This is a genomic window from Natronorubrum thiooxidans (assembly GCF_900156475.1).
Classification (GTDB): domain Archaea; phylum Halobacteriota; class Halobacteria; order Halobacteriales; family Natrialbaceae; genus Natronorubrum; species Natronorubrum thiooxidans.
On record NZ_FTNR01000014.1, the window covers coordinates 55,671 to 109,091 of the forward strand.

At 63.5% G+C, this 53,421-nt stretch carries 64 protein-coding genes and 1 tRNA gene (2 of these 65 running past the window's edge); 25 read left to right on the forward strand and 40 right to left on the reverse strand.

What is annotated here, in order from left to right:
- The 3 genes from argH to BW940_RS16640 form a co-directional block, all read right to left on the reverse strand.
- A protein-coding gene (argH, locus tag BW940_RS16630) for an argininosuccinate lyase (protein WP_076610337.1) crosses the window boundary here: on the reverse strand, positions 1–452 show its beginning. Its footprint begins 1,057 nt before the window's first position; 452 of the gene's 1,509 nt are visible here — the first part of the coding sequence; it begins with the start codon at positions 450–452; its stop codon lies off the left edge, out of view.
- A 2-nt stretch (positions 453–454) separates the two neighbouring features.
- Positions 455–1,687 carry an argininosuccinate synthase gene (locus tag BW940_RS16635; protein ID WP_076610338.1) on the reverse strand — a complete coding sequence of 411 codons (1,233 nt, stop codon included), beginning with the start codon at positions 1,685–1,687 and terminating at the stop codon, positions 455–457.
- A gap of 306 nt (positions 1,688–1,993) precedes the next feature.
- Positions 1,994–3,088, reverse strand: coding sequence for a helix-turn-helix transcriptional regulator (locus BW940_RS16640; RefSeq protein WP_076610339.1), 1,095 nt, complete (start codon positions 3,086–3,088; stop codon positions 1,994–1,996).
- Positions 3,089–3,171: 83 nt separating this feature from the next.
- Between BW940_RS16640 and BW940_RS16645 the strand changes: the two genes are divergently transcribed.
- Both BW940_RS16645 and BW940_RS16650 read left to right on the forward strand, forming a co-directional pair.
- The gene (locus tag BW940_RS16645) at positions 3,172–3,366 is read left to right on the forward strand and encodes a DUF7554 family protein (protein ID WP_076610340.1); all 195 of its coding nucleotides are present in this window, start codon (positions 3,172–3,174) and stop codon (positions 3,364–3,366) included.
- Between the two features lie 60 nt (positions 3,367–3,426).
- The gene (locus tag BW940_RS16650; protein WP_076610397.1) at positions 3,427–3,927 is read left to right on the forward strand and encodes a 2'-5' RNA ligase family protein; all 501 of its coding nucleotides are present in this window, start codon (positions 3,427–3,429) and stop codon (positions 3,925–3,927) included.
- Between the two features lie 35 nt (positions 3,928–3,962).
- Here the strand turns inward: BW940_RS16650 and BW940_RS16655 are convergent, their stop codons facing one another.
- Positions 3,963–6,113 (reverse strand): ATP-dependent DNA helicase, encoded by a 2,151-nt coding sequence (locus BW940_RS16655; RefSeq protein WP_076610398.1) that lies wholly within the window; start codon positions 6,111–6,113, stop codon positions 3,963–3,965.
- A gap of 171 nt (positions 6,114–6,284) precedes the next feature.
- On the opposite strand from BW940_RS16655, the gene BW940_RS16660 reads away from it, so the two are divergent.
- Together BW940_RS16660 and BW940_RS16665 are read left to right on the forward strand one after the other, a co-directional pair.
- Positions 6,285–6,692 carry a hypothetical protein gene (locus BW940_RS16660; RefSeq protein ID WP_076610341.1) on the forward strand — a complete coding sequence of 136 codons (408 nt, stop codon included), beginning with the start codon at positions 6,285–6,287 and terminating at the stop codon, positions 6,690–6,692.
- Between the two features lie 145 nt (positions 6,693–6,837).
- Complete coding sequence (locus BW940_RS16665; RefSeq protein ID WP_076610399.1) at positions 6,838–7,407, forward strand: metallophosphoesterase; 570 nt, start codon at positions 6,838–6,840, stop codon at positions 7,405–7,407.
- 150 nt (positions 7,408–7,557) lie between these two features.
- Here the strand turns inward: BW940_RS16665 and BW940_RS16670 are convergent, their stop codons facing one another.
- Entirely contained in the window at positions 7,558–8,775 is a 1,218-nt protein-coding gene (locus tag BW940_RS16670; protein WP_076610342.1) for an RNA-guided endonuclease InsQ/TnpB family protein, read from the reverse strand.
- Positions 8,776–9,358: 583 nt separating this feature from the next.
- On the opposite strand from BW940_RS16670, the gene BW940_RS22405 reads away from it, so the two are divergent.
- The 4 genes from BW940_RS22405 (at position 9,359) to BW940_RS16685 (ending at position 11,442) form a co-directional block, all read left to right on the forward strand.
- Positions 9,359–9,484 (forward strand): DUF7859 family protein, encoded by a 126-nt coding sequence (locus BW940_RS22405; RefSeq protein ID WP_268875558.1) that lies wholly within the window; start codon positions 9,359–9,361, stop codon positions 9,482–9,484.
- Between the two features lie 45 nt (positions 9,485–9,529).
- Positions 9,530–9,760: a hypothetical protein gene (locus BW940_RS16675; protein ID WP_076610343.1), complete on the forward strand. Its 231-nt coding sequence runs from the start codon at positions 9,530–9,532 to the stop codon at positions 9,758–9,760.
- 72 nt (positions 9,761–9,832) lie between these two features.
- On the forward strand, positions 9,833–10,927 hold the full coding sequence (locus BW940_RS16680; protein WP_076610344.1) for an aminopeptidase: 1,095 nt from the start codon (positions 9,833–9,835) through the stop codon (positions 10,925–10,927).
- 95 nt (positions 10,928–11,022) lie between these two features.
- Positions 11,023–11,442 (forward strand): universal stress protein, encoded by a 420-nt coding sequence (locus BW940_RS16685; protein WP_076610345.1) that lies wholly within the window; start codon positions 11,023–11,025, stop codon positions 11,440–11,442.
- A 6-nt stretch (positions 11,443–11,448) separates the two neighbouring features.
- Here BW940_RS16685 and BW940_RS16690 read toward each other — a convergent pair whose 3' ends face one another.
- From BW940_RS16690 to BW940_RS16710, 5 genes are all read right to left on the reverse strand, one after another.
- Positions 11,449–12,222: an SDR family oxidoreductase gene (locus BW940_RS16690; protein ID WP_076610346.1), complete on the reverse strand. Its 774-nt coding sequence runs from the start codon at positions 12,220–12,222 to the stop codon at positions 11,449–11,451.
- A gap of 111 nt (positions 12,223–12,333) precedes the next feature.
- Positions 12,334–12,831 (reverse strand): hypothetical protein, encoded by a 498-nt coding sequence (locus tag BW940_RS16695; RefSeq protein WP_076610400.1) that lies wholly within the window; start codon positions 12,829–12,831, stop codon positions 12,334–12,336.
- Positions 12,832–12,924: 93 nt separating this feature from the next.
- Entirely contained in the window at positions 12,925–13,581 is a 657-nt protein-coding gene (locus BW940_RS16700) for an alpha/beta hydrolase (protein ID WP_076610347.1), read from the reverse strand.
- On the reverse strand, positions 13,578–14,201 hold the full coding sequence (locus BW940_RS16705) for a VOC family protein (protein ID WP_076610348.1): 624 nt from the start codon (positions 14,199–14,201) through the stop codon (positions 13,578–13,580). Before BW940_RS16705 ends, BW940_RS16700 begins: the two co-directional genes overlap by 4 nt.
- Positions 14,202–14,207: 6 nt before the next feature.
- Entirely contained in the window at positions 14,208–14,840 is a 633-nt protein-coding gene (locus tag BW940_RS16710) for an NAD(P)/FAD-dependent oxidoreductase (RefSeq protein WP_076610349.1), read from the reverse strand.
- A 359-nt stretch (positions 14,841–15,199) separates the two neighbouring features.
- Here BW940_RS16710 and BW940_RS16715 point away from each other — a divergent pair, with 359 nt between their 5' ends.
- Entirely contained in the window at positions 15,200–16,273 is a 1,074-nt protein-coding gene (locus BW940_RS16715) for a glutamate-cysteine ligase family protein (protein WP_076610350.1), read from the forward strand.
- A 43-nt stretch (positions 16,274–16,316) separates the two neighbouring features.
- Here the strand turns inward: BW940_RS16715 and BW940_RS16720 are convergent, their stop codons facing one another.
- The 4 genes from BW940_RS16720 to BW940_RS16730 all read right to left on the reverse strand — a co-directional run bounded on the left by BW940_RS16720 (position 16,317) and on the right by BW940_RS16730 (position 18,294).
- The gene (locus BW940_RS16720) at positions 16,317–17,522 is read right to left on the reverse strand and encodes a C45 family autoproteolytic acyltransferase/hydolase (protein ID WP_076610351.1); all 1,206 of its coding nucleotides are present in this window, start codon (positions 17,520–17,522) and stop codon (positions 16,317–16,319) included.
- 1 nt (position 17,523) lies between these two features.
- Positions 17,524–17,661, reverse strand: coding sequence for a hypothetical protein (locus BW940_RS21545; protein ID WP_159440180.1), 138 nt, complete (start codon positions 17,659–17,661; stop codon positions 17,524–17,526).
- Between the two features lie 134 nt (positions 17,662–17,795).
- Positions 17,796–17,870: transfer RNA gene (locus tag BW940_RS16725), tRNA-Arg, on the reverse strand.
- Positions 17,871–17,916: 46 nt separating this feature from the next.
- The gene (locus tag BW940_RS16730) at positions 17,917–18,294 is read right to left on the reverse strand and encodes a YccF domain-containing protein (RefSeq protein ID WP_076610352.1); all 378 of its coding nucleotides are present in this window, start codon (positions 18,292–18,294) and stop codon (positions 17,917–17,919) included.
- A gap of 99 nt (positions 18,295–18,393) precedes the next feature.
- Between BW940_RS16730 and BW940_RS16735 the strand changes: the two genes are divergently transcribed.
- The 3 genes from BW940_RS16735 to BW940_RS16745 all read left to right on the forward strand — a co-directional run bounded on the left by BW940_RS16735 (position 18,394) and on the right by BW940_RS16745 (position 20,481).
- Entirely contained in the window at positions 18,394–19,014 is a 621-nt protein-coding gene (locus BW940_RS16735; protein WP_076610353.1) for an AAA family ATPase, read from the forward strand.
- Positions 19,011–19,424 (forward strand): RNA-binding domain-containing protein, encoded by a 414-nt coding sequence (locus tag BW940_RS16740; RefSeq protein WP_076610354.1) that lies wholly within the window; start codon positions 19,011–19,013, stop codon positions 19,422–19,424. Before BW940_RS16735 ends, BW940_RS16740 begins: the two co-directional genes overlap by 4 nt.
- Positions 19,425–19,545: 121 nt before the next feature.
- Positions 19,546–20,481, forward strand: coding sequence for a CBS domain-containing protein (locus BW940_RS16745; RefSeq protein WP_076610355.1), 936 nt, complete (start codon positions 19,546–19,548; stop codon positions 20,479–20,481).
- 43 nt (positions 20,482–20,524) lie between these two features.
- Here the strand turns inward: BW940_RS16745 and BW940_RS16750 are convergent, their stop codons facing one another.
- Positions 20,525–21,487 (reverse strand): hypothetical protein, encoded by a 963-nt coding sequence (locus BW940_RS16750; protein WP_076610356.1) that lies wholly within the window; start codon positions 21,485–21,487, stop codon positions 20,525–20,527.
- An 83-nt stretch (positions 21,488–21,570) separates the two neighbouring features.
- Positions 21,571–22,962, reverse strand: a complete 1,392-nt coding sequence (locus BW940_RS16755) for a signal recognition particle protein Srp54 (protein WP_076610357.1) — start codon at positions 22,960–22,962, stop codon at positions 21,571–21,573.
- A 121-nt stretch (positions 22,963–23,083) separates the two neighbouring features.
- Between BW940_RS16755 and BW940_RS16760 the strand changes: the two genes are divergently transcribed.
- Positions 23,084–23,305: a type II toxin-antitoxin system HicB family antitoxin gene (locus BW940_RS16760; RefSeq protein WP_076610358.1), complete on the forward strand. Its 222-nt coding sequence runs from the start codon at positions 23,084–23,086 to the stop codon at positions 23,303–23,305.
- 7 nt (positions 23,306–23,312) lie between these two features.
- Here the strand turns inward: BW940_RS16760 and BW940_RS16765 are convergent, their stop codons facing one another.
- Positions 23,313–24,116, reverse strand: a complete 804-nt coding sequence (locus tag BW940_RS16765; RefSeq protein WP_076610359.1) for a sulfurtransferase — start codon at positions 24,114–24,116, stop codon at positions 23,313–23,315.
- Between the two features lie 284 nt (positions 24,117–24,400).
- Between BW940_RS16765 and BW940_RS16770 the strand changes: the two genes are divergently transcribed.
- On the forward strand, positions 24,401–25,264 hold the full coding sequence (locus BW940_RS16770; RefSeq protein WP_076610360.1) for a sulfurtransferase: 864 nt from the start codon (positions 24,401–24,403) through the stop codon (positions 25,262–25,264).
- Between the two features lie 207 nt (positions 25,265–25,471).
- Here BW940_RS16770 and BW940_RS16775 read toward each other — a convergent pair whose 3' ends face one another.
- Together BW940_RS16775 and BW940_RS16780 are read right to left on the reverse strand one after the other, a co-directional pair.
- Positions 25,472–25,909: a DUF2391 family protein gene (locus BW940_RS16775; RefSeq protein WP_076610361.1), complete on the reverse strand. Its 438-nt coding sequence runs from the start codon at positions 25,907–25,909 to the stop codon at positions 25,472–25,474.
- Between the two features lie 65 nt (positions 25,910–25,974).
- Positions 25,975–27,171 (reverse strand): polysaccharide deacetylase family protein, encoded by a 1,197-nt coding sequence (locus tag BW940_RS16780; RefSeq protein WP_076610362.1) that lies wholly within the window; start codon positions 27,169–27,171, stop codon positions 25,975–25,977.
- A gap of 179 nt (positions 27,172–27,350) precedes the next feature.
- Between BW940_RS16780 and BW940_RS16785 the strand changes: the two genes are divergently transcribed.
- Entirely contained in the window at positions 27,351–27,986 is a 636-nt protein-coding gene (locus tag BW940_RS16785; RefSeq protein ID WP_076610363.1) for a rubrerythrin family protein, read from the forward strand.
- Positions 27,987–28,013: 27 nt separating this feature from the next.
- Here BW940_RS16785 and BW940_RS16790 read toward each other — a convergent pair whose 3' ends face one another.
- The 5 genes from BW940_RS16790 to BW940_RS16810 all read right to left on the reverse strand — a co-directional run bounded on the left by BW940_RS16790 (position 28,014) and on the right by BW940_RS16810 (position 31,364).
- On the reverse strand, positions 28,014–28,286 hold the full coding sequence (locus BW940_RS16790; protein WP_076610364.1) for a DUF7553 family protein: 273 nt from the start codon (positions 28,284–28,286) through the stop codon (positions 28,014–28,016).
- A gap of 70 nt (positions 28,287–28,356) precedes the next feature.
- On the reverse strand, positions 28,357–29,196 hold the full coding sequence (gene thiM / locus BW940_RS16795; RefSeq protein WP_076610365.1) for a hydroxyethylthiazole kinase: 840 nt from the start codon (positions 29,194–29,196) through the stop codon (positions 28,357–28,359).
- On the reverse strand, positions 29,189–29,857 hold the full coding sequence (gene thiE / locus BW940_RS16800; RefSeq protein WP_076610366.1) for a thiamine phosphate synthase: 669 nt from the start codon (positions 29,855–29,857) through the stop codon (positions 29,189–29,191). Before thiE ends, thiM begins: the two co-directional genes overlap by 8 nt.
- Before the next feature lie 119 nt (positions 29,858–29,976).
- Positions 29,977–30,582: a GNAT family N-acetyltransferase gene (locus tag BW940_RS16805; RefSeq protein WP_076610367.1), complete on the reverse strand. Its 606-nt coding sequence runs from the start codon at positions 30,580–30,582 to the stop codon at positions 29,977–29,979.
- A gap of 86 nt (positions 30,583–30,668) precedes the next feature.
- The gene (locus BW940_RS16810; protein WP_076610368.1) at positions 30,669–31,364 is read right to left on the reverse strand and encodes a phosphatase PAP2 family protein; all 696 of its coding nucleotides are present in this window, start codon (positions 31,362–31,364) and stop codon (positions 30,669–30,671) included.
- Positions 31,365–31,624: 260 nt separating this feature from the next.
- Here BW940_RS16810 and BW940_RS16815 point away from each other — a divergent pair, with 260 nt between their 5' ends.
- A complete protein-coding gene (locus BW940_RS16815) occupies positions 31,625–31,990 on the forward strand; it encodes an SHOCT domain-containing protein (RefSeq protein WP_076610369.1) in 366 nt (121 codons plus the stop codon).
- Positions 31,987–32,670 carry a cupredoxin domain-containing protein gene (locus BW940_RS16820; protein ID WP_173834905.1) on the forward strand — a complete coding sequence of 228 codons (684 nt, stop codon included), beginning with the start codon at positions 31,987–31,989 and terminating at the stop codon, positions 32,668–32,670. The genes BW940_RS16815 and BW940_RS16820 overlap by 4 nt, the downstream gene beginning before the upstream one ends.
- Positions 32,671–32,728: 58 nt before the next feature.
- Here BW940_RS16820 and BW940_RS16825 read toward each other — a convergent pair whose 3' ends face one another.
- The 4 genes from BW940_RS16825 to BW940_RS16840 are packed head-to-tail and all read right to left on the reverse strand — an operon-like array spanning position 32,729 to position 36,545.
- Positions 32,729–33,526, reverse strand: a complete 798-nt coding sequence (locus tag BW940_RS16825) for an ABC transporter permease (RefSeq protein ID WP_084776799.1) — start codon at positions 33,524–33,526, stop codon at positions 32,729–32,731.
- Complete coding sequence (locus BW940_RS16830; protein WP_076610370.1) at positions 33,523–34,371, reverse strand: ABC transporter permease; 849 nt, start codon at positions 34,369–34,371, stop codon at positions 33,523–33,525. Before BW940_RS16830 ends, BW940_RS16825 begins: the two co-directional genes overlap by 4 nt.
- On the reverse strand, positions 34,368–35,468 hold the full coding sequence (locus BW940_RS16835; RefSeq protein WP_076610371.1) for an ABC transporter ATP-binding protein: 1,101 nt from the start codon (positions 35,466–35,468) through the stop codon (positions 34,368–34,370). The genes BW940_RS16830 and BW940_RS16835 overlap by 4 nt, the downstream gene beginning before the upstream one ends.
- A gap of 6 nt (positions 35,469–35,474) precedes the next feature.
- Positions 35,475–36,545, reverse strand: a complete 1,071-nt coding sequence (locus tag BW940_RS16840; protein WP_235847827.1) for an ABC transporter substrate-binding protein — start codon at positions 36,543–36,545, stop codon at positions 35,475–35,477.
- 157 nt (positions 36,546–36,702) lie between these two features.
- Between BW940_RS16840 and BW940_RS16845 the strand changes: the two genes are divergently transcribed.
- From BW940_RS16845 to BW940_RS16865, 5 genes are all read left to right on the forward strand, one after another.
- A complete protein-coding gene (locus BW940_RS16845) occupies positions 36,703–37,524 on the forward strand; it encodes an enoyl-CoA hydratase/isomerase family protein (protein ID WP_076610373.1) in 822 nt (273 codons plus the stop codon).
- 2 nt (positions 37,525–37,526) lie between these two features.
- Positions 37,527–39,743, forward strand: coding sequence for an acetate--CoA ligase family protein (locus tag BW940_RS16850; RefSeq protein ID WP_076610374.1), 2,217 nt, complete (start codon positions 37,527–37,529; stop codon positions 39,741–39,743).
- Positions 39,740–40,558: an enoyl-CoA hydratase/isomerase family protein gene (locus BW940_RS16855; protein ID WP_076610375.1), complete on the forward strand. Its 819-nt coding sequence runs from the start codon at positions 39,740–39,742 to the stop codon at positions 40,556–40,558. Before BW940_RS16850 ends, BW940_RS16855 begins: the two co-directional genes overlap by 4 nt.
- Entirely contained in the window at positions 40,555–41,382 is an 828-nt protein-coding gene (locus tag BW940_RS16860) for a carbon-nitrogen hydrolase family protein (protein WP_076610376.1), read from the forward strand. Before BW940_RS16855 ends, BW940_RS16860 begins: the two co-directional genes overlap by 4 nt.
- 78 nt (positions 41,383–41,460) lie before the next feature.
- Positions 41,461–41,958 carry an Lrp/AsnC family transcriptional regulator gene (locus BW940_RS16865; protein WP_076610377.1) on the forward strand — a complete coding sequence of 166 codons (498 nt, stop codon included), beginning with the start codon at positions 41,461–41,463 and terminating at the stop codon, positions 41,956–41,958.
- A 197-nt stretch (positions 41,959–42,155) separates the two neighbouring features.
- Here BW940_RS16865 and BW940_RS16870 read toward each other — a convergent pair whose 3' ends face one another.
- The 4 genes from BW940_RS16870 to rpl18a all read right to left on the reverse strand — a co-directional run bounded on the left by BW940_RS16870 (position 42,156) and on the right by rpl18a (position 44,857).
- Positions 42,156–42,722 (reverse strand): hypothetical protein, encoded by a 567-nt coding sequence (locus BW940_RS16870; protein WP_076610378.1) that lies wholly within the window; start codon positions 42,720–42,722, stop codon positions 42,156–42,158.
- A gap of 129 nt (positions 42,723–42,851) precedes the next feature.
- The gene (gene ftsY, locus BW940_RS16875) at positions 42,852–44,213 is read right to left on the reverse strand and encodes a signal recognition particle-docking protein FtsY (RefSeq protein ID WP_076610379.1); all 1,362 of its coding nucleotides are present in this window, start codon (positions 44,211–44,213) and stop codon (positions 42,852–42,854) included.
- A 21-nt stretch (positions 44,214–44,234) separates the two neighbouring features.
- On the reverse strand, positions 44,235–44,684 hold the full coding sequence (pfdA, locus tag BW940_RS16880; RefSeq protein ID WP_076610380.1) for a prefoldin subunit alpha: 450 nt from the start codon (positions 44,682–44,684) through the stop codon (positions 44,235–44,237).
- On the reverse strand, positions 44,684–44,857 hold the full coding sequence (rpl18a, locus tag BW940_RS16885) for a 50S ribosomal protein L18Ae (protein WP_076610381.1): 174 nt from the start codon (positions 44,855–44,857) through the stop codon (positions 44,684–44,686). The genes pfdA and rpl18a overlap by 1 nt, the downstream gene beginning before the upstream one ends.
- Positions 44,858–45,163: 306 nt before the next feature.
- Here rpl18a and BW940_RS16890 point away from each other — a divergent pair, with 306 nt between their 5' ends.
- Complete coding sequence (locus BW940_RS16890; RefSeq protein WP_076610382.1) at positions 45,164–45,475, forward strand: ASCH domain-containing protein; 312 nt, start codon at positions 45,164–45,166, stop codon at positions 45,473–45,475.
- Positions 45,476–45,526: 51 nt separating this feature from the next.
- Here the strand turns inward: BW940_RS16890 and BW940_RS16895 are convergent, their stop codons facing one another.
- From BW940_RS16895 to BW940_RS16930, 8 genes are all read right to left on the reverse strand, one after another.
- Complete coding sequence (locus BW940_RS16895) at positions 45,527–46,192, reverse strand: translation initiation factor IF-6 (protein ID WP_076610383.1); 666 nt, start codon at positions 46,190–46,192, stop codon at positions 45,527–45,529.
- 2 nt (positions 46,193–46,194) lie between these two features.
- Entirely contained in the window at positions 46,195–46,473 is a 279-nt protein-coding gene (locus tag BW940_RS16900; protein WP_076610384.1) for a 50S ribosomal protein L31e, read from the reverse strand.
- Positions 46,474–46,475: 2 nt separating this feature from the next.
- Positions 46,476–46,628, reverse strand: a complete 153-nt coding sequence (locus BW940_RS16905) for a 50S ribosomal protein L39e (protein ID WP_006066124.1) — start codon at positions 46,626–46,628, stop codon at positions 46,476–46,478.
- Positions 46,629–46,699: 71 nt separating this feature from the next.
- Positions 46,700–47,668 carry a hypothetical protein gene (locus BW940_RS16910; protein ID WP_173834906.1) on the reverse strand — a complete coding sequence of 323 codons (969 nt, stop codon included), beginning with the start codon at positions 47,666–47,668 and terminating at the stop codon, positions 46,700–46,702.
- A gap of 188 nt (positions 47,669–47,856) precedes the next feature.
- A complete protein-coding gene (gene thpR / locus BW940_RS16915; protein WP_076610404.1) occupies positions 47,857–48,414 on the reverse strand; it encodes an RNA 2',3'-cyclic phosphodiesterase in 558 nt (185 codons plus the stop codon).
- A gap of 108 nt (positions 48,415–48,522) precedes the next feature.
- Complete coding sequence (locus BW940_RS16920; protein WP_076610385.1) at positions 48,523–49,587, reverse strand: ABC transporter ATP-binding protein; 1,065 nt, start codon at positions 49,585–49,587, stop codon at positions 48,523–48,525.
- On the reverse strand, positions 49,584–50,402 hold the full coding sequence (locus BW940_RS16925) for an ABC transporter permease (protein WP_076610386.1): 819 nt from the start codon (positions 50,400–50,402) through the stop codon (positions 49,584–49,586). Before BW940_RS16925 ends, BW940_RS16920 begins: the two co-directional genes overlap by 4 nt.
- Positions 50,399–51,349: an extracellular solute-binding protein gene (locus BW940_RS16930; RefSeq protein ID WP_076610387.1), complete on the reverse strand. Its 951-nt coding sequence runs from the start codon at positions 51,347–51,349 to the stop codon at positions 50,399–50,401. Before BW940_RS16930 ends, BW940_RS16925 begins: the two co-directional genes overlap by 4 nt.
- Before the next feature lie 248 nt (positions 51,350–51,597).
- On the opposite strand from BW940_RS16930, the gene BW940_RS16935 reads away from it, so the two are divergent.
- Both BW940_RS16935 and BW940_RS16940 read left to right on the forward strand, forming a co-directional pair.
- Positions 51,598–53,223, forward strand: a complete 1,626-nt coding sequence (locus BW940_RS16935; RefSeq protein ID WP_076610388.1) for a hydroxysqualene dehydroxylase — start codon at positions 51,598–51,600, stop codon at positions 53,221–53,223.
- A gap of 79 nt (positions 53,224–53,302) precedes the next feature.
- A protein-coding gene (locus BW940_RS16940; RefSeq protein ID WP_076610389.1) for a tetratricopeptide repeat protein crosses the window boundary here: on the forward strand, positions 53,303–53,421 show its beginning. It continues 742 nt past the right edge of the window; only the first 119 of its 861 coding nucleotides appear in the window; it begins with the start codon at positions 53,303–53,305; the stop codon falls past the right edge of the window.

Genomic DNA, 53,421 nt, shown 5'->3' on the forward strand with positions numbered 1-53,421 from the left:
AGGGTCGTCTCGATGGCCTCGAGGACGTCCTCACGCAGGCGATAGCGGATGCAGGCCGCGACCTCGTCGTTTCTCGAGCGCGCGGTGTGCATCTTCCCGCCGTCGGGGCCGACTCCCTCGATGACGGCGGTCTCGATGGCCTCGTGGACGTCCTCGCCGTCGGGCAGGGAGTCGTGGCCGTCGACCTCGATCGCATCGAGTGCCGTGAGGATCTGGCCCGCAACGTCGTCGCCGATGATGTCCTGCTCGGCGAGCATGATGACGTGTGCGCGGTCGATCTCGATGTCGGCCTCGAAGATCCGTTCGTCGGCTGCAAGCGAGGAGAGGAAGCTCCGAGCGGGGCCGCCGCTGAATCGGTCCCGTCGGACGACGCCTTCGTCGCCCGCAGTGTCGCTCCCGTCAGTTTCCAGTGTGGACTCGGTCGGCCCGTCGTGAGCGCTCTCCTCGGTCATTGTTATTCGTCCTCGCCGTTTCCGTCGGTCGCGAGTTCGACTTCGTCGTCGTCGGCGTTCGCCGCGATCGCCTCGTTTGCGAGACGGCGCTGGAAGCCGTGGTATTTCGCGACGCCGGTGGCGTCTTCCTGGGTGATCTTGCCGACCGTTTCGGTGTCGAAGGAGGCGTGTTCAGCCGAGTAGGCCGCGAATTTGCTGTCACGGGCGACAGCGCGAGCCTGGCCGCCTTCGAAGCGGATCGTGACGGTGCCGGTGACGCGCTGTTGGGTCTCGTCGATGAAGCCCTCGAGTGCGCCGACGAGCGGCGCGTCGACCAGGCCCTCGTAGCCCTTCTTGGACCACTTCTGGTCGATCAGCTGCTTGAACTCGCGTTCCTCCTGTGTGAGGACGAGTCCCTCGAGCGCCTCGTGGGCGTTGAGCAGCGTCGTGGCGGCCGGGTGTTCGTAGTTCTCACGCACCTTCAGACCGAGCATGCGGTCTTCCATCGAGTCGGTGCGACCGACGCCGTAGGCGCCGGCGACTTCGTTCAGGTGCTCGATGAGCTCGACTGGCTCGTACTCGACGCCGTCGACGGCGACGGGACGACCCTGCTCGAACTCGATGTCGATCTCCTGGGTCTCGCCGGTTGGGGCCTGCGTCCAGGCGTAGATGTCCTCCGGTGGGACATAGCTGGGGTCCTCCAGATCGTCGCCCTCGACGGAGCGACTCCAGAGGTTGGTGTCGATCGACCAGTCGCCGCCGCTGCCACCCTCGACGGGGAGGTCTTTTTCGGCGGCGTACTCCTGTTCCCACTCGCGGGTGAGCCCGAGTTCGCGCACGGGGGCGATGACCTCGAGGTCGGAGTTACGCCAGACAGCTTCGAAACGCAGCTGGTCGTTGCCCTTGCCAGTACAGCCGTGGGCGATGCCGGTACAGCCCTGTTCCTCTGCGACCTCGAGAATCGCCTCGGCGATCACTGGGCGGGCGAGTGCCGTCCCGAGCGGGTAGCCCTGATAGGTCGCGTTCGCGCGAACGCCCTCAAGGCAGAGGTCAGCGAACTCTTCTTTCGCGTCGACGACGTAGTGCTCGAGGCCGAGTGCCTCGGCGGTCTCTTCGGCTTCGTCGAACTCGGAAGCCGGCTGGCCGACGTCGACCGTGACGCCGATAACGTCGTCGTATCCGTACTCTTCCTCGAGCAGCGGAACACAGACAGTCGTGTCAAGCCCACCCGAGAACGCAAGTGCGACGCGTGTCATATGGTACTCGAGTGAAACAGCAGGAGGGACTTAAGGACATTGGTTTACGTCGCGTAAATTAAGAATAGAGCGGCTGCTAACTGGAAATTTGGCGTTTCTGGGATCGTGGAACAATCCGGGAACGTGGGGAGTGATGTAGGTCGGGCTCAAAGGCCCGCCGTCGCCGTCGCCGCCGCCGCAGAGAAACGGTCCCGTCGGTACCAGGAACACCGAGCGTGGTTCCGACGGTGAGACTCATTAGTGGGGCTATAACAGTCCTCGGTATTAAATCCTGCTAACTAGCGGACAACACGTCGATCGTGACGGCTACGTCTCCGCGTCGTCCTCCTCCGGAAGCGCTAACACGTTCTCCCGGCCGATTCTGAAGACCTCGATCTCGTCGTCGTCCCGCAGGGTGCTGACGACCTGACTCGTCTTGGCCTCGGTCCACCCCAGTTCCGAGACGACTGCCTGCTGTTTGATCCGGCCGCCACGCTCCTCGAGCAGCCCCAGGACGCGTTCTTCGTTACTGAGCAGTTCGGGTGACGGCTCGTTCGAGCCGTCGGTCGCACTCGAACCATCGGCCACCGGCGAGGTCGCGCCGTTCGTACTGACCGCCGCGCCGTCTCGATTTCGTTTGAGCAACCAGCCAGCAGCCCCGACGGTTGCCAGCAGGGCAAGCGCGGCCAGCACGGTGAGCCACGGCATCGACGGCCCGTCCGCCGTTTCGTCCGGTTGCCCGCCCCCGTTTGTCTCTTCGATCATGACGACCAGCGGCGGGTCGGGTGAGAACTCGGAGCCATCGCTGTCCCAGTAGACGTAGTCTGCTCCGGCATCCTCCGGTGACGGGGCGGCCTCCTCGATCGTGTAGCCCTCGGGGGCGATCATCTGCAACGAGGTGTTCTGTGATAAGGTGTACCCCGCGAGCGCACCACCGGCCTCGATTCGATTCAGTTCGACGTACGCGAACTTCGACCACTCGAAGCTCACCTCGACGCGGCCGATGTCTCGAGGGGCGGAACTCGTTTCCGTCGCGACGGAGACGTTCGAGAGTTCCATGTCCCTGTCCGTCGCGTCCGCCCCCTCGAGGACGACCTCGTTCCAGCGGGCTTCCTGACTGGCGGCGTACGCCTCCGGGTTCGCCTCGACGTCGTCGCGAAGCGCTTCCCACTCCCCGTCGGAGTTGTTTTCGAACCGATAGTCGACGACGACCGCGGCCGACCCGTTCTCGGAGACGACGATATCGATATGGATATCGTCCGCCTCGGCGAGTCGGTCGCTCTCATCGGTGGACTCCTGTAGCAGTGCCCCCTGCATCTCGGCGCCGCCGACGACCCCAACCGAAAGGACCGCCAGCAACCCGAGGACACACCCGATACCCACGAGCACCCAGAGCAGGGCCGAACGCCCCTTCCCATCCATTACACTAATTGCCGTATCCGTCCAAATAGGCTTTGCGACGTCGTAACGGTGCGTTTTTCAGACAGTCACGCCTACACGAAGGTATGTTCGACATACGCGGCGAACTCGAGGTCGACACCCTCCTGAAAATCGTCCTCGGACTGGTCGCTGTCTTGCTCGTCTTGCAGATCCTCCAGACACTGGTCAGTGGGATCGCCAGCCTGCTCGGTCCGTTCTTCCTACTCGTCCAGATTGCGATCGCCGTCCTGATCGTCCTCTGGCTGGTCGACCGAATCTGAACCGCTCGAGCGTCGTCGGATCACCACACTCATACTCGAACCGCTCCTATGACGGGGTACGTGTACAGCGTCAACGTCCCGGTTCCCGGTCGCGTCCGCACGCTCGCGAACGAACTCTATCCCGAGCTCGTCGGCTTCGAGCACGTCCGCGAGGACCACTCGTGTCTGCTCAAACGCCTCGGCGAGGCCGACCACGTCGCCCAGCTCCAACACCGCGCCCACCGCGCGCTCGAGGGTGCACCCGCCGTCGAAGCCCGAATTACGGAAATCGACTACTTCGAAGCCCCACCGCTTGGGTCGGCTCCCGTCGTCTATCTCGCCGTCGAGAGCCCCGGCCTCGAGTCGATCCACGCCGACCTCACGGAGGCGTTCGAGACCGTCGAGGGGCTCGAGGGCGCCGACTACGTCCCCCACGTCACGCTGGCCCGCGGCGGAGACGTAGCGACCGCGAAACGGCTGGCCGATCGCGAGATCGAGCCGATCCAGTGGACGGTCAGCGGCCTCGAGTTCTGGGATGGAACGTACAAGCTGCCGGTGAGTCGCGTCTCGCTGCCCGCCTGACAGCGATTGGCTGCTCCGTGTCCAGCGTGACAGCGTTACGGGGCCGGCGGCTCGCCGCCGTAGGCGTCGTGATCGCCGTAGAAGTTTCTCATTGCGAACTTCAGCTTCTCGGGATCGAGATCGATCAGTTCCTCGCGTTCCTCGTGTGGGAACGTACTGTTGACGCTGTATCTGCCGAGGTCGGCTTTGGCCGACCGTGAGTAGCGCTGATCGAGCAGCGCGCGGACGCCGACGTCCTCGGGCGAGCGGATCACCCGACCGAGCGCCTGTCTCGTTTTGCGGACCGTCGGAATCTCGACGGCGTAGCGCCAGCCCGTTTCGGTCCCCTCGAACGCCGCGTCGTAGGCCGCCTGGACCGCCTCGGCTCGATCGTCTAAATGCGGGTACGGAACGCCGACCACCAGCACCGTCGTCGCATCGTCGCCGTCGAAGCTCACCCCCTCCGCGAGGGTTCCCCACAGGGAAGTACACAACACCGCCCCATCGTCCGCGACGAACCGCTGGCGCAACTCCTCGACTGACTCGCCCGGCTCGTCCAGATACACCGTCTTCGCAGACTGGGCCTCGAGGCGGTCGGCGTAGCGCTCGGCCTCGCCGTAGTTGGGGAAAAAGGCGAGCGTGTTGCCGGGCGTCATCCGCACGGCGTCGTGGATCGTCTCCGTAACCGACTCCTGTACGTCGGGATCGTTTCGATCCGAGGAAAACAGCGGCGGCGTCTCGACGGCGTACGTCCGTCGCCTGTCCTCGGGGAACTGCAGTCCGTAGGCCATCGTGACCGGCTCCTCGAGCCCCAGTACGCTCTCGGTGACGTCGAACGGCTGGAGGGTCGCACTCATCAGGACGGTGCTATAGACGTCGTCGAACAGCCGTCCGGTGACCTGTCGCGGTAGACAGGAGTACAGCTCCGCGCGGCCGTAGACCTCGTCGGTACCGGCATCGCGGGTGACGGCGACGACCGGATACAGCCCCTCCGTCGTCCCTTCCTCGAGCCACGCGTTGACGAACGCCGCGGCCTGCAGGGTCTGACACTCCGTCCGGGTTGCCGTCTCGCCGTCGCGGTAGGCCTCTTCGTACTGCTCGTCTAACTCCTGGCCGAGTTCCATCGCGGCCTCTAAGTCGTCGTCGATCCCCTGTCCGGAGTAGCGCTGGAGGAACTCGAGGGTCAGCTCGTCGCGTCGGTCCTCGTTGGCGATCGAGATATCAGTCCAGTTCTCGCCGACCGCCTCACGGTCACCGAAGCCAAACGACTCCTCGTAGGTCTCGACGAGCGCGCGGTGAAACGCCGAGAGGGCGTTGGCAGCGTCCGTCGAGCGCGGGTCATCGGTGTCCGCGAGTTCGTCCAGTGCCGAATCGAACGTCCGTTCAGAACAGGTCCGGGTCGCGTGCTCTCGAGCGGCGTCCTCGACGTTGTGGGCCTCGTCGAAGACGGCGATGACGTCCTCGGGGTCGCGACCGAGCCAGCGGAAAAACTGCTGTCGGATGGTCGAATCGAGCAGATGGTGGTAGTTACAGACAACGAGGTCGACGCCCTCGAGTCCCTCTTTTAAGAGTTCGTAGCCACACAGCTGCTGGTTTTCGGCGTACTCGTAGATCTCGTCGGGCGTGCGGACGTCCTCGAACAGCCAGCTAAAGAAGTCGTCCGTGTCGTCGGTCAGGTTGTTCCGATAGTACTCACAGATGTTCTGGTCTGCTAAATCCTCGAGTCGGTCCTCGATCGACTCGAGTTCGTCCATGACGGCGCTGCGGGCATCTGCCGCGCCGCCGTCGCCCTCTTGGCTCTCCGCGAGGAGTTCGCGCTGGCGGCGCTCGAGTTGGCGTTTGTCGCGTTCGGTATCGACGACCGCGCGGGTGTTGTCCCGCAGGGCCTGACACTCCTCATAGCCGACGTCGATGTGACACATCGAGGACTTGCCTTTGAACACGACCGCTCGAATCCGCTCTTCGCGGGTGATCGCGCGGGCCTCGGCGACGAACTGGCGCATCTGCTGGTGGACGTTGGTCGTGATGACGACCGTCTTGTCCTGCTCGCGGGCGACCTCGAGGGCAGGGACCAGCGACGAGAGCGTCTTGCCGGTCCCACAGGCCCCCTCGAAGAGGACGTTCTGCCCGCGAGTCAACGCGTTGTGGATGCGATCCATCGCCTCGCGCTGATTCTCGTACGGCTGGTCGTACGGGAAAAAGCGCATGTACCCGGCAGTCTCGGACACGGTACGTGATTGGTCCTTCATTCGATAAAAGGGTTCGTCTCGATCAAACCGGCGACTGTCGCTGCCGCTGTGCCCACCAGGGGCTGTCGTTGACACGGGCCGGCGAACGCGCGGTACAGCGACATCCGTCTCGAGTCCCTGCGCTCGAGTATGGCCATCCCCGGATACGACTCCAGCAACGTCGCGGAGTTCACACTCGAACACGCCGGCGCTCGCGTCGCCGTCGTCGCGGGCGTCGTTCCCGACGCGTTCGGACTCGAGAAAAGCGGACACGAACCACCCGTAGACGCCCTCTCGAGCCCCGTCTACCTCGTCGCGCTCGACGGGCTGAAGGCGGTCGAAGCGATGCGAATCGCGCTCGTGTACGATCCCTCGAGGCTCCCTCCCGGCGCGAGTCCGACCGACGTCGCGGTCGCCGTCGCCCGCGAGGACGGCTGGGATCCGCTCGAGTCGACCGTCGATCTGGAGGCGACGACGGTGACGACAGTGCTGAACGATCGGCCGCCGGGCTCGACGGTTGTCGCAGGCTACGACGACAGCAACGGCGACGCGTACTGATTCGATCTGCTGTACCGATCACCAGAAGCGGGGTCGGTGATCGGCGGTCAGTGATTACAGCGTCTGTATGACTAGCTCGTGCATGATCGAGCGCGAGGATGGCGATGGCGAAAGGATCGTCACCCCTCGACCTGTAGCCGACGGTATGATCGCGATTTTCTCGGATACGCACAGCAGCCGTGGACACGACCTCGAGGGCGAGGCGCTGACGGCGGCCCGCGAGGCCGACGTCGTGATTCACGCGGGCGACTTTACGAGTCCGAGCGCGCTCGAAGCATTTCAAGACGAGTGCGAGGTGCTTCATGCCGTCCACGGAAACGCCGACAGCGCAGCCGTCCGGGATCGACTCCCGACGGCTCGCGTCGTCGAAGCGGGCGGCGTCCGGTTTGCAGTGACCCACCGGCGGGACGGCGGCGAGATGGGCCTCGTCATGTTCGGTCGCTCGAAACAGGCCGACGTCGTCGTCTCGGGCCACAGCCACCGACCGACGGTTATCGAGACCGAGGACTGTCTCCTGTTGAACCCCGGCAGCCACGCCGATCCGCGCGGGAATCGACCAGGATTCGCTGTCCTCGAGGCCGCCGACGCGAGAGACGAGGGCGACGAGCCAACCGGGGACGAGACGCGACTCGTCGGCGAGATTCGCCAGCCGGATGGAACGCTTGTGGATTCGTTCGAGGTCACTGGAACGGCGACAGCCGAAAGGGAGGAGTAAATCGCCTCGGGGTCAAGTGGTTCGAGACGCGGAGCGTCTCGTCATCAAGCGAGACCAGAGGTCTCGCGGACATCGCGGAGCTTCGCTCCGCTCAGTCACGGAAATCGAAAATTTCCGTACGACCCCGAGGCTTTCGCGTGGACTCCCGTTCTATGCCTCAACCGAGGCAGGGGGTACGTATTCCCCACTCACGTTCAGCGTCCCGCGATTCAAGCGCACATCTACGGGTGCGCCTCCATCGTCTGCGTTTTGCCGACGACGGAGATACTGCAAACCGATGTTCTTGGAAGCGTTGTAGTCGGCGTGGTTCTCATACCCGCACTGCTGACACTCGAACGACTCCCCGTCACGGTTATCGTCGTGGGTAAACCCACACGTCGAACAACGCTTTGACGTATTGCGCGGGTCAACCTGTACGGCTTCGACACCGTGTTCTTCGGCCTTGTATTCAACGTACTCGTGGAGGCGTCGGAACGCCCAGACGTGTTGCCACGTCGCCTCGGGAATGTTCTCCCGAATGTAGGTCAAATCCTCGAACACGATGTGCGAACAGTCGTTCTCGACGGCCTCCTCGATAAGTTCGTTCGCCACCGTGTGCAGGTATATCTCGAACCGTCCATACTCTTTCTGTCCGACGCTTTCAATGTTTTCGTGGGCGTGACGAGACCCACACTGCTGGAGCGACCCACGACGCTTCTCGTACTCTCGACGCCAGTGGTTGAACTCGTCTGCCGACCAGAATCGGCCCGTCGAAGCAACGGCGAGATTGTTGACGCCCAAATCCACACCAAGGACTGTTCTGTGCTTGGATTCGGATTCAGACGGTTCTTCGTCTGCTTCGACTTTCCGCATTGAGGCGTGGAGATACCAGTCACCGTCGCGGTACTGCAAGTTCGCCATCCGAAACTCGAAGTCTTCGTCGGAGACGTATTTGGTCGGCGGTGTCTCCGAGTCGTCGGGAAGGATGTAGTCGCACTCAACACGCCCATCCACGGTCGAAAGGGAAACGTGGTCTCGGTGGAACGTCGCGCTCCGCTTGTCGTACACCGCGCTATCGGCAGAAAAGTACGGTTGTGACGTGTTCTCGCCACGTTCGAGGCGCGAGACTCCACTTTTAACGGCTTCGACCGCCCTACGAATCCCTTTCTGGACAAGATTCGCGGTCAAGTCGGTTTCGTCGCGGAGTCGGTCGTAGAGGGCGCGTTCGGCTTTCGCTTTCGAGGTGACGTGGTATCCGTCGTCGCCGTGCCAGCACCATTCGCTCGCGGTGTTGGCGCAGTGTTTGAACTGCTCGACCGTCTCTCGAAGCGACTCGTCGGCTCCTTCGGGAGTGTCGAGTTTGATGACGGCGGTACGACGGTATTCCACTGTGCTTTCACATGTACAAGAGGTATTACTTATCTGTTTGGGAGTTGGCCTGCCATCGTAGCGTGGTTTGTGTCATCTGGTGTCGGCTTCCTCCCCGACCTCAAGGGTCGGGGCATCCGCCTCGTACCGCCTGTGAACAGCCGGAAGACGGAGCCTCAGCGGGGCGACAGCGAGGCGTCGGAAGGCGTCAGCGGGGGACACGTCCGGCGAGCCGGTTGCCCGCGGCGTGAACGATAGTAACCATTGAAAATCAATGCACACCTAATCGCAGGACAGCGTTGCGATCAGTGTGTAAATCGTTTCAGTGGCTACTATATCACCCGGGGACAGCCGGGAGTACGTGGGTGATCCGTGTGGTTGCCCGTCTCGACCGCGACAGCAGCGAGCCGCGATCAAGACGTAGTTGCGACGATGCGAGCCGGATGGATATACACGGCGGAAGGTGAAACGTCGGTTTCAGCCAGTCCTCCGGTCGAGACGGCTGTCGGACAGGCGGCCGACCGTCTCAGGCCCAATTTGTCGGCACACAATCAGTTCCGTGCGGTCGAAACGGTTTTGCGCGCTGACACAGTATCGATCCCATATGCTGGATTTCATCCCTAACGATCCTGTCATCATCGCGGTCGTGGTGATCCTCCTGTCGCTGGTCTTTTTTTCGTATCTGCTGCTCCGACGAACGATCCTCGAGTTCCGCGATGGCATGCGCTAACGGCCGCCAGGCCGTGCTGAGACACGGTGACCGGTCGACGGGGCGATGAGTCGGGACGATTCGACCGACTCGAGCGCACGCGTCTGGGGTGAGCGCGTCGTTTCGACGCTCCGTCTCGTCGCAGTCTCACTGCTCGTCGTCGGCTTCAGTGGCTGGCTGATAGACGACGGCGGCGAGGTCGCACTCGAGTCACCGTTTACGCTCGCGTTCGGTGTCGGTGTCGGCTGTGCAGTCGTCTCGATCTATCTCGGGGTCTTTCTGGTGAACCGGGATTGATCGCCGACCGGTCGGTCAGCTGGAGTGTTCGATTCGAAAACGGTATGCCGGCGCTCGGGATACGTGTGACACATGGACCCACGTATCCGCGAACACGCCGAGATCATCGCGAACCACTCGGTCGACCTCCAGGAAGGAGACACCGTCATCATCGACGCCCACCCCGTCGCCGAGGATCTGGTCGTTGCCCTCCACGAAGTGATCGGCGAGATCGGCGCGAACCCCCTGACGACGAACCAGCGAACGGGCGCACGCCAGCGCCGCGCGTACCTCCGTGCCGGCGACGACGAGTACGAGACGCCCGCCCACGAACTCGCACTCATCGAGGAGACGGACGTCTACATCGCGATTCGGGCGGGCGACAACGTCACCCAGACCAGCGACGTCGACCCGGAAACCAGTGCAGCCTACCAGCAAGCCCGTCAGCCGATTCTCGAGGAACGGCTCTCGACGCGCTGGTGTCTCACGCAGTTCCCCGCGCCAGCGAACGCCCAACTGGCCGAGATGTCGACGGCAGGCTACGAGGAGTTCGTCTGGGATGCCGTCAACAAAGACTGGGACGACCAGCGCGCCCATCAGGCGAACATGGTCGAGCTCATGGACCCGGCCTCCGAAATCCGAATCAAAAGCGGCGAGACGACCGACGTGACGATGTCGATCGACGGGAACCCGACACGCAACGACTACGGCGAGCACAACCTCCCCGGCGGCGAGGTCTTCACCGCGCCCGTCCCCGACAGCGTCGAGGGCGAGGTGCTGTTCGACATGCCGCTGTACCATCAGGGTCGGGAGATCACGGACGTCTACCTCGAGTTCGAAGGCGGCGAGGTCGTTTCCCACTCGGCGGCGAAAAACGAGGAGACGTTGACGGAAGTTCTGAATACGGACGACGGCGCGCGCCGACTCGGCGAACTCGGGATCGGGATGAACCGCGATATCGACCAGTTCACGTACAACATGCTGTTCGACGAGAAGATGGGCGACACCGTCCACATGGCCGTCGGCCGCGCCTACGACGACACCGTCGGCGAAGGCAACGAGGCGAACGCGTCCGCGGTCCACGTCGACATGATCGTCGACATGAGCGAGGATTCGCTGATCGAGATCGACGGCGAGGTCGTCCAGCGGGACGGCACGTTCGTCTTCGAGGACGGTTTTGAGCAGTAGGATCGCGACGGACTCGAGACCCGGTCCAACGACCGCAAACCGCCCGACGGATCGTCATCGTCTGGGTTTATCAGTCCGGACTCAGTAGCTATCATATGGCAGTCCTCGTAGCGTACGATGGGTCCGCGCCCGCACGCAAGGCAGTGGAACACGCCTTTGAGACGTTCCCCGACGAGGAGATCATCCTGCTGCGCGTCGTCGAAGCAGCGGAGGGCTCGACGGGAGCGGGGATCGAACTCCTGAAAGACATGTTCCGAGACCGTGAAGCGGAGATCTCCAAAGGGTTCGGCGACGAAGTCTCGGACATCGTCAGCACCGATGACGTCGATTTCCGCACGGAGACGGCTGTCGGCCAGCCCGCTCGAGCGGTCGTCGCGTTCGCGGAGGAGAACGATGAGGTCGAACACGTCATCATCGGCAGCCACGGACGGGACGGCGTCTCGCGCGTGTTACTCGGCAGCGTCGCCGAAACAATCGTCCGCCGGTCCCCCGTTCCGGTGACCGTCATCCGATAGCTGCGCTTACTGCGAGTTCGTCATCCCGCCGTCGACGACGAGCGATTCGCCGGTCACGTAATCGGAGAGGTCGCTCGCGAGATACAGCGCCGCGTCAGCGACGTCCTCGGGTTGACCCGCCCGTCGCGACGGGATCGCCTGCAAGAAGTCCTCCTCAGCGTCGGTACCCATGATCGGGTAATCGTCGGTCGTCATCGTCGTCTCGATCAGGCCCGGATGGATCGCGTTTACTCGAACTCCGTCGGGACCTAACTTCGCCGCCATCGCGTACGTGAACAGCCGCACAGCACCCTTCGTTCCGCAGTACGTGATGAACTCGCCCGAGCCCTCGAGGCCGGCGACCGACGAGAGATTGATGATCCGGCCGCCGTCGGCCTCGACCATCCGCTTTGCCGCTGCTTGCGCGCCGAAGAAGACGCCTTTGACGTTGATGTCCATCATCCGGCCAAAGTCGTCCTCGTCGACCTCGAGAAACTCCTCGCCGTGGAAGATCCCCGCGTTGTTGACCATTACGGTGACGCCACCGAACTCCTCGGCGGCCTCGACGGCTGACTCGAGGTCGTCGACGTTCGTGACGTCACACTCGACGAACGTCGCGTTCGCGTCCGTCTCGTTCTCGATCAGTTCATGAGTCGGCTCGCCGCCCTCTCGAGGCGACTCCTGAATATCCGCGACGACGATGTCTGCACCCTCCGCGGCGAACCGACGGGCGATCGCGCGCCCGTTGCCGCTCGAACCACCCGTCACGACTGCTACATCATCCGTGAGCATTGGAGACATTGCACATAATTGTTCGTCATGAACACAGATAACGGTATTCACACCTCACACGCCGTGAAAATAGATTCTATACCGGATTCGCGGCGTCTCGAGTGCGTCAACTCCGACGTGTTATCCGTCGATCACGCGAACGGCACCGATCTGGCCCGCCTGCTGGTACTCACAGAGGTAGTTCTCCATCGTGGTGGTGGCTTGGAACTCGAGCGTTTCGACCTTGCCAATGGTTTCGTTGCCGTCGGTCGAGTACTCCTCGACGACGTCTTGATCGGCGTCCCAGAACGCGATATTGTGGTGTACGCCGTCCATGTTCTCCCACGTAATCTCGTACTCTCGACCCGCAACGAGCACGAGTGTCGGGTTCTCGACGCGGTCGATCGCGGGCGGTTCGACGCCGACCCAGCCACCGACGTAGCCGTCGAAGACGATTTCGTCGACGTCTTGCCACGCCGCTGGGTCCGTGTCCCCCTCGAGCGATTCCGCCGCATCGACGACGGGTTCGGGTTCGGTGGGTTCGTCGTCGCCGCCCAGACAGCCGGCGACGGACACGGCTGCAAGCGTTCCAGCTACGCCTGACAGGAATGTCCGTCTGTCCGCGCTGTTCGGAGTCATCATCAAATGTACACCGTTGGACAATATAAGTGCCATCCCAACAGCGGCTCGAGCGTCGCTTTTAGTGACTATCAGCGGAGCTAACTGAACGGTTTAGTTCTCGAGGAGAGTTGCGACCATCCCCGAGACGGTCTCGAGTTCGTCCTCGTTGACGCCGTGGCCCATCCCCTCGTAGAGTCGTTTCGTCACGTCGGCGTGCATCGACTCGAGGGCGTCGGCCGTCTCGTGGACGCGTGCTTCAGGGATGTGTGGGTCGATGTCACTACAGCCGAGGAACACGGGGGTCCCCTCGAGATCGCCGGGGTAGTCGTCGTCGAGGGCCTCGCCGATGAGGCCGCCGCTCAAGGCGGCGAGCCCGCCGTAGCGTCGTGGATTGCGGGCGACGAACTCGCTGGCGAGACACGCGCCCTGCGAGAACCCGATCAGCATGACGCGGTCGGTCGGGATGCCGGCGTCGCTGGCCTCGTCGATCGCGTCCGCGATCGCCTGCAGTCCCGACGTTCGGCCAGGCTCGTTCGCCTCGACGGGTGCGAGAAACGAGTTCGGATACCACGTCTTACCGGCCGCCTGCGGGGCGAGCACGGCGACGCCGTCGTGGTGGACCTCGGTTGCGAGGTCGAGCATTCCCTGTGCGGTCGCTCCGCGCCCGTGAGTGAGCACGAGCGCAGCGGACGCCTCCTCGAGGGGTGTGCCGCCGGTGACGAGTGGCTGGCCCTGGTGTGGGCCCTCCACATCGTCACCCGCGCTCATTCGACACCACCGACGCCCGCACTCGCCTCGGGCAGGTCGTGCTTGACGATCTCGAGGCCGAGCGCGTCGATCGCACCACGGAGGTGTTCGTCCTTGGCGTACTCGGCCCCGTCGGCCTCGCGAAGTTCCTGGGCCTTTGCTAGGATCTCACCGCGCCGGTCGTTCGGAATCTCGTACTTGTCCGCCGAGAGTTCGATGACCAGGCCGTTGTTGTCTGTGGTGTAGATCGAGTGGAAAATCCCCCGATCGAAGACGTTGTACTGGTGGCCCGCGTCCTCGAGGGCCTGCATCGTCTCCTCGTACTCGTCGGGGTCGACGCTGAAACAGAGGTGGTGGACGGCACCGACGCCACCACGCTGGCCGCGCTGGTTCGAGGGTCGGTCGTCGCTGACGAAGAAGGTGAGGATGCGGCCGTCGCCCGTGTCGAAGAACAGGTGTGTCTGGGAGGGGTCGTCGAGGTTGGGCTGGCGAAGGACAAGGGGCATACCGAGGAGGTCCCGATAAAACTCGATCGTATCGGCCTCGTTGCTTCCCCAGATGGTGATATGATCGGTCCCCGTCATGTGGACGGGGCTGTCGGGCAGTTCGGGCGTGACTGGGTTCGGTGTATCGTTGGACATAGTTGCTTACTCCGCGACGAGGTCGCCGAAGACGCGCTCGGCGTCTGCGGGGACGTCGAAGTCGTGGTAGTACTCTCCCTTGACGGTCGAGAGGATGTTGAGCGCTGCGGCCGCACCGTCGCCGACGGCGATGGCTGCCTGCCACTCTTCCGGCCGGACCATCGCGCCCGTCGCGTAGACGCCGTCGATGCTTGTCTCCATGTTGACGCCGACATCGACGATCTCCTCGTCGGTGAACGCACAGCCCAGTTCGTCGGCCAGGTCGCGGTTGGCTCCCGTGGCGAGAACCACGTAGTCGGCCGCGTACTCGCCGTCGTCGGTCTCGACGGTGAAGCCGTCGGCAGCCTCGCTGACGGCGGTTACGGGTTCGCCCTGATGGCGGTCGACACCGAAGTCGTCGACCTGCTGGCGCGCCGTCGCCATGAACTCACTGCCGCCGACCGAGCCAATGCCGAGATAGTTGAACAGGTGGGCCTTGTGCATCCACGTTCCGTCGGTGTCGAAGACGGTCGTCTCGAGGCCGTTTTTCGCCGTAAACAGTGCTGCGCTAAGACCGGCAGGACCGCCGCCAACGACGATTACAGATGGCGTTTGCGTCGCGTCAGCGTCAGATTCGTCCGGGGAACCAGTGTCGCTCATTGTAGTTACACAATGTTACTGCAAAGGTATGAACCCAGCAGAGACGCCGGAACAACCACGTGACATGAGTGTTACTACTGTCGCCGAGTGGGTAGCAAGCCGTCACCCAGCCGTCTACCGGTCGTTCCGTCGCATTCGACGCTCTCCGTAACAGCTGCTTACGACCGCTGTAGTCGGTTGTTACCGTCCGACACGCTACTTGCGCACGAAAGCTCAACGGGTACACGTAGAACCGACCTCCTTCGAGACACAGAAACGATCAGTCGAACGGCGAGACTACGTTTGGTGACGCCGTCGATGGTTGGCCCAGTGACAGCACACTCGAGGGCCACACTACCCACAGCCCCCCGGAGACATCCATGAAAACTAGCCTTGAAGTAGAGTACTGGGTCATCGACGACGCAGGTGACCTGGTCGCTCCCGGACCACTGCTCGACACCTCGGCGCAGATTGATCCCGAGTTCGTCGAGCCGATGCTCGAGATCAAAACGACGCCATGTTCGTCGATGGTCGAACTCCGCGAGGAGTTCGTCGACCGCATCGGAAACGCCGTCGACGCAGCGCGCGACCAGAACAAACGGCTCGTCCCGCTGGCGACGCCCCTCCACGCGAGTCCCGCGGAGATTCCCTATCGTGAGAAAACGAGTACGGATCTCCAGCGCCAGATCATCGGCCGATCGTTCGACGACGCTCGTGTCTGTGCCGGCACGCACATCCACTTCGAGCAATCCAACGTCGTCGACCAGTTGAACACGCTGACCGCACTCGACCCTGCGTTCGCACTCGTCACCAGTTCGTCACACTACCGCGGCGAACGCATCCTCGAGTGCGCCCGGCCGTTCCTCTACCGACGCTCGTGTTACGAGCACTGTCCCGAGCAGGGTCAGCTCTGGCCCTACGTCGACAGTGTGGCCGAGTGGGAGAGACGGCTCGAGGACGCCTACGAAGGCTTTCGCGAGCGCGCGATCACGCGTGGTGTCGATCCAGCGGCGTTCGACGACGCGTTCGACCCCTACGACGCGGTCTGGACCCCGGTCCGGCTGCGAAAAGCGATGCCAACCGTCGAATGGCGCTCGCCCGACGCCGCCCTCCCGAGTCAGATCCTCCAGCTTACCGAAGCAGTCCGCTCGATCGTCACCCACGCCGACGCCCGCGGTACCGTCGTCGGTGACGCCGATTCGTACGCTGGCGAGGTCACACTCCCCGAGTTCGACACTGTCGAATCAGTTACCGACGCCGCGATTTATGATGGACTCGAGAGCCCGGCTGTGACGACCTACCTCGACGAGCTTGGGTTTACGCCGTCGGCGTACGACCCGCTGGCAACTCGACTCCCCGATTCGCACCTGTCGAAACGGCAGGCAAAGCAGTTGCGGTTGGAGGCGTCAAAGCGGCTCGAGGCCGATCTCAAGCGGCACCGTGTTCGAGCCTGAAGACGCCGCCGTCTCGAGACTGATACCACGCGCCAAGGACCAGTCACCGTCGTCGCTCGAGCCAGCGCTGTCCCGTCCGAATGTCGGTCGGAATCTCGTCGCCGAAGGCACACCGCGTACGCTCCAGTTCGCAGGGGTTGCCCGTCGCGATATCGATCACTGGAGAGCCACCCTCGAACACAGCCGTACTCGCGGTCGTCAACTGGCCAAAGGCGTGGGGTTTGTCTGTCTCGGGCTCCGGGTGGCGACAGATCGAGTCGTCGCCGGGGCCGTTCTCGTGATCCTGGGCGATCGTCCATAGCTCGTCACGGTCGATCCAGTCGACGCTGTCGAGCAACTCGAGGGCCCGTTGTCGCCGCGTCGTCGAACTCGTCGTCTCGGTCGACGCCGAGTGCACGAAATGATTCGTTCGTGTGACGACAGGATTGTCGTCGACGGCGATGCGTTCGGCGGCCGGATCGATCTCGAGCAAGACGCCCTCGGTTCCGTCGGCCAGAAACAGCGTCTGGCTCATCAGCTGCCGGGTCGGGTGTGCCTCGAGGAGAGACCGTGCCTCCGCGACGGTCGCACACTCCTCTAACAGCATGCGAATGACGGTGCCGTTCCGGAGCTGTGTTTCCGGCGCAACGTCGTCGCGGTTGCAGTCGATGTACGTATTCGCCGCAACCAGCCCCTGATCGTTGACTCCTTTATAAATCGAAATCGTCCCGCAGGTGTCGACCGTCAGGAAGCCGTAGTAGTCGTCGATCGGCGGCTGCTCAACGATCGACTTCGGTCGGGTACCGCGTCCCGAAATATCTCGGTTTTTGAGCACGAGCGGGCCGGTGTCGGCGTCGGTGCCGCTGTCGGATCCGCCAGACGCCTCGGTTTGCTGCGGGGTCACAAGCGCGTTCGTACATCCCTGCGGATGCTTCTCGGATCGGCCCTCCCCCTCGGCTAGTTCCTCGCACAGTTCCGCGTACGCGAAGACGTACACTTCGTAGACGTCTGCGTCGACATCGAACACCTCGGCCATCGCCTCGTAGGCCCGTCGATGCCGCTCCGGCAGACTGGCTCGGCTTCGGCGAGCGTACTCGAGCAACGGTTCGAGGTCGACGTTCTGAGCGGTGATTGCCGACTCGAGTTCCTCGATTGCCCATTCGACAGCCTCGCGTTCGAGTACGGCGCGTTGGCGTGCCCGGCCGGCGAACGTCTCCGAGTCGGTGATCACGTCGCTGTAGGCGGTGGTGTCAACGTCCGTCTCGTTCATATCACGAGGTGGGACTCGAGGGGGTTGTATCGTCGGCCTGAAAGCGTCTGGGACCGGTGTAGACTCGAGACAGCACCAGCCCCTGCTCGAGGGCGACTCGCTCGAGGTGGGTTGAGTAGCAGGCCTCGAGTGCAGTCACTCGCTACTCGCGGCCGTGAGAAGACGGGGCACGATGGGATTTGAACCACGCCATCGGCTCGCTTCGCTCGCCGCCGTCTAGTCCAACCCCATCTCAGTATCTTGCTGTCGCTCACGAACTGTTCGTGACAGCAACGGGCACGATGGGATTTGAACCCACGACCGTCGGATTAGAAGTCCGACGCTCTTTCCGGACTGAGCTACGTGCCCTCGAGTACGAATCAACGGCGGATTGGCATAAGCAGTGTGGATTCATTCAGCCGTGAAAGCGGTACAGCGACGTCACGAACGGCAGTCGGTTGATCAGCCAGATGGCAACCGGGAGGCCGATGATCGTCACCGCAAGCAGGGCCGCGAGGTTCGCCCAGAGGAAACTCAGCCACCAGCCGATGAAGACGAAATACAGCGCCCGAACCACCAGCGAGTGCTGGCCACGAGCCAGTTCGGGGTTCGTAAACGATCGCGGTTCGGCCAGCGTCAACACCGTCGGGACGAGGTTGATCAGTTTGATCCCGATCGGGGCGAGGACGATGGTGACGTTCAGTGCCCACGCGAGGTTGATCACGACCGGCGTCGCCCACCAGCCGATAGCCAGAAACCAGAGCCCACGCATGAGCAGCGACCGCTGTGTCATGGCTGGAGACAGCCACTAGGCGATGATAGGGCTGTCGAAGCCGCCCCGCTCGAGCGACGAACACAGCGTTTATGCACGTCTCGCCGGTACTCTCGAGCAATGCACGTCATCGGAACGGTGGGACTCCCCGGTAGCGGGAAAAGCGAGGCTGCCACCGTCGCACGCAAGCACGGACTCCCGGTGGTGACGATGGGCGACGTTGTCCGCCAGGAGACGGCCGATCGCGGCCTCGATCCGACGAAAGACCACGGCAGCGTCGCCCAGGCGCTGCGCGACGAGAACGGGCCAACGGCGATCGCCGAGCGCTCGCTGCCGATGATCGAGGATCGGCTCGAGGACCACGAGACGGTCTTGGTCGACGGGATTCGCTCGGACACCGAGGTCGATATCTTCGACGACCGCTTCGGGGAGGCGTTTACCCTCCTCAGCATCGAGGCTCCCTTCGAACTGCGAGCCGAGCGCATCGACGCCCGCGGCCGCGATGCGAGCGAAGCCGACGGCGGCGAGGGGCTAGCCGCCCGCGACGAACGCGAGCGCAGTTTCGGGATGGATGACGCGATGGATCGCGCTGACATCGTCGTCGAGAATACCGACTCGCTCGAGACGTTTCACGAGCGGATCGAGACGATCATTCAGGACGAAGCCGGGACGGCCCCCGACGAACCCGAATCGGAACCGACACCTGAGTCCGGATCGAACACGGAAGTCAACCAGCCATGACTGATATCTACCGCGTCGACGTCGAAATCACGGCCCCAGTCTACGACACGGAGGTCACCAGCCGCGTCGTCGATGCCGTCTCGAACATCTTTCCGAACGCCGACCTCGAGGAGGAGTTCGGCGAGATCAGGGCCGAAGCCCATTCGATGGACCACGTCTCCGAGTTGCTTCATCGCCAGGAAATTCTCGACACGGCTCGCGGCGAGTTCTTCGCCAATCGCGAGGGAGACACCTTCTCCTTTGCACTCAAGAAACAGGCAGCCTTCGAGGACCGTATCAACTTCTCCGTCGGCGAACCGGACGAACTCGGCGAGATCAGCGTTCGCGTGCGCGTCATGGAGCCGACCGTCGAGGAGTACGTCGATCATATCGCACCGCCGACCGAAGACGGCCGGCCGGTCGAAGACTAACTCGATTCGTTTCGAGACGCTGTTGACGGCGAGTTGCTGTGCCAGTGCCACCGGCGTCCCTGTCTATCTGAAATACTGAGAGGGACAGGAGTGATGGGGGATCCACACGTATCCCGAAGGGATGCACGACTCACTCACCGTCGCGGAGATTATGGTCACCGACGTCGTCACCGCTTCCCCGGACGCGAGTGCGACCGACGCCGCGACCCTGATGCGTGACGAACACGTCAGTTCCGTCGTCGTCGTTCGCGACGACGCGCCCGTCGGCATCGTCACGGAAGGCGACTTCGCCACCCAACTCTGTGAACGAACTGATCTCGGGAGTCTCGAACTGGCCGACGTGATGTCGACACCACTCGAGACGATTCCGCCCGGGACAACCATCGTCGATGCCGTGAGCGTTCTCCGTGCCGAAGACGTCGAACACCTCCCGGTCGTCAGCGACGACGACGAATCGAGCACACTTGTCGGGATCCTCACGACGACGGAGCTTTCCTACTACGTCCCGCATCTGGCCCACCGAACGGGTGGTCTCAAGAGTCGACCGCCGCGACGGCAGGTTCGGACCGATACCCAGTACGAGCGCGACGACTGGACGTTCGAGTACCGCGGCGAGGATGAATCGACCGTTTCGGTCGGCGACGTCGCCCAGTTTTCGAAGACGCTCTCGGACGGTGACGTGGAATCGTTCGCCGAAATCACCGGCGATACGAATCGCGTACATCTGGACGAAGCCTACGCCGCCGAGACCCGGTTTGGAAGGCGGATCGTCCACGGAATCCTCGCCAACGGCCTTATCAGCGCCGCACTCGCTCGACTGCCCGGGCTGACGATCTACCTCTCACAGGAGAGTACCTTCCTCGCACCGCTTTCGCTCGGCGACCACGTCACGGCTGTCTGTGAGGTCGTCGACGACCTCGGCGGGTCAAAATACCGGATCGAGACGACCGTTACCGACGGCGACGGGACTGCCGTGCTCGAGGGCGATGCAGTCGTCCTCATCGACGACCTGCCGCCGGAGACAGCGCTCGACAGCGAGACGGCGACGGCCGACTGATTCGGATCGTGCCCCAATCGTCGGTGGACACCTGCGTGTCGAGTTACTGTGAGCAGTCGCAGGCAGCCTCGAGTTTCTGTTCGCCGTCGTCCTGACGCTCCTGTGCGGTGATCGGATCGCCGGCCGCAGCCGCCCCAGCTCCGTCCTCGAAGGCCGCCGCCGCGGCCGTTAGACGCTCGTTCTGGCAGGTCGCCGTCTCGAAGTACGATACGAGGCCGCTCGGCGGGTCTTCGTCCCCCTCGAGCACGGCCGTCGCCGTCGCGAAGTCAGATTCGGCGTCGACGAACGCCATTTCCGCCTGGTTGTACCGTTCGTCCTCGAGGTGGGTCCGTCCCTGTTCGAGGTCCTCGTACCCCTCGAGCATCGACTCGAAGCCGTCCCCAAGCGTCGACAGCGAGCCCACGACGTCGCCAAGCGTCGCAATCCCATCCTCGAGTTCCGTGTAGTCGATCCGGGCGAGGTCCTCGAATCGCTCCTTCTCGAAGGCCGCGAAATCGGCCTCTGCCTCGCCGTATCGCGTCTGTGCCGTGTCGAGTCTCGCTGTTCGGTCGTCAAGGGTGTCGGTTGCGGCCTCGAGATCGCCGTCCTCGTTGATCGCCGCGGTGACGGTATCGACGTCGTCACCGAGCGTCTCGTCGGTGACCGTGTCGGTCACCACGACCAGTCCCTCGAGGATGTCGGCATACGTCCGCAGCTCGTCGACTTCGGACTGGCGGTCCGCGTCTAGTTCGGCCGCTGCGGTCTCGAGACGATCTCGCGCGTCGTCGATCAGGCCGTTCGGCTCCGCGGGGTCGAAATCGATCGTTTCGGGGTCGTCGATGGAATCGTCGATTTGCAACGCGAGGGCCGCTTCGTTGAGTGTGCCCGTTGCGCGGTCGAGTGCCCGCTCGCCGGTACGGTCGGCGACGTCGCCACCTCCATCGCTGCCATCTCCGAGACACCCCGCGAGCGCGGTCAGCGTGCCGACGCCTGCGCCAGCACGAGCGAGATACTGCCGACGGTGCATTGATACTCGAGTATACGTCTAGAAACGTATGAACGTAGTGGCACGGGGCGAACGAGTGATTCGAAACGGCACGGGTTGTGTCCTCAGAACGGACCCATTCCGCCCATCCCGCCGCCACCGCCGCCGCCTTGCTGTTGCATCTGTTTCATCATCCGCTGCATCTCCTTTTCGGAGCCCATCCCCTGGAACTGCTTGATCGTCTTCTCCATCATCTTATACTGCTCGAGCAGTTCCCGGACCTTCTCCTCGCTGGTGCCCGAGCCACGGGCGATGCGTTCGATCTGGCTTGCGCCGATCGCTTTGGGGTACTCCTTTTCGGTGTCGGTCATCGAGTCCATGATGACGCTGAACGTCCGCATCCGGTCCTGGGTAACGTCCATCGCGTCGTCAGGCAGCTGGTCTTTGATCCCGCCCCCGAAGCCGGGGATCATGTCCATGACCTGATCGAGCGGCCCCATGTTGTTCATCGCCTCCATCTGCTTTTGCATGTCATTGAGGGTGAACTGGCCCTGGAGCATGTCCTCGGGCTCCCAGTCGTCGTCTTCGATCTCGGTCTGCTCCATCGCGCGCTCGACGCGCTCTGCGAGCTGGCCGAGATCGCCCATGCCGAGCAGCCGGGAGATGAAGCCGTCGGGCTCGAAGCGCTCGATGTCCTGGACCTCCTCGCCGGTTCCGAGGAACGCGATCGAGGAGTCGGTCTGATCGACGGCCGTCAGCGCGCCACCACCTTTCGCCGTCCCGTCGAGTTTCGTGATGACGACGCCATCGATGCCGATCGACTCGTCGAACTGGCTCGCCTGCTCTTTGGCACCCTGTCCGATCGCCGCGTCCAACACGAGCAACGAGGTGTCGGGCTCGACGACGCCCTCGATCTGCTCGATCTCGTCGATCAGATCCTCCTCCAAGGCGTGCCGTCCCGCCGTGTCCACGATGTGGACGTCGGCCTCGCTGGTCTCCTCGAGGCCTTTCCGGGCGATTTCGACGGGGTCCTCGCTGTCGGGGTTGCCGTAGTAGTCGACCTCGGCGCGGCCGGCCATCTGCTGGGCCTGCTCGTATGCACCGGGCCGGAACGTGTCCGTCTGGATCACAGCGGGGCGCAGCCCCTTCGTCGAGAACCACCAGGCCATCTTCGCGGCGGAGGTCGTCTTCCCCGACCCCTGCAGCCCAGCCAGCAGGATGGTCTGTTCCTCGAGTGGTAACTCGGTCGACTCACCGATGAGGCCGACCAGTTCCTCGTAGACGATGCGGAGAACGAAATCCCGTGCCGGCGTGCCGGCCGGCGGTTCTTCCTCGAGTGCGCGTTCTTTGATGTTGTCCGACAGCTCCATCACGAGCGAGACGTCGACGTCGGCCGAAAGCAAGGAGCGCTGGATCTCCTTGACGATCTCCTCGATGTCTTCCTCGCTGATGCGTGACTTCCCGCGAAGTTTATCCAAAGTGCCCCGCAGAGAACTGCCGAGATCGTCGAGTACCATTTGCTCGATGTACGGGACGACGTCGTTAAAGGCTTTTTCTACTGTTCACCCCTCGACGGCGCGAGGCGACCGCCGGGACAGCGCCGGAGCGTATTTCAACCGACCGTGACAACGTCTCCGTATGACCACCGACGCGGACGTCGATCCGTCCGAGTACGACGCACTCGAGGACGCGGACGTGACGATGCGAGAGAACGATCACGGTCTCCACATTGCCGACGACGAGGTGACCGGCGTCTCGAGTCAGGGACAGACGCCCGAGGAAGCCCTCGCGAACCTCGCCGCCGCAGTCGAATCCTATACCGAGGCGACCGACGACGATCCAGGCGACGACTGGCTCTGAGAGCCGATCACTCCTCGTCGACCGGCCCCGTCTCGATCGCCCCGTCGTTTGCCAGCCACTCCGTCAGGCTCCCTTCGTAAAAGTGGACGTCCTCGTAGCCAAGCGCCCGGAGGACGACGTAGGTGTGGCTGATCCGGCGGGCCGTGTTACAGTAGAGAACGATTTCGCGGTCGGGCGTGATGCCGTCGTCGGCGAGCAACGCCTCGAGTTCAGCCTCGGACTTTAGCCGACGCGTCTCGTCGTCGACGGCCTCCCGCCAGTCGAAGCGGACCGCCCCGGGTAGGCGGGCTTCCTCGAACTCGTGTTTATCGCGCGTATCCACGAACAGCGAACCGCGCTCGAGGGCGTCTTCGACGGCATCGAAGCCGATCAGCGGACTCTCCCCGCGCGTGAGCGGGTCAGGGTCGTAGCTCGTTGGCTCGAGTTCGGGGGTGTCGCTTGTCGTCTCGTACGCGCGGTTCCAGGCGCTGTAGTCACCATCGAGCAGGCGGACGTCGTCGTGGCCGTACTCGAGGGCGGTGAGTACGAATCTGGCGGCGAAGACGCCGTGGGTGTCGTCGTAGACGACGACCGTGTCGTCGGGAGCGATCCCGACATCCGAGAGCAGGGCTGCGAAGGCGTCGGCACCTGGAAGCGTCCCGCGATCGACGTCGCTTTCGTCGCGGTAGCGATCGAAGGGGACACTCACGGCACCGGGAATGTGCCCGATACCGTCGTACTCCCAGGCGTCTCTGACGTCGACGATGCGAAGCTGTGGGTCCTCGAGATGTGTCGCGAGCCAGTCGGGGGCAACGACGACGGATTCGTCCATTGGATGACGAATTCGTGAGCCTGCCTGGAGAACACACCGGTCCCGGCATCACTCCCCGTGGTACCGAGTTCCCGGCAACAAACTCCGCATTGTGGCGACGTGTCGGGACACTGAGAGTCGACAAATGTCGGCTGTGCATCCGTTTTGCCGGTCGGCATACGCCATGCTGGATCGCGTTATCTCCGCTCGCGAAACATAGCGGCAACAGTCACCGGAACGATTGACCGGCGTCCGAATTGACCGGTTGGAATGGCCCTATGACCCTGGCAGCCGTTGGATCGTGTATGGCAACAGACTACGCCAACGACGTACTCGTCACCGCCGACTGGGTCGAAGACCATCTCGAGGAGTTCCAGGCCGACGATCCAGCGTATCGACTCGTCGAAGTCGACGTCGACACGGAAGCCTACGAGGAGGCCCACGCCCCCGGCGCGGTTGGGTTCAACTGGGAAACCCAGCTGCAAGACCAGACGACGCGAGACGTCCTCACCAAGGAAGACTTCGAGGACCTGCTCGGGAGTCACGGCATCAGCGAGGACTCGACGGTCGTCCTCTACGGCGACAACGCCAACTGGTTCGCCGCCTACACCTACTGGCAGTTCAAGTACTACGGCCACGACGAGGTCTATCTGCTCGATGGTGGCCGCGAGTACTGGCTCGAACACGACTACCCGACGACCGACGAGGAACCCGAGTTCTCGGCCGTCGAGTACGACGCCGCCGGCCCACGCGAGAGCATCCGTGCTTACCGTGAGGACGTCGAGAAGGCAATCGATCGCGGCGTCCCACTCGTCGACGTTCGCTCGCCCGAAGAGTACAGCGGCGAGATTCTCGCCCCGCCAGGCCTCCAGGAGACCGCCCAGCGCGGCGGCCACATTCCCGGCGCGAAGAACATCTCGTGGGCCGCCGTGACCGACGACGACGGCATCTTCAAGTCCCGTGAGGAACTCGAGGAACTCTACGCTGAGGAGGGCATCGACGGCGACGAGACGACCGTCGCCTACTGCCGCATCGGCGAGCGCTCGTCGGTCGCCTGGTTCGCCCTGCACGAACTGCTCGGCTACGAGGACACCGTCAACTACGACGGCTCCTGGACCGAGTGGGGGAACCTCGTCAACGCGCCGATTGAGACAGGCGAGGGCGAGTGAGCAAAGCGACCGAGGCCTCGAAAAGCGAGCGGGTGTAGCCCGCGAGCAAGGCGAGGGCGACGACTGAAAGGAGTCGCCCTCGAGGCGAAACGGCAAACGGAGTGAGCCGTAGAGCAAGGCGAGGCCGACGACGCAACCGAGCGCCTGCAAGCAGTGCCATCACCCTTCGTTTTTGGATAGTCGTACTCGAGCGACGCGCAGGCCCGACTACTTCGAAAAGATGCTATCGGCCGTCGCCGCGCCCACGATGCTGAACACCGAGCCGACGCTGACGGCTTTGAACGTGACCAACAACCCGTCGGCGCTCAGTTGGTCGGTCTCGAGAAACGTGTCGGGAGCGTCGAACAGGAGCGCGAGGATGAGCACCGCCCCGAACGAGACACACAGCAGCGAAATGAACCTGATGGGGATGCCAGCAACCTCTCGCTCGACGTCCGGATCACGTGTCGTATCGGCCTTATACAGGGCCGCATAGCCGATCGCGGCGACGACGCAGATCGTCGCCGTTGCGTGAAAAAGACTCATATTCTCTGCGAGCACCCAGACCTCCTCGGTCACGACGAACGGCCCCGCAAGCAGGAAGCCACCGACAATCTGCTGTGCAGAATCGGCCGGTCGGAACCGCTGTGGACGGCGGAATTTCATGCTGAGGGGTATCCATCCGCCGGTGAAATAACGACCGGTACTGACGATACCAGCGACGAACGACGCTACTCGGCGATGTTGTCCGACGCGACGTCACTCGGCGAGACGACCTCGAGTTCGCCCTCGGACTCGAGTTCCGAGATCTTCGAGACGGCCGCCTCGAAGGCCGTGAGCGTGCCACCATCCAGAGTCTCGTAGGACAGCGACGTGATCGTGTTGTATTCGGCGGTCAGGTCCAGCAGCGTGGTCACCTCGTCGGCGTCCGGGCTAGCGGCCCGCGGTGCAAGCGCCGCGTTGGTGAGGTAGCCGTGGCCCGCAAAGCCGCCGACGAAGCCGAGGTCGTGGTACTCGTCGACGAGCTCGAGTGCAGACTCGTCGTAGCCGTCGAGTGGGTAGGAAAAGTAGGCGCTGTCGAAGCCGTGGTCGTCGAGCCACGAGACGGCGCTGCTGAGCTGCTCTTCCTGTCCAGACACATCCCGGTCCGTAAGCGGGGCGTTGTCAGCACCCTGACTGCCGATCGTCCACCCGTCGTCTTGCAAGGACTCGAGGTCGTCCACCGAGAGTCGATCCTCGCCATCCACGTAGTCGGTGTTGACGAACACCGTCGCGGGGTAGTCGTGTTCCGCGAGGATCGAGGCCGCTTCGCTCGCGACCGTCTCGTGGCCGCCGGGGAACTGCAACAGGACGCGACCGGTGTCGGGGCGACCGACGAGGCGATAGTCGTCACACCACAACGAGAGTTCGCGGTCGCCGGCCCAGACGGAGATTTTGGTGTGGGCGACCGAACTCAGGTCGGGTTCGCCGACCCGTTCGATGACCCCGAGATCACGGTGGACGAACGGCCCGTCCGCGTTGACTGCACACCGAAGCAACAGTCGGTCACCGTCGGTGTCCGTGAGCTGGACGGTCGGGTTGACCGTGTGGTCGCTCGCGAATGCCAACGCAGGATAGCCATCCGAGAGATTTCGTGGCGTTTCGAACTCCCGTTTGATCATAATACGCTCGTCGGACTCGGCGGCCTCCATCCGAGCGGACTGAGAGCCGACGTACATCCGCTCTTGATCGGCAGTGAGCGAGCCTTCCATCACCGTCCACTGCGAGAGATCCTCGAACTCGTCGAACGAGCCCAGTTCTTCATCGACCGCGTCCGACGACCCGTCGTCGCCATCACCGTCTTCGCCCGCGGTTTCCGAATCACTCAATGCAGAACAGCCAGCCACCATCGCCGCAGCGGCCGTCGTGAGATACACACGTCGTTTCATTCCGATCGATAGCACTCGGCTTACGGTGATTGTTATGCTCTATTGACGGTTCTCCTCGAGTGGGTAACCGGGGCCTATCCACAAGCGTATTGACAGGCTAGTATCCTGCCCCACGTCTCCTCGGAAACGAAGCTGCTCGTCGCGACAGACCTAACTCGAGGCCGGCCGAAGAACCCGATATGACCGATTCCGAGGCGTTCGTCGAGGCTGTACGGGACGACAACCAGACTGCACTTTCACGACTCGGATCCTCGAAGTCGCTGTATGCCGACACTGGCGGCGATATCGACACCGAACCCGTCCTCCGGGCGACCGCCAACGCCGAACACGCAGCCTGGCAGACGTTCGCACAGTGGGCCGACAGCGACGACCACGACGGCGCTCGCGACGTCTTCGACACCACGGCAACGGAGGAACGAGGCCACTACGAGACCGTCCTCGACCACCTCGGCGTTGAGGAGTACGACCCAAGCGACGTGCCAAACCTCCACGAGTACCTGCGTGGCCTTGAGTCGACGGTCGAGCGCACCGGGGCCTTTATTGGCCGCATCCTCGCGAGCAAGCGCTCGAAAGAACAGGTCGTCGGCTACTTCGTCGGCGACGCCGACCCCCAGACAGCCGGCGTCTTCCGGGAGTTCGGCACGGAGCTAGACGACCAACTCGAGCGCGCGGGGGACCTCCTCGAAGACGTCTGTGAGACCGACGACGACTACGAGCGCGCGCAGACGGCCGCGGCGGGCGCGATCGAGGCCGCCTACGACGAGTACGTCGCGAACCTCGAGGCGATGGGCGCGAATCCGAAACCCGTCTGCTGATCGGGTCGACTCCGTTTTCCCGAGTTACTAGACGCCCTCGACTGTCTCGCGGAACGCCCGAACCGACTCGAGAGCGTCCTCGACGTGGGTCGCGACGTCGCCACCCGCGTCGTCCGCGACCTCGGTGAGGATGTGTTCGTGGCGAGCAAGCGTGCCGTGGTCCGGCCCGCGATCGGCCTCGGCCAACGTTGCAAGCTGATCCGACTGCTTTTCGAGGCGGTCGCGGACGTCGTCCTCGGCCGCGGCGTCGGCGGCGTCCTGTAGTGTTTCGGCGGCGTCTGCAAGGTTTTCTCGAGCCATACGTGACGTTCACCAGCCGATGATAAAACGATTTCACACATGGTAGAACGAGCCGAGACAGCAGACCGTCTCAGTCGACGCGTTCGATCCGATCCTCGAGATCGAGGTCGGCGACGGCAGCCGGCAAGAGCCCGGCGACGGCGTCGTGGAAGTTCGTGCGGTAGCTTTCAGGTCCGTTGTGGGCCGTCTCGGCCGCGCGCTCTCCGGCGATCCCGAACGCGAGCGTGCCGTGAACGGCGGCCGTGGTGGCGTCTTCCAGCGCGCCGCGGAACGTCGCAAGCGTCGCGCCGAGCATACAACCGGTCCCGACGACCTCGGAAAGCCGTTCGTGGCCAGCCGTGACACGGACCGCCTCGTCACCAGTGGCAATGACGTCTGAGACGCCGCTCGCGACGACCGTCGTGCCGGTCGCATCAGCAAGCGACTGGGCTGCGTCTTCGATCTCTGCGTACTCGCCGACGGATTCGACGCCGCGAACCTCGGCTTCGACACCCGCGAGCGCGCTGATCTCGCCGTAGTTGCCCTTGATGATCGAAAACTCGAGGTCCTCGAGGAGCGCTTCGGCGACCGCTTTTCGGGTCGGCGTCGCACCGACGCCGACAGGATCGAGGACGATGGGAATCTCGCGGTCAGCCGCGGTCGCGCCGGCCTCGTGCATAGCCTCGACTTTCCCCTCGGGGACCTGCCCGGTGTTGAACAGGAGCGCGGCCGCACCGGCGGCCATCTCGCCCGCATCGCCCGGCGAGTCGGCCATCACCGGGAGCGCGTTCCAGTGGAGGGTCAGGTTCGCGACGTCGTTCATCGTCACGGTGTTGGTCAGATGCTGGACGAGCGGCGTCGTCTCGCCGATCGCCTCGAGCGACGCCGCGAGGTCGCCACCGGAGACATCGGTCGGGAGCGAGTTAGTCATCGTGTGGGGGTGTGTCTCCCATGCCCTTCGCAGTTTCGACGGCCGACACGAGCGACTCGGTCGCAGTGCGCGGGTCCTCCGCGGCAGTGATCTCGGAGACGACGGCCACGCCTGCTGCACCGGCCTCGACGACCGGACCGGCGTTTCCGGCCGTTATGCCACCGATGCCGACGAACGGGATCGACACCGCAGTCGAGATTTCGGCGATCCGTTCGGGGCCGACGCTGGCTCTGTCAGCCTCGACGTCTTTCGACGTCGTCCCGTAGATGGAGCCGATGCCGAGATAGTCCGCGCCGTCGGCTTCGGCCTGCGTCGCCTCGTCGACTGTCGAGGCCGAACAGCCGAGCACGGCTTCGGGGCCGAGCAGGTCCCGCGCCACCGCGACGGGCAGATCGGACTGCCCGAGATGGACGCCGTCGGCGTCGATCGCCTGGGCGATGTCGACGCGATCGTTGACGAGCAGATCGACGCCCGCCTCGGCGGTCAGCTCGCGCACCTCGAGGCCGAGGTCGTAGCGCCAGCGGGCATCGGTCCCCTTCTCTCGAAGCTGAACGGCGTCGATACCGCCGTCGATCGCCGTCCGGACGATCTCGGTCGTCTCCCGACCGGCCGACAGCGACGCCTGCGTGACGAGGTAGGTTCCGTACTCCGTGGGAGGCATACGCACAACAACGGCTCTGAGAGACCATAGTCCCTACTGAACGGCGGCGCACGCTCGAGCGGAAGAATCGGTATCGCGCCCGCCCAGCGGAACAGTCAGTACTGCACTCCCCAGACGACCTACGATATCTCGAGAGCATCCACCCCAGCCTGAACCAGTCCGTCCCAGTCGGACGCGTCTCGAGCGACCGGCAACGGCGTCGGCGGTTCCGGATCGGACGTCTTCTCGGCGATCGACCGCCGCCACCAGGCGACGTCGTGCCACGCGTCTTGCGTGTAGCCCATCGCCGGAAAGTCGGCGACGCATTCGAACCCGAGTTGTTCGTGGAATCGAACCGTCGCGGGGTTCGGCAGCGTCGTCACGGCGTAGGCATCGCAGTAACCCTGGCGCTCGAGGATCGCGAACAACGACTCGTACAGCGCCCGGCCGACACCCGACCGGCGGGCGTCGTCGGCGACGTAGACGGAGAGTTCGACGACCCACTGGTAGGCACGGCGCTTTCGCAACGGGCCGGCGTAGGCGTAGCCGACGACCGCGCTGTCACGGACACAGACGAGCCAGGGGTAGCGCTCGAGCGTCGAGTCGATACGGGCGGCCAGTTCGGCCGCGGTCGGGGCGGTTTCTTCGAAGGTGACGGCCGTCGATTCACAGAACGGGGCGTAGATGTCACGAACCGCGGCGGCGTCTTCCGGAGTCGCGAGTCGAATCTGCGGGGCAGCGTCCATACCCCTGTGACAGCCAGTGGCCGATAATAAGCACGCGGGACTCGACGCACACAGTGCAGGTCAGTGCGGGGAGACTCGAGGGCGTCTTACGTGGCTCGGGCGAAGTGCCAGCCGCCGAAGACGCCGACCGAACCGGCGAGGAGCAACACGGCATCCGGATCGGCGTTACTCGTGACGAGTGCCACGACGCTCAGGACGACCGCGAGCGAAAACGCGATCGGTCGCTGTCTGGTCGGGTAGCGAGCGAGCAGTCGTTCGACCACGAACAGGAAGGCGAGTCCGACACCGACGCCGGCGACGACGTCGACGAGGTAGTGCACCCCCAGCGCGACTCGAGAGAGGCAGACGGCCGTAACCACGGTCACCGCGGCGAGCAATCGACGACGCGGCGTTCCGATCGAGAGCCGCCGAGCGAGGCTGCCGTAGACGACCGTCGTCATGAGCGCGTGGCCGCTCGGAAAGCCATAGCTGCTGGCCATCGCCGTCACTTCGTACAGCGGCTGGAGCAACGCGGGCAGCGACTCGAGGGCGACGAGCGGTTGCTCCGGCCGCGGCAGCGCGAAAACGTGTTTCAGTGTCGTGATCAGCCCATACCCGGCCAGCGCCAGCCCGGCAACGACAGTCGCGTCCTCGCGTTCGTCCGCGTAAACCCAGTAGAGCCCACCGACGAGGACGACGAAAAACCAGGCATCACCCAGCTGGGTCACGAGCGCGACGAGAATCGCGGCCCAGTCGGGGATCAGCTCCTGGATCTGGCCGACCACGCCGAGACCACGGGACATATCGGTCCTACTGGGACGAGTCACTAATGGATGTCGGCTCGTCGCGCGCCTCGGTCCAGTCCTCGTCGACACGAGCGGAGAACTCCGCGATCGGGGTCGCCGGCGCCTTTCACGTCTGCATCGAACGACGGCTGTTCGATGCGTCTGTAAATCGTTTCAGTTGTTACTATAGGGAACCGAGACATCGAGAGCGCCAGTGTGAGATTCCGTGCCGGGAACCGGACTGGTATTTTATACTGCTTCCGAGAGAACGAATTCGTATGTCTACCGAAAACACGCTTCTCCGGAGCCTGCTACTGATCATCGCTCTGGTCGTCCTCGTTCCGCTGCTCATGATGGCATTCATGATGCCGATGATGGGGATGTGGGGCTGGGGACACATGTGGGACGGTGGGATGTGGGGTGGCACGGGAACACCGTGGCCGTGGCTCGTGATGTGGCTCGTGTTTTTAGCCGTCGTGATCGGCCTCGGATACCTGCTGTCCCGCGCACTTCGTGGCCCAACCGGCCGCGAAACCGACGCCGCACTCGAGGAGCTGCGGCTGGCGTACGCCCGTGGCGACCTCTCTGACGAGGAGTTCAAAGAACGGCGACGGCGACTCCAGACGCGAGATGAGTCCCAATGACGACTTACACCACAACTCGGCGACGGACACTCGCAGCCACCGGCAGCGCGCTCGCGACCGGTTTCGCGGGCTGTCTCGAAAGCAACGACCCCCAACCGACCGACGCGGGCGACGACTCGAGCGGCGACCACGACCACGATACCGATCACGAACTCGGCCATCCGGAGGCACGGATCGACGTGACGATGGAATCGGACGACGACACGCACCACTTCGCTCCGCACGTGGTTCACATCGAGGAGGGCAGGACGGTAACGTGGACGCTCGAGAGCGGCGCGCACGATACGGTCGCCTACCATCCGGACAACGCCGAATTGCTCCCGTCGGCGAGCGAGCGACGGCTCCCCGACGGCGCCCAGCCCTGGGCGAGTGAGCTCCTTCGAACCGAGGGCGAAACGTTCGAGCGAACGTTCGAAGAGGTGGGTGTCTACGACTACGTCTGTACGGTCGTCGAACACGGTCATGGACCGGAGCGCGGGCAGGGGCCCTCCGGCTATCACCCGACGCACGAATCGACGGGCATGGTCGGTCGCGTGATCGTCGGCTGGCCGGACCTTGACTCTGACGCACAGCCCGCTCTCCGAACACCCGCAGCCGAACTACCTGAGGCCGTTCGAGACGAACTCGAGGGATTCAACGAGCGAACGCGGACGGCGCTCGAGCACGACGACGATCACTGAACACGGCCAGTCGACCTCGAACTGCGTTCGTCGGACCGTCCAGAACAAAAGAGAGTGGTTAGCGCTCGAAGTAGCGGCTGAGAAGCGCCGCCACGACCATGATGACGACGAGGACCGTCGAGAGCGCGTTGATCGTCGGCGTCAATCCGGTCCGCAACATGGTGTAAATCTCGACCGGGACGGTACTCGAGCCCGGGGAGATGAGAAACTGCGTCGCGGTGAACTCACCGAAAGAGACGACAAAGGCGACAAAAAAGCCCGCCAGCAGCGCCGGCGAAATGATTGGCGCGGTGACGTTCAGAAACGTCACTGTCGAATCGGCGCCGAGCACGCGAGAGGCCTGCTCTAGGTCTTCATCGAATGTTACCAGCTGTGACCGGACGAGCAAGAAGACGTACGGCACCGTCAGAATCGAGTGGCCGACAATCAGCGCCGGGTAGCCACTCGAGACGTTGACCATCCCGAAGTAGCGGATCAGTGCGATCCCGGTGATGACGGGCGAGATGATCATCGGCAACAGCATGACCGTCGAGAGCTGCTGTTTGTACGGGAACTCGGCTCGAACGAAGCCGACGGCGGCTGCCGTCCCGAACGCGACGGCCAGCAGCGACGCTGCTGTCGCGACGATAAAACTCGTCACCAGCGCGCCCAGAAGCTGACTGTCGGTCAGTAACTCCGTGTACCACTGGAGGCTGATGCCGTCATAGGGGATCGCTGGGAACGTCTGCCCGGTAAAAGACGTGAGGACGACGATCGCCACCGGCACGAGCAAGAACGCATAGATGAGCAACAGGACGAACAGCAACGTGCCCTGTCGTACCAGACTGGCCCGACGGATCGAGGAGGTCACGCTCATAGGTTACCGAGCGCCTCCTGGAGGTTGAAGACGGCGTTGAACGCCGCGATAAACGCGACGAGCAAGACGGTGTAGATCACCGCCAGCGCCGATGCCAGCTGGATGTTGTACGCCTCGAGGAACGTGCGTGCGATCTCGTTTGCGATCATCGATTGGTTCGGTCCACCGAGAACTGCAGGCCCGAGGAACGACCCGGTTGCGAGGATGAACACGATGACACCTGCAGCGATGATTCCCGGCATGGATAACGGAAGCACAACTTCGCGGATCGTCCGGAACTGCCCGGCGCCGAGTACCCGAGATGCGTTGATTGTCTCGTGGTGGATCGCGTTCAGTGAGTTGTAGATCGGCAACACGGCGAAAGGAAGGTACGCATTGGTCAACCCGAGAACGACGGCTGTCGACGTAAACAGCAGGTCGATCTCGAGGCCAGTGACCTGTGCGAGCGGTCCCGTCGGTGAGAAAAACAACATCAAGCCGAAGTAGCGGATGATGTAGGCGATCCACAGCGGGACGACGACCAGCGTCAACAGGAGTCGAACGCGCTTGCTCGCGAACGCGAGGTAGTACGCGAGCACGTACGCGAACACGAGCGTGAGCACAGTCGTCACAAACCCGTAGATGAACGACCGAACGAACGCACTGACGTAGACGCCGCCGGTCGCCCGGTGGTAGGCCTCAAAGAGGCTGCCATCGCCGAAGTTGAGGCTCTCGACGACCAGAAACAGGATCGGAAACACGAAAAAGAGCGTGACCCAGCCGATGCCGATTGCCACGAGATGGCGATTACTGATGCGCTCGGTGAGCCAGTTGGGGATCGGACTTCGTTCGACGACGACGCTCATACCACGACCACCGACTCGGGGTCGAACGTCACGGTCACCTCGTCACCGACGGTGATGTCCGGGAATCGGGGGGTGTTCGCCAGCGCCGTTTCGCCGCTCTCGAGTGTAACGGTGACCTCGGTCCGATTGCCGAGGTTGGAAACCTTTTCGACGGTGCCGAGGAACGCGTTGTCGGCGGTCGCTGCTGCGGTCGGTGTCGTCGATCCTGTTTGTGAAACTGTCGTGCCGCCGTCGGCGGTCGCCGAGACGGGTTCGAGGTCGACGTCTTCTGGACGAACGAATAGGCTGACGTTCTCGCTGTCACCGTGGTCGCCGGTGATAGTGACGCGGGTCGTCTCGGTCTCGACGACCGGCTGCTCGTCGACGGTCGTGACCGTGCCCCCGAACGTGGTGGATTTCCCGACGAAGGTGGCGACGAACTCGTTGGCTGGCTCCTCGTAGAGCGTCTCGGGATGGGCGGCCTGCTGTTTCCGTCCGTCGTCGAGGACGATCACCTTGTCCGACATCGAGAGCGCGTCCTCCTGGTCGTGGGTAACGTACAGCGAGGTGACGCCGAGTTCGCGCTGCAGCGTCATGAGCCACTCGCGCATCTCCTCACGAAGGACGCGGTCCAGTCCCGTCAGCGGCTCGTCTAACAACAGGATGTCGGGTTCGTATGCGAGCGCTCGAGCGAGCGAGACGCGTTGTTGCTGCCCACCTGAGAGTTCGTCCGGGCGATGATCGCCGTGGTCGGGAAGATCGACGAGTTCCAAGAACTCCTGGACCTGCGCATCGCGCTCCTCGGCATCGTAGTCGTGCATTCGAAGGCCGTAGGCGATGTTTTCTCGAACCGTCATATGGGGGAACAGTGCCGTACTTTGGAACGCCATGCCGATGTTTCGGTCCTCGGGTGCCAGGTCGGTGACGTCATCGCCGCGGAGTTTGACTTGGCCGTCGGTTGGCTCCCGAAGTCCGGCGATCATATGCAACAGCGTCGTCTTGCCACAGCCAGATGGCCCGAGAAGTGTGACGAAGTCGCCCTCGTCGATTCGGAAACTGACGTCGTCGACGGCGAGCAACTCTCCGTAGTACTTCGTGAGTCCGGTGACTTCGAGCATTGTTGGTTAACTCTGTTTGACTTCCTGGAACCGTTCGGACCAGTCGTCTTGCAGCGGGAGGATCTTCGACCAGTCGCGGAAGGCGAGATCCTCGACGGGCGCGTAGTCCGGGAGGTCGGTCATCTCCTCGGGCGGATCCTCGACCTGTATCGTGTAATTCATCATCTCCGACATATCGAGCAAGTTCTCGCGTTCGTAGGTGACATTTAACAGTTCGTGGACAGTCTCACGGTTCTCAGTGCCGTCGACGATCGCGAGCGTGTCGGTCCAGGCCATCGCTCCCTCCTCGGGCATGACGTACTCGATGTGGTCGTAGCCGTCCTCCTGCAGCGCGAGGACGCGGCCGCCCCACGCCTCACAGACCGTCGCGTTCTCCTGACGGAGGTACTGGATCGACGTCGCCCCGTCGGACCAGTAGCTAAAGCAGTTCTCGTTTTGCGCTTCGGCCTCGGCGATCACGTCCTCGAACAAATCCTCGTCATCAGCGGCGTCGTTGATGTCGGCATCGATCGCGACCGCGCAGTTCGAAAACCGATCGACTGCTCGGTCGAGAAGCGCGACATCGCCGTCGAACTCCTCGGCTTTGATATCCTCCCACGACGTGAGTTCGCGGTCGACAAGCTCAGTGTTGTATGCGTAGCCGGTCGCACCGTTCTCTCGGATCAGTCCGATCGTCTCCCCGTCCTCGACGAGGAACGTCAACTCCTGTGCGCCGTCGCGGATGTTATCGGTGTAGTTCGACACCTCGTCGAGATCAATCGGCTCGAGGACGCCTTCCTCCTGTCCCTGCGCCATCCCTGTATCGTTGAGCGCGACGATGTCGAACTCGCCGGGGTTTTGCTGGATCATCGAGATCATCTCCGTGGTCCCACCGGCCGACGTCCCCTCGATTTCGTACTCCGAATCGTCGGCCCAGCGTTCGAAGATTTCCATCTGGGCCTCCTGCGTGTTGCCACCGAATCCGAGAAATCGGAGTGTACTCGAGCTGCCACCGAGACAGCCTGCAACACCTGCGAGTGATCCTGCACCGATCGTAGCTAAAGCCGTCCGCCGCGTTACCATGTTACGGTCAGTCATGGGTCTGCTAACTGGTATGATAAGGGGATATATAATTCTACCGCCAAATCCGAAGTTTGTAGCCAATTTTAGTAATCTCTCCGAAATAGCTAAGTGTATTAGGAGATATTGTGATTAGCACATCTCTCGGTACGGACACGGGAGAACGAGAACAGATATGGACTGCACTGACGATCGAGGAGTGGACACTGTCGAACCGACAGCGACCGACGCCGTCGAGTATCGAGTCGACGGCGACGTCGCCACCGTGACGCTGACGCGCCCGGATCGGCTCAACGCCGTCACGAAGGAACTGTACGCAGGCGTCCTTGGTGCACTCGAACGAGCGAGTGACGAGGATGCACGCGTCATCGTTATCCAAGGGGCCGGCCGGGCCTTCTGTGTTGGCGCGGATATGAAAGCCCACGGCGAGCGTGAGCGAACCGCCGGCGAGAAGCGCGAGTACGCCTGGGCCGCCCAGCGGGCCTGTCGAGCGCTCCAGACCCACGAGCGACCGGTGATCGCGAAGGTACAGGGGTACGCGATCGGTGCGGGCGCCGAACTGGCGCTCAGCGCGGATCTGATTGTGATGGCCGACGACGCCGAGATGCGGTTTCCCGAGGCCGGGATCGGCACCTACGTCGGCGGGGGCGTGACCTATCGGCTTCCCGAGCGGGTCGGGACTGCAACGGCGAAGCGACTGCTGCTCACCGCCGCCAGCGTCGACGGCAACGAGGCTTCGGAGATCGGGCTCGTCAACGAGACCGTTCCCCCGGACGATTTGAACGACGCCGTCGACGACCTCGCTGGCGAAATCACCGGCAACGCGCCGATTCCGGTCGCGTTCGCGAAAGAGCACCTGAACCGTCGGGCGGATAATCTCGACCTCGCGTTGACCGCCGAGGTCGACGCCTTACTCACCTGCATGGAAACCGACGACTGGCAGGAGGGCGTCGACGCGTTCGCCGAGGACCGCGAGCCGATCTTCGAGGGGCAGTAATCATGCGCGACCCAATCGATCGCATTTTAGAACCGTCGTCGATCGCCGTCGTCGGCGCGTCCTCCGATCCATCGAAACGCGGCTATCAGGCCATTGAAACCCTCCAGACGGGCGGCTACGAGGGCACGATCTACCCAGTCAACCCGTCGGCCGACGAGATCCGCGGCCTCGAGGTCGTCGCCTCGATCGCCGACGTCCCCGAGCCGGTCGACCTCGCGTTGATCGTCGTTCCGGGACCGATCGTCCCGTCCGTACTCGAAGACTGCGGCGAGATCGACGTCGGCGGTGCGGTCGTCATCGCCGTCGGCTTCGGCGAGACCGACGCGGACGGCGAAGCCCTCGAGGAGGAGATCGTCTCGCTTGCAGCCGAGAACGACGTCCGACTCGTCGGGCCGAACACCTCCGGGTTGATCAACGTCGGCGATGGGGCGAACCTCGTCGGTGCCGACGGCGTTCCCGAGGGCGACCTCGGACTGCTGTGTCAGAGTGGGAATCTCGCCATCGCGTTGTTTACCGAGGCCGCCGGCCGGGAGGGCGTCGGCTTCAGCCACTACGTCGGCGTCGGCAACGAGGCCGACCTCCAGTTCGACGAGTATCTCCCCTACTTCGAACGAACCGACGAAACCGATGCTGTCGTCTGTTACGTCGAGGGCTTCTCCGACGGTCGCGCATTCCTCGAGCAAGCCCGCGAAACCGGAGCGAAGACGCCGATCGTCGTCTGCAAGAGCGGCCGCTCGGACGTCGGCAAGCAGTCGGCGAGTTCACACACCGGCTCGCTCGCGGGCGATGCAGCAGTTGCGGACGCGGTCTTCCAGCAGGCGGGCGTCGTCAGCGTCGACCGATCCGACGAACTGCTGGCGGCGGCCGACGCGCTGGCCTCCCAGCCACCCGTCGATGGCGAGAACGTCGCGGTCCTCGCCGACGGCGGCGGCCACGCGACGCTGGCAGCCGACGCCCTCGCCGAGCGCGGCCTCTCGGTGCCGCAGCTGGCAGCCGACACCCAGCGCCGCCTCGAGAACGTCCTTCCAGACGCTGCAAGCGTCCGAAACCCGGTTGACGTCGCCGGCGGCACTGACGATGACCCGTCGGTGTTCGCCGACTGCGCCGCGGCGCTGTTCGACGACCCGAACGTCGATGCCGTGTTGCTCTCGGGACTGTTCGGCGGCTACGGCCAGCGCTTTACCGACGACCTCGAGCCGATCGAGCAAGCCGCCGCAGCGGAGATTGCCGACGCCGCCGCGGCGACTGAGACGCCGCTGGTGATCCAGAGCGCCTACGAGAGCACCGACCCCGAAACCCATACGATCCTCCGGGAGCACGACGTTCCGGTGTACGAGTCGCTGGACATTTCCGTCGCCTGCCTCGATGCGCTGTCGACGTACGGAACACATCTACAGGTTGCCGACGAAAAGAGTTCGTTCGAACTCGATTCCGAGTCCGCCGACGGCCCCGACGGCATTCGAGCGCTCGGGGACCGTGCCACCGACGGCACCCTCTCAGAGTACGACGCCAAAGCGCTTCTCGACGAGTACGGCGCGCCGGTGACGCCGTACGCGCTCGCCGAAACGGCGACGGACGCCGAACGTGCCGCCGCCGAGTTCGACGGCCCCGTCGCAATGAAGGTCGTCTCGCCGGATATCGTTCACAAAACCGAAGCCGACGCCATCGCACTAGACGTCGCGGACGAGTCGGTTCGATCGACACACGAGAGCGTGCTCGAGAACGCTCGAGCCTACGATCCAGACGCCGCGATCGACGGCGTGCTCGTTTCGCCGATGCGGACCGACGGCGTCGAAGTGATCGTCGGCGCGACCCACGACGAGCAGTTCGGCCCCGTCGTCATGTTCGGCCTCGGCGGCGTCTTCGTCGAGGTGCTTGAGGACGTTGCCTTCCGTGCCGCGCCACTGACCGAACACGACGCACGGACGATGCTCGACGACATCGACGCACAGGACGTTCTCGAGGGGGCTCGTGGCGACCCGCCGGTTGACCGTGACGCGCTCGTCGACGTCCTGCTGTCGGTCTCCCAACTCGTCGCTGACCACCCCGAAATCGCGGAGGTCGACCTGAATCCGGTGCTCGCGGGCGAGGACGGTGCCGAGATCCTTGACGCGAGTATCGTCCTCGAATCGGGCGATGGCAACGACAACCCCGACAGCGACGATGGCAGGCAGACACAGGAACCGGATGCGGTTCCCGATGGAGGTGTCGATGAATGACAGAGCCCACTGAAACCAAGACCGACAAACCGCCCGTCCGCGTCGACCGTCCCCGCGAGCACGTCGCTCGCCTCACACTCGACCGCCCGGATGCGATGAACGCCTACGACGAGTCGCTCCTGCGGACGCTCGTTGCCCGCCTCGAGGAACTCGATTCGGACGATGACGTTCGCGCCATCGTCCTGACCGGCGCAGGTGATCGGGCCTTCTGCAGCGGCGTCGACCTCGAGAACATGCCGCTGACCCCCGAAATGGAGTTTGCCGACTACGAGGCGGGACTCGGCCTGTTCCAGAACGTCGTTCGCACCCTGCGGACGATTCAGACGCCGGTCGTCGGCGCAATCAACGGCTACGCGCTCGGGGCCGGCTGTGATACGGCACTCGCCTGTGACATCCGCATCGTCAGCGAGAACGCAGCCATCGGCGAGACGTTCATCGACGTCGGCTTCGTCCCCGGCGACGGCGGCGCGTACCTCCTGCCGCGACTGATCGGCGAGGCCCGCGCGAAGGAGCTGATATTCACCGGCCGCCACCTCGAGGGCGAAGAGATCGTCGACTGGGACCTCGCCCGTGAGTGTGTCCCCGCCGACGAGTTGCTCGAGGCAGCCGAGTCGTTCGCCGCCGACCTCGCCGCCCAGCCGCCGATCGCACTCGGACTGAGCAAGTCGCTGGTCAACGAGAGCGCCGACGTCGACCTCGAGACGGCGTTCGAACACGCCACGCGCGCCCAGCGGATCTGTGCCCAGACCGACGACCACGCGGAAGCGGTCGATGCGTTCGCCGAAAACCGCGAACCGGAGTTTACGGGCGAATGAGCCTCGACACCGTTGCACTCGTCCAGTTCGATCCCACGCTCGGCCCGGCAGACGACGGCACCATAACGCGACTCTGCGATCGGATTCGAGAGACCGCAGCCGAGGCGGACCCGGATCTGATCGTCTTTCCCGAACTCGCGACGACCGGCTACTCGATCTTTGATCAGATCGATGCCTGTGCAGAGCCGATTCCAGGGCCGACGACACGGGCCATCGGCGGGGCAGCCGCTGCCGTCGAGTCACACGTCCTCTTTGGAATGGCGGTCCGCGACGAGCGCGGCGTTCGAAACAGCGCCGTCTGGATCGACCGGACAGGGGCGGTCCGGGCCCGCTACGACAAGCGAAACCCGTGGGGCGACGAACGCGACGTCTTCGTTCCCGGCGACGACATCCTCGTCCTCGAGTGTGAGGGCCGAACGCTCGGTGTCCAGATCTGTTACGATCTGAACTTTCCTGCACAGAGCGCGGCGTTTGCACGGGAAGCCGTCGACGCGATCATCAACATCTCAGCGTGGTCGGTTCCGATGGCAGGCGACTGGGATCGGTTGCTCCCCGCTCGAGCACTCGAGAACGGGGCGTACGTCTTCGGTTGCAACCGGGCCGGTGCCGAAGAAGACCTCACGTTTTACGGCCACACAACGGCCTACGAACCCGACGGCTCGATCGCCGACCGGCTCGACAGTCAATCCGGCATTCTCGTCTCTCACATCGAACACGAGACACTCCGCAACGAACGAGAGCGAAACCCAATGCGATGCGACCGACGCGACGATCGACCAACGACGAACCGAGTGATAATCAGTACCAGAAGTGAGAAGCACTGACATATCCACCGACGAGATGTTTGGTGCATGATTTAGGGGTTCCGACGACATTTCAAGGAGTCACAACAAATAAATACCATGGCCGAAATCACACTCGACGAAACCGACTTCCGCTTGCTCAGAGAGTTAGACGAGAACGGAGAGATCGATGCCGACGAGATCGCCGAAGAACTCGACATTAGCCAGTCGACAGTCTACTATCGACTCGAGAAGTACCGCGAACAGGGAATCCTGACGGGGACGATCTCCCATCTCGACCGACACAAACTCGGCCTGGGGATGACAGCAATTTCGGAGATCAAGACCGTCTACGGCCCTGAAGCGAAGGAAGTCGGCGAGCGACTTGCACAGCTTTCGGGCGTGCAACAGGTGTACTCGATGATCGGAGAGATGTCTTTCTACGTCATCTCTCACGTTCGAGATCACGATCACCTCCAGTCGTTAATCGAGGAAATCATCGAAACCGACGGTGTCGAAAACTCCGCGACGCATATCGTTCTCCGGACGTTCAAAGAGGAGTCGCGACTGCTGGTCAACTACGACGACGAAGACTTAGAACAACTGTTCAACAGCTGAGAAACGTCCGACCCCGTCCCACGCGTTGACGGCAGAGTCATCGCGGCCGCCATCGGGGTTGACCCGGTAGCGGGGCGTGGGACGCCACAATCGTAACAACTGAACCGAGTGAGACACCCATCGCAGGGTGTCATCGTGCGATGGGACGGGCAGTAGCTACGATAGTCCGACGCAAAACGCGACGACCACTGGCTCGATTACTCGAAGCAGACGACCGGGTTGCCGGCGTCTCGAGGATCGGGCTCGAATGCGGGTTCGTTGGCAAGCCCGTTGTATCGGGCCCGAAGTACGACGTTCTCGTCGACGTAGTACGTGACGCGAGTATCTCGCTCGGTTGACGCCGGAACCCCTTGTGTCGCGGTCGTCAGATCGTAGACGATCGAGACTAGCACAGCCTCTTGGTCTGAATCCGACCCGATATCGTCCAGTTGGCGTGCCCGGAACTGGAAGTCAAACGTCTGTGTTTCCGAGCCGTACGCCTCGAGAAACGCGTTTCGACGGTACGCCCGCTCGAACTCGAGGACGTACTGACCAGCGCCGTCGGACATGGACGCCGGCGGTGATGGATACGGTTCCGGTTCGACGTCCGGCAGTGTCGGAGACGGTCGATCACTGTCGGCACAGTCGTACGCAGCTGTCGAAACGATACCGGAGTCGTCCGGGTTCTCCTTACTCGTGTGTTGGCCCTCGGAACAGCCCGCAATCGCCACGGCAAACGGCATCGCAGCGGTGAGGAGGGCACGACGGGAGCGGCACTGTCGCATAGTGTGATGTCAATTATATATTATATGTATGTTTCGAAGTCATCACTACCGAACACGAATCGTGCCGAAAACCGGGTCCGTATACTGCTCGAGTCCGTCGGTCGAAAAAATCCGACCGCAGATGTGCCGTTACTCGTCTTCGAGCAGTCGATCGACCATTTCGTCGGGGTCGAACCGCTCTAAGTCGTCGTAACCCTGGCCGACGCCGAGGAAGAGAATTGGCTTCCCGGTGACGTGGGCGATAGAGATGGCCGCCCCGCCGTTGGAATCCGCGTCGGCTTTCGTCAGAATCGCGCCGTCGATCGCTGCCGCGTCGTTGAACTCGCGGGCGCGGTTGACCGCGTCCTGTCCCGCCACTGCTTCGTCGACGAACAGCGTCATGTCGGGGCCGACGACTCGATCGATCTTCTCGAGTTGGTCCATCAGGCCCTCGTCGGTGTGGAGTCGACCCGCCGTATCACCGAGGACGACGTCGATGTCGTTTGCCTCGGCGTACTCGACGGCGTCGTACAACACGGCCGCGGGGTCGCCACCCTGTTCGTGTCGGATGAGGTTCGTGTCCAGTGCGTCGGCGTGTTCCTGGATCTGCTCGTTGGCCCCGGCGCGGTAGGTGTCGCCGTTGGCCATCACCGTCGAGAAGCCACGCTCCTCGAAGTAGCGGCTCAACTTCGCGATCGAGGTGGTCTTCCCGACGCCGTTGACGCCGGTGAAGACGATCGTCACCGGCTTGTCCTCGATGGCGATGCGCTCGTCGAAGTCGAACTGCCCGACGCTGATCACGTCGTAGATCGCATCGCGCAGTGCGTTCTCGACGACCTCGCCCGTCGACGTCGTAAACGTCCGCGTCTCGCCGACCAACTCCTCGCGGATGTTGTCGAGGACTTCCTCGGCGACGCCCATCTCGACGTCGCTCGAGAGTAACGCTAACTCGAGTTCGTGTAACGGGCCCTCGAGGTCGTCTTCCTCGATGACGAACTTCCCCTTGACGAGGGATCTGGCCTTGGCACCGAAGCCGGTCGAGTTGCTGTTGTCCTCACCGGCCTCGCTGGCTTCATCATCCTCGGCTTCAGCCGCCTCGGCGTCCGTCTCGACGGCCGCGGCCGCGTCCGGCTCGTCGGTCTCGGTGTCGAGGTCGGGTTCGGTATCTCCCGACGGCTCCTCGACAGCGGTCGCGTCGGCGGTCGGCGCAGCCGTCTCGGTGTTCGAGTCTGCCGTTTCGGTTGCCGGTGCCGTCTCGACCGCGTGTTCGCTCTCGGGTGCGGCCTCGGCTCGAGCGCCGTCGTCGGCCGCGTCAGGAGTCGTCTCTGGGGCTTCCGACGCTGCGTCCGTATCGCCTTCGAGTTCGTCTTCAGTCTCTTGGAGTTCGTCCGCCGTCTCCTCGAGATCCGACTCCTCGAGTTCGTCGTCGTCGACTTCTTCGACGTTCTCTTCGGCGGCTTCTTCGGCGTCTTTCCGGAAGCTCCCGAGTTTCTTCTTCAGGTTATCGAACATAGTAGCGGTGGGGTTCCGACGTTACTCGTCGGGGCCCTGCCCTTGGCCCATCCCCTGCATCTGCTGTTGCATCGCCTGCTGCTGGAGCTGCTGGGCCTGCTGCTCGAGTTCCGTGCTCTCGGACTCGAGTTCGGCAATCTCGCTGTTGACCTCGTCGATACGGTCGTCGAGGTTCTCCTTTTTGCTCTCGAGGGCGTCGACGGCGTCGTCCTGCTCGAACTGTCCGGCGTAGTCTGCACCGAGTTCGACGATCACTTCGTCGATATCCTCGACGTTCGCGCGGAGGTAGGCCCCGCCGCCGATGGGGACCTGAACGGTCGAGTCAGTCTCGAGGGTCTCGAGTGCCTCGATGGCTTCGTCGGTTTCGGTTTTCTGTTGCTGGATGGCCTCAACGTTCGCTTCGAGCTCTTCGATCTCTTCTTGGATCTGCTGGAGTTCCTGGGAGAGCTGCTGGAGTTGCTGCTGACCCATTATGCGCTCACCTCGTCGAGTTTGATCTCCGAGCGCTTCAGCCCGTGCTGGCTCCCGAGCTGGGAGAGCACGTGTTCGCGGGCGACGTTCTCGTTCTCGGCGTCGATCGTCGTTTCGAACGGCGCGTAGCCGTCGCGGCTCTTGAACTGGCCAGTGACCGTAAATTGACTCATGACTATCTCTCCGGCAGGCAGTCGGAAGAATCTTCCCTTCTGTCGGAGTCAGGCCGGGCCGGGACCGCGGCGGGATCGGAATCGCGTTCCCGGTGTCTCAGACGGTCTGCTGTGTCGTGTTCCCAACGCGATCGCCGTCGCGGCGATGTGGACGACGACGAGTGCGCCCAGCGCCACCACAGTCGGGACGATCGTATAGCTGACCGATTACTGGCAGTGAATATATGCCTTGGCGACCGGTTTTCGTCCTGACACAGCATCCGCGTTGGTCCAAACGGTTTTGTCCGGAGGGCGATATGCTCCGATATGAGCGAACTCGAGCCAAGCGAACTGTTGCCAAGTGAACGGATGCAAACCCAGGTCCTCGAGGGCGAGGTCACCCAGATCCATCGCGGCCACCAGTACGCCGACGTGGGCGATACGTTCACGATCGACGAGACGACGTTCGAAGTCACCGACGTCACCGAGCGCACGCTCGGGGATTTGACCGACGAGGACGCTCAGGCAGAAGGGATGGACGACCTCGAGGCCTACCGCGGGCTACTCGAGCGGGCTCACGATAATTTCGAGTGGGATGACGACAGCGAGGTCGTCTTACACCGGTTTAAAACGCAGTAGACGGGACGAAAAACGGCTGGGCAACCAGAAACGAGACGCGATCGACCGCGATCAGTCCAGATAGCCCAGTGCGTCTTCGATCCGGCCCAGTTCCGGTCCGGTGGTGTCCGAACCGACGACGTAGCCGGCGTCGTTGGCGATCAGCCCGGAGCCGACGAGCGGAGCACCGTAGTTGACCGTGCCGACGTCGGCCCGGACGTCGAGTGCGTCCTCGAGGACGTCGAGTTCCTCGTCGGTCGCTTTGGGGTGACAGAGCACGCCCGAGTTCGTCGCAACCGCGGCCGTCCCGACGGTCCGGACACCGGCGAGGTCGCCGCGTTCGACGGGGACCTCGAGCGTGTCTTTGACGATCTGAATCGCCTCCCGCGGGAGGTCGGGATGGACGTACGCGCCGTAGTCGTTGGCGAGGACGACGTTCCCCGCGGCGTTGATGTTCCCCGGCAGTTCCGCGACGGGGAGATCGACCTCGTCCTCGAGGTGTTCGCGTTCGTACTCGAGTACACGAGCGCTGACGAGCAGTCCGTTCTCGTTGCCCGTCGCTAACGCGCCGACCGTCGAGGAGCCACCAACGGTCGTCCCGATTGCGGGCACCTCGAGTTCGTCGGTCAGGTCAGCGATGGCGTCGTCGTCGACGTCCGGGCGGACGAGCACGCACGAGCCGGTCGCGCGGGCGAAGACGCCGACGTACGCCGACCCGGCGAAGGCGAGACGCTTCAAATTTACTCGGCGACCTCGGCCTCGACGATGGCGTCACCGTCTTCGTCGAAGCGAGCAGCACGAACACGGAGTTTCCGTGGCGGATTGGATCGGCCCTGCGACCAGACCGTCTCGTTGATCGAGGGGTCCAGACGGATGGCGTCCTCGTCGACCGCGAAGTGTTTCGCGAGGTGCTCGCGGATGAGTCGCATCGCGTAGTCGGCGGCCTCGTGGTTGGCTCCCTTCTTGACGTCGCGCAGTGGAACGGTTACAACGCGTTCCTCGAAATCACTTGCACTCATCGTTATTCGTCAGTGTCGTTGCGCCGCCAGTTGCGTCGCTTGGGGTTTCGCTGCACTTCCATGTTGGTCTTCATCATGACCCAGGCCGGAACGCGGCTGTTCTGGTTCTCGAGTTTGGCAAGACGCTTTTTCTTGCCCTTCGATTTCTTACCCATAGTAGCCGGACGTAGCCCGCGGTCGCTTAAAATCTTGTCCATCTCGAAGACGAGCGCAGCGCGATGGCTTCTCACGGTTGCTGGAAGACGAGTCGCTCGAGCGAGCGCGTGACGGCCTCGAGCGTGGCCTCACTGAGGTCGGTCGTATACGTCCAGTGTTCGACACCGTCGAAGCCGTCGTGGCGGTGAAATGAGTCGTGATTAGCACACCCCCTGCCCTGCCAGCGGGTGCCGCCGCCGATCTCGTCCGGGCCGGCGTAGGCGGTCGCCATCGGTGAGACACGCATCGTGTCGTCATCGATCCGTACTGCAGTCCCAAGGTCGTGATCACAGCGGGAGCCGCCAACTCCCTCGGCAACGTCCGACGAGAGGATGGTGTGTAACAGCTCGTGAATCGCCATATTCCGCGTCACCGCCCGCGAGTCCCAGAGCTCGGTCGCACCGAGGTTCGCGACGGTAGTTGCGTCCCCGGTCGTCCCCGCAGCGTCGTTGCCGACCAGCGCGTTCGGTGACAGCGTCCCACCGTAGCCAAGCCGGTAGTTGAACGGCGACCAGCACAGCAGCAGATGGCACGCCGATCCGGTGAGGGCGTTTCGCGCCCTGAGCTGCGCTCGGAAGACGTCGAGAACCGTCTCGAGTGTTGGCACGACCGCTTCGGACGACAATGGGGTCGCCGAGAGCGGAAAGCGAACCAGCTCACCGCGCTCGACGCGGGCCTCGAGTCCCTCGAGTCGCGAACGGTCGTGGGCGTAGGAGAGGATCTGCTCGAGCGCTCCTTCGACGGCCGAAACCGCGTCTCGAAACGGCGGCGGCCAGTCCTGGTGGACGCCGTCGAACCCGTGGCTGATCCAGGCTCGCAACGAGACCGGACCGGGATAGACACGGATGTGAAGCGGGCTGTCGGCGACGGCCTGCGTATCAGTGCTGCGACGCAGACTCGAGGCGGCAGCCGCGCCGCCGATCGACGTCAGTAGCTCCCGTCGGGTGACGAGTCGTCCCGTCCCGTCCGGTGAGAGGTGGGTCCGAAGTGAGGGCGTCACGGCTGATCGCTGAGAGGTCCAGTCGACATCGTTCCCTGATTGGTACACTAGCCACGGGAATTATATTTGGACTTGCACGTGCGCCCGAATCAAAAGCGAGCGGTCGTGGCTGACTCGAGACGGACGAGTCCCGGCGCTCGAGCCATCCGTTGGAGACGAGCCGGCCGGGAGTCCGAACGGGCAAGCGGCTACTCGAGGGCGAAGGACTTGACCGTCGAGTACACCGGCCCCTCGTCGGTGAGGGTGCTCTCTGTCAGCCGGATCTCCTCGACGCGCGTCTCGCCGAGCGTCGGATCGCGTTCTCGAACGAGATCCTGTACCAACTCCTTTCCGCCGGCGTGTTTCATGCGGGCGAGCGTGACATGTGGCGTAAACTCGTGGGACTCCGCCTCGAACCCCATGTCAGTCGTTCGGCGCTCAATCGCCTCGTGTAGCTGTGTGAGCTCCTCGCCGCCCGTTTCGGTGCCGAACCAGACCACACTGATGTACTCGAGGTCGGGAAAGACACCTAGACCGCCGTACCGGACGATGAATGGATCGACGTCGGCATCGCCGACGGCGGCCTCGAGTTCGCGCTCGAGGGCGGGGAGCCGATCCGCATCCACGTCGCCGAGGAACTTCAGCGTCACGTGAGTCTGTTCGGGGTCGGTGAAGTTGAGCCCGCTTGCGTCTTCGAACTCGGCTTGCAGGTCGGCGACCGCGTCTGTGAGGTCGTCTGGGAGGTCGACACTGACGAACAGTCGCATACTCGAGTCTTCGCTGGCGGTGTACTCAATGGTGACGGTGGTCGTGACTCCGGCTGTCGTCGACCGACTCGAGACGGGCCGGGCAGCGAACACTGTTGTCGGGTTCGATTACTGCTGTTCGGGACCGAATAGCTGTATGCTGTCCTGGGGCATCACAACCGTGATCGTCTCGCCGGTCGCTGGTGGATTCCCGGACTGCTCGACGACGAGTTCGTCACCCGTTACGGACTGCACGGTCACGTCGTACCGACGACCGAGATCCGCGACGTGGACGACGTCACACGGCAGCGACGGCGTCGTTCCGGGAGCCGCAGAAGACCGAAGTGAGAGGTCTTTCGGGCGAATATGACACGTGACCGGCGTTCCCGCTGAAAAGTCACGCGCCGTGCCGTCGAGCCTGATCTCGTGTGTCCCCAGTGTGATCGTCAGTGGGTGTTGGTCGACAACGGTCGCCGAAAGCGTGTTCGATCGGCCGAGAAACGACGCCACGAACGGGGTTGGCGGCGACTCGTAGAGCGTTCGTGGCTGTCCGACGCCGGCAACCTGCCCGTCGTTCATCACCACGAGCCGATCCGCAAGCGCCATCGCTTCCTCTTGATCGTGGGTGACAAACAGCGTCGTGACACCGGTTTCGCGCTGGATACGTGCAATTTCGTCTCGCAGCTGTTCACGTAACGTTCGATCGAGTGCCGATAGCGGCTCGTCGAGCACCAGGACATCCGGCTGTGGTGCCAGCGCTCGAGCCAGTTCGACGCGGCGCTGTTGGCCACCGCTTAGCTCCGCGGGGTATGCGGTGCGCTGTTCGTGGAGGGCAACCAGATCGAGATACTCGTCGACGAGTTCATCTCGGCGGTCAGGATCGATATCCCGTGGAGCGAGCCCGTACGCGACGTTCTCGCTGACGGTCATATGCGGGTACAACGTCGGTTGCTGGAAGACGATGCCGACACGGCGGGATTCGGGTGGCGTGTCGGTGACGTCGTCGCCGCGAAGCACCACCCGTCCTGCCGTCGGCCGAACGTGGCCGGCGACTGCCTGGACGATCGTCGTCTTTCCGCAGCCACTCGGACCGAGGAGTGCGACCAACTCGCCCGACTCGAGCCCGAACGAGACGTCGTCGACGGCCAGTTCGGTGCCGTATCGGTGCGAGAGTTCCTCGAGTTCGAGGATCATTCGTCGACCACCGTCGGGACCCGTCCGAGCCGCTGGACTGCTGCGAGGACGACGAGGGTAATACCGAGGAGTGCAAGCCCCATCGGGACGATCGCGTCGATGCCACCGGCGATGAAATCCACCCAGAGACGGGTCGGCATCGTTCGCGGGTTGTAAGCGACCATCATCGTCGCACCGAACTCCCCGATCGCTCGCGCGAACGTCAGGACGATCCCCGCGACGATCGCCCCTCGAGCCAGCGGGAGCGACACGTTCCAGAACGTCGAGAGCGGCCCGTAGCCAAGCGACCGTGAGGCCTGTTCCAAGCGCTCGTCGATAGCCCCGAACCCGGCTCTGGCGGTGATGATGACGAACGGCGCGGCGACGAACGTCTGTGCGAGGACGACGCCGAGCAGGCTATCGGTGAGTGAGATGCCGACGGCAGCGGCGGCCGCGCCGATCGGCGTGAACCGGCCAACGGCCGTCAGCAACATTGCACCGCCGACGACTGGGGGGACGATCAGCGGTAGGATCACCAGCGCTTCGACGAGGCGCTTGCCCACGAACGACGTGCGAGCGAGCACGTACGCGAGCGGGACGCCGAACACGGTCGCAATCGCCGTCGAGACGGGTGCCGTAAGCAGTGAGTTCCGAATCGCAACCTGCGCTTCCGGCGTCGACAACCCCGCGACGATGTTCGACATCCCGGTACGGGCGAGGAACGCGACGAACGGAATCGCAAAGTAGAGCAGCACAATCCCACCGAGGACGGCCGGGAGCAGGAGCTCCGGCGTTCGCCGTGAGTAGTCGGATAAGGGCGGCCTCGAGAGACTCATACGTCGATCGCCTCCGGAAGTTCGCCCGCCGGACGCGGGAGGCGCTCGCCGACGGTGAGCCCTGCATCGACGAGCAGGTCCGGGTTGTCGATGAGAAACTGGACGAGCTGGTGGCCCGCATCGGGGTCGTCTGCCTCGTCGTTGACCGTGGCGTTGTACAGTATCGGCCGCCCTTCCGCAGTGTATCCTTCCTCGTCCGTCGTGAACTCGACCGTCGCGTAGTGGTCGGCCAGTTCGGGGTTCGCGAAGTTGTACGCGTCGGGAAACTCGAGGAACGGCAGTCCGTGATCGACGGCCATGTTGTGATAGACGACCGCCGCCGCTCGAGAGCCGCTCTCGACGCCCGCCATCATCTGTGGCTCTTCGGGCTCCTCGTAGACACGCTCCAGTAGTTCGTCTCGGAACCCCTCGAGGCCGTGTTCGGCCTCCGCAAGCTCGAACGCTTGGACGGCGCGATAGCCAAGCGGGTCGAGGTCCGGATCACCGATCGAGAGATCGCCGTCGTCAGTCTCGAGCGCCAATTCGTACCACGGCTCGCCGGCCTCGAGGCGCTGTCCGAACGTCGTCTCCGCGTTGTACCCAATGCCGAGGCTGTTGGTCGCAAACTCGACGTCCCAGTCGGTGAACGCGCCGTATAGGCGATCACGGAGCAGCGTCGAATCGGCGCTCACGACGACGTCGGGATGTTTGGTTCGGTCTTCGACCATCCGCATCACCGCATTGGTCCCGTAATACTCCCCGTGGACCGCAATCCCGGTTTCGTCCTCGAACGCCGGCCCGATCTGATCTTCGAACGTCCGTGCGAGACTGCCCGCCGAGAGGACGCGTACCGAGTTCGTCGCCGTTCCCAAACAGCCAGCGACACCGATGCCGACGAGGCTCCCCGCTGTGGCAAGGGCCGTCCGACGGCTGACACTGTCCCCACCGTGTCTGCCACCAGGAGTCATATGACCATGTCTGTTCTCCGCATACATATAACCATATCCAATTTCTAATTGGCCTAAATTTAACCGTTTCAAGTTACATAATTGGGAAATGTGAACGGTCGTTTCGCTCCGGTTTTCGCCACAGATGGACGGCTCACGTTGCCAACGCTGCCATGATAAGCGTCGGCTGGTTGCCGGTTGATTACCGATGCCGGTTACAAAAGCTGTTAGGGCTGGTGGTTATATTGATACGACACTTGCATTCGGTGATGACCGACGTTGCCGTACTCGGTGGCGGGATCGGCGGACTCACCACAGCCCACGAACTCGCCGAACGGGGATTCGACGTGACCGTCTACGAGGCCAACGACCGCTTCGGCGGGAAGGCTCGATCGGTGCCGATCTCGGACGAGCCAACGGCGTTACACGGTGAACACGGCTTTCGATTCTTCCCGGCGTTCTACCAGCACGTCATCGACACGATGGGGCGAATCCCCGACGGAACGGGGACCGTCGCTGACAACCTCGTCGAGACCGAAGCAACACTGATCGCGAGCACCGACAGCCCGGGACAGATCGCCGAGACGCGAACCCCCGACTCGCTGCGTGGCTGGCTCGAGGCGCTGCGTCCGGCGTTTGCCGAGGACCTGCCCGACGCCGACGTTCGCTTCCTGCTCGAGCGACTCCTGTACCTGTTGACTGCCTGTGACGAGCGACGCGAGGGCGAACTCGACGACATCTCCTGGTGGGAGTTCATCGACGCCGACAACCGCTCACAGGAGTTTCGTGATCGACTGGCCTTTGCCACACAGTCGCTCGTCGCCCTCCGCCCGCAGGTCGGGAGCACCCGAACGATCGGCACCATCTACCTGCAGTTGCTGTTCGGCCAGCTCGATCCGACCCAGCCGACCGAGCGCGTCCTGAACGGGCCGACCAGCGAGGCCTGGATCGAGCCGTGGATTCGCCATCTCGAGGCGCTCGGCGTCGACCTCCGACCGGCCACGCCAGCGACACAACTCGCGTTCGATGGTCGCCGGCTCACCGGCGTCACGCTGGCCGATGGAGAGACGGTCACGGCCGACGAGTACGTCCTCGCCGTGCCGGTCGAGGTCGCCACCGAGTTCCTCACGCGAGAGATGGGACGTCTCGCGCCTGAACTCGAGCGAATCGATCGGCTCGAGACGGCCTGGATGAACGGGATCCAGTACTACCTGACCGACGACGTCGAGTTGACGCGGGGCCACCAGGTCTACGCCGACGCGCCGTGGGCGCTGACGTCGATCTCACAGCGGCAGTTCTGGACGGGATACGACCTCGAAACCCACGGCCCCGACGAGGTCGAGGGCGTCCTCTCGGTGATCGCTTCGGACTGGGACACGCCAGGGATTTACCACCAAAAGCCCGCGAGAGCGTGTACGCGCGAAGAGATCGCGACGGAGATCTGGGCGCAGCTGAAAGCCCACCTGAACGTGACCGGGACGACGTTGACAGACGACATGCTCGTCGACTGGTTTCTCGATCCGGCGATCGTCGAAACGGACGATGGCGTCGAGAACCGCTCGCCGCTGTTGATCAACACCGTTGGGGCGCTGCGGAACCGCCCGCCGGCGGACGTCACCATCGACAACCTCACGCTGGCGAGCGATTACGTGCGGACGAACTCCGATCTGGCCTCGATGGAGTCGGCCAACGAGGCCGGCCGCCGCGCGGCGAACGCGATCCTCAAGCGTCACGGTCGGGCCGCGACGGCCGAAATCTGGGACCTCGAGGAACCGGCCGTCTTCGAACCGTTCAAACGGCAAGATCAGTTGCGGTATCGTCTCGGATTGCCACATCCCGGCGACGTGACGCAGTCGCTTCGGGGCGTCACCAGACGGCTCGGCGGCCGCGTCTGAACGCCCGGTCACCGGTTGCGGCGTGACGACGCGATACCGGGTCGCAGCCCTTAACAGTCGTCGTCGCCAACTTCAGCCAATGACTGACCGAGAGGACGATCGCGACCACCGCTTTTCCGAAGGCGAGGGCTTCGAGGACCCCTACGACGAGTTCGATCTGGATCCGCCGGAGCTGAACGTCGATCCGTCGAAGGTCGA

Excerpts from the sequence above, each read along its gene's own strand:
- BW940_RS16925 (WP_076610386.1), bottom strand. The coding sequence starts at position 50,402 with ATGAGTCTCTCGAGGCCGCCCTTATCCGACTACTCACGGCGAACGCCG.
- BW940_RS16935 (WP_076610388.1), top strand. The coding sequence starts at position 51,598 with ATGACCGACGTTGCCGTACTCGGTGGCGGGATCGGCGGACTCACCACA.
- BW940_RS16860 (WP_076610376.1), top strand. The coding sequence starts at position 40,555 with ATGAGCCTCGACACCGTTGCACTCGTCCAGTTCGATCCCACGCTCGGC.
- BW940_RS16920 (WP_076610385.1), bottom strand. The coding sequence starts at position 49,587 with ATGATCCTCGAACTCGAGGAACTCTCGCACCGATACGGCACCGAACTG.
- BW940_RS16855 (WP_076610375.1), top strand. The coding sequence starts at position 39,740 with ATGACAGAGCCCACTGAAACCAAGACCGACAAACCGCCCGTCCGCGTC.
- BW940_RS16640 (WP_076610339.1), bottom strand. The coding sequence starts at position 3,088 with ATGGATGGGAAGGGGCGTTCGGCCCTGCTCTGGGTGCTCGTGGGTATC.
- BW940_RS16840 (WP_235847827.1), bottom strand. The coding sequence starts at position 36,545 with ATGACTGACCGTAACATGGTAACGCGGCGGACGGCTTTAGCTACGATC.
- BW940_RS16750 (WP_076610356.1), bottom strand. The coding sequence starts at position 21,487 with ATGCACCGTCGGCAGTATCTCGCTCGTGCTGGCGCAGGCGTCGGCACG.
- BW940_RS16865 (WP_076610377.1), top strand. The coding sequence starts at position 41,461 with ATGGCCGAAATCACACTCGACGAAACCGACTTCCGCTTGCTCAGAGAG.
- BW940_RS16930 (WP_076610387.1), bottom strand. The coding sequence starts at position 51,349 with ATGACTCCTGGTGGCAGACACGGTGGGGACAGTGTCAGCCGTCGGACG.
- BW940_RS16660 (WP_076610341.1), top strand. The coding sequence starts at position 6,285 with ATGGCCATCCCCGGATACGACTCCAGCAACGTCGCGGAGTTCACACTC.
- pfdA (WP_076610380.1), bottom strand. The coding sequence starts at position 44,684 with ATGGGTCAGCAGCAACTCCAGCAGCTCTCCCAGGAACTCCAGCAGATC.
- BW940_RS16775 (WP_076610361.1), bottom strand. The coding sequence starts at position 25,909 with ATGAAATTCCGCCGTCCACAGCGGTTCCGACCGGCCGATTCTGCACAG.
- BW940_RS16770 (WP_076610360.1), top strand. The coding sequence starts at position 24,401 with ATGGCAACAGACTACGCCAACGACGTACTCGTCACCGCCGACTGGGTC.
- BW940_RS16720 (WP_076610351.1), bottom strand. The coding sequence starts at position 17,522 with ATGAACGAGACGGACGTTGACACCACCGCCTACAGCGACGTGATCACC.
- BW940_RS16760 (WP_076610358.1), top strand. The coding sequence starts at position 23,084 with ATGACCACCGACGCGGACGTCGATCCGTCCGAGTACGACGCACTCGAG.
- BW940_RS16690 (WP_076610346.1), bottom strand. The coding sequence starts at position 12,222 with ATGTCTCCAATGCTCACGGATGATGTAGCAGTCGTGACGGGTGGTTCG.
- ftsY (WP_076610379.1), bottom strand. The coding sequence starts at position 44,213 with ATGTTCGATAACCTGAAGAAGAAACTCGGGAGCTTCCGGAAAGACGCC.
- BW940_RS16905 (WP_006066124.1), bottom strand. The coding sequence starts at position 46,628 with ATGGGTAAGAAATCGAAGGGCAAGAAAAAGCGTCTTGCCAAACTCGAG.
- BW940_RS16645 (WP_076610340.1), top strand. The coding sequence starts at position 3,172 with ATGTTCGACATACGCGGCGAACTCGAGGTCGACACCCTCCTGAAAATC.
- BW940_RS16695 (WP_076610400.1), bottom strand. The coding sequence starts at position 12,831 with ATGACTCCGAACAGCGCGGACAGACGGACATTCCTGTCAGGCGTAGCT.
- BW940_RS16810 (WP_076610368.1), bottom strand. The coding sequence starts at position 31,364 with ATGTCCCGTGGTCTCGGCGTGGTCGGCCAGATCCAGGAGCTGATCCCC.
- BW940_RS16805 (WP_076610367.1), bottom strand. The coding sequence starts at position 30,582 with ATGGACGCTGCCCCGCAGATTCGACTCGCGACTCCGGAAGACGCCGCC.
- BW940_RS16890 (WP_076610382.1), top strand. The coding sequence starts at position 45,164 with ATGAGCGAACTCGAGCCAAGCGAACTGTTGCCAAGTGAACGGATGCAA.
- BW940_RS16745 (WP_076610355.1), top strand. The coding sequence starts at position 19,546 with ATGCACGACTCACTCACCGTCGCGGAGATTATGGTCACCGACGTCGTC.
- BW940_RS16740 (WP_076610354.1), top strand. The coding sequence starts at position 19,011 with ATGACTGATATCTACCGCGTCGACGTCGAAATCACGGCCCCAGTCTAC.
- BW940_RS16680 (WP_076610344.1), top strand. The coding sequence starts at position 9,833 with ATGGACCCACGTATCCGCGAACACGCCGAGATCATCGCGAACCACTCG.
- BW940_RS16785 (WP_076610363.1), top strand. The coding sequence starts at position 27,351 with ATGACCGATTCCGAGGCGTTCGTCGAGGCTGTACGGGACGACAACCAG.
- BW940_RS16790 (WP_076610364.1), bottom strand. The coding sequence starts at position 28,286 with ATGGCTCGAGAAAACCTTGCAGACGCCGCCGAAACACTACAGGACGCC.
- BW940_RS16665 (WP_076610399.1), top strand. The coding sequence starts at position 6,838 with ATGATCGCGATTTTCTCGGATACGCACAGCAGCCGTGGACACGACCTC.
- BW940_RS16710 (WP_076610349.1), bottom strand. The coding sequence starts at position 14,840 with ATGAGCGACACTGGTTCCCCGGACGAATCTGACGCTGACGCGACGCAA.
- rpl18a (WP_076610381.1), bottom strand. The coding sequence starts at position 44,857 with ATGAGTCAATTTACGGTCACTGGCCAGTTCAAGAGCCGCGACGGCTAC.
- BW940_RS16780 (WP_076610362.1), bottom strand. The coding sequence starts at position 27,171 with ATGAAACGACGTGTGTATCTCACGACGGCCGCTGCGGCGATGGTGGCT.
- BW940_RS16820 (WP_173834905.1), top strand. The coding sequence starts at position 31,987 with ATGACGACTTACACCACAACTCGGCGACGGACACTCGCAGCCACCGGC.
- BW940_RS16835 (WP_076610371.1), bottom strand. The coding sequence starts at position 35,468 with ATGCTCGAAGTCACCGGACTCACGAAGTACTACGGAGAGTTGCTCGCC.
- BW940_RS16900 (WP_076610384.1), bottom strand. The coding sequence starts at position 46,473 with ATGAGTGCAAGTGATTTCGAGGAACGCGTTGTAACCGTTCCACTGCGC.
- BW940_RS16705 (WP_076610348.1), bottom strand. The coding sequence starts at position 14,201 with ATGTCCAACGATACACCGAACCCAGTCACGCCCGAACTGCCCGACAGC.
- BW940_RS16675 (WP_076610343.1), top strand. The coding sequence starts at position 9,530 with ATGAGTCGGGACGATTCGACCGACTCGAGCGCACGCGTCTGGGGTGAG.
- BW940_RS16870 (WP_076610378.1), bottom strand. The coding sequence starts at position 42,722 with ATGCGACAGTGCCGCTCCCGTCGTGCCCTCCTCACCGCTGCGATGCCG.
- BW940_RS16815 (WP_076610369.1), top strand. The coding sequence starts at position 31,625 with ATGTCTACCGAAAACACGCTTCTCCGGAGCCTGCTACTGATCATCGCT.
- BW940_RS16635 (WP_076610338.1), bottom strand. The coding sequence starts at position 1,687 with ATGACACGCGTCGCACTTGCGTTCTCGGGTGGGCTTGACACGACTGTC.
- BW940_RS16825 (WP_084776799.1), bottom strand. The coding sequence starts at position 33,526 with ATGAGCGTGACCTCCTCGATCCGTCGGGCCAGTCTGGTACGACAGGGC.
- thiM (WP_076610365.1), bottom strand. The coding sequence starts at position 29,196 with ATGACTAACTCGCTCCCGACCGATGTCTCCGGTGGCGACCTCGCGGCG.
- BW940_RS16850 (WP_076610374.1), top strand. The coding sequence starts at position 37,527 with ATGCGCGACCCAATCGATCGCATTTTAGAACCGTCGTCGATCGCCGTC.
- BW940_RS16735 (WP_076610353.1), top strand. The coding sequence starts at position 18,394 with ATGCACGTCATCGGAACGGTGGGACTCCCCGGTAGCGGGAAAAGCGAG.
- BW940_RS16830 (WP_076610370.1), bottom strand. The coding sequence starts at position 34,371 with ATGAGCGTCGTCGTCGAACGAAGTCCGATCCCCAACTGGCTCACCGAG.
- BW940_RS16700 (WP_076610347.1), bottom strand. The coding sequence starts at position 13,581 with ATGAGCGCGGGTGACGATGTGGAGGGCCCACACCAGGGCCAGCCACTC.
- BW940_RS16755 (WP_076610357.1), bottom strand. The coding sequence starts at position 22,962 with ATGGTACTCGACGATCTCGGCAGTTCTCTGCGGGGCACTTTGGATAAA.
- BW940_RS16765 (WP_076610359.1), bottom strand. The coding sequence starts at position 24,116 with ATGGACGAATCCGTCGTCGTTGCCCCCGACTGGCTCGCGACACATCTC.
- BW940_RS22405 (WP_268875558.1), top strand. The coding sequence starts at position 9,359 with ATGCTGGATTTCATCCCTAACGATCCTGTCATCATCGCGGTCGTGGTG.
- BW940_RS16845 (WP_076610373.1), top strand. The coding sequence starts at position 36,703 with ATGGACTGCACTGACGATCGAGGAGTGGACACTGTCGAACCGACAGCG.
- thpR (WP_076610404.1), bottom strand. The coding sequence starts at position 48,414 with ATGCGACTGTTCGTCAGTGTCGACCTCCCAGACGACCTCACAGACGCG.
- thiE (WP_076610366.1), bottom strand. The coding sequence starts at position 29,857 with ATGCCTCCCACGGAGTACGGAACCTACCTCGTCACGCAGGCGTCGCTG.
- BW940_RS16685 (WP_076610345.1), top strand. The coding sequence starts at position 11,023 with ATGGCAGTCCTCGTAGCGTACGATGGGTCCGCGCCCGCACGCAAGGCA.
- BW940_RS16730 (WP_076610352.1), bottom strand. The coding sequence starts at position 18,294 with ATGACACAGCGGTCGCTGCTCATGCGTGGGCTCTGGTTTCTGGCTATC.
- BW940_RS16715 (WP_076610350.1), top strand. The coding sequence starts at position 15,200 with ATGAAAACTAGCCTTGAAGTAGAGTACTGGGTCATCGACGACGCAGGT.
- BW940_RS16655 (WP_076610398.1), bottom strand. The coding sequence starts at position 6,113 with ATGCGCTTTTTCCCGTACGACCAGCCGTACGAGAATCAGCGCGAGGCG.